Annotated in this window: 54 protein-coding genes, 1 tRNA gene and 1 other RNA gene (2 of these 56 running past the window's edge); 16 read left to right on the top strand and 40 right to left on the bottom strand. The window is 70.8% G+C overall.

The genetic code is table 11. From position 1 onward, the window contains the following. On the top strand, positions 1 to 796 hold the 3' end of the coding sequence (locus tag EV141_RS03030; RefSeq protein WP_130484478.1) for a multifunctional oxoglutarate decarboxylase/oxoglutarate dehydrogenase thiamine pyrophosphate-binding subunit/dihydrolipoyllysine-residue succinyltransferase subunit. 2,981 nt of this gene lie to the left of the window's left edge; the window shows 796 of its 3,777 coding nt (coding positions 2,982–3,777); the start codon falls outside the window, past its left edge; its stop codon occupies positions 794 to 796. A 104-nt stretch (positions 797 to 900) separates the two neighbouring features. On the opposite strand, the gene EV141_RS03035 is transcribed toward EV141_RS03030, so the two are convergent. Both EV141_RS03035 and EV141_RS03040 read right to left on the bottom strand, forming a co-directional pair. After that, positions 901 to 1,143 (bottom strand): zf-HC2 domain-containing protein, encoded by a 243-nt coding sequence (locus EV141_RS03035; RefSeq protein ID WP_130484479.1) that lies wholly within the window; start codon positions 1,141 to 1,143, stop codon positions 901 to 903. Beyond that, entirely contained in the window at positions 1,140 to 1,748 is a 609-nt protein-coding gene (locus EV141_RS03040) for a sigma-70 family RNA polymerase sigma factor (protein ID WP_198675490.1), read from the bottom strand. Before EV141_RS03040 ends, EV141_RS03035 begins: the two co-directional genes overlap by 4 nt. Positions 1,749 to 1,917: 169 nt before the next feature. Here EV141_RS03040 and aroA point away from each other — a divergent pair, with 169 nt between their 5' ends. Genes aroA through EV141_RS03060 form a run of 4 tightly spaced genes read left to right on the top strand, consistent with a single transcriptional unit; the run spans position 1,918 to position 5,804 of the window. Next, complete coding sequence (gene aroA, locus EV141_RS03045) at positions 1,918 to 3,306, top strand: 3-phosphoshikimate 1-carboxyvinyltransferase (RefSeq protein ID WP_130484481.1); 1,389 nt, start codon at positions 1,918 to 1,920, stop codon at positions 3,304 to 3,306. After that, complete coding sequence (gene rsgA / locus EV141_RS03050; RefSeq protein WP_130484482.1) at positions 3,303 to 4,358, top strand: ribosome small subunit-dependent GTPase A; 1,056 nt, start codon at positions 3,303 to 3,305, stop codon at positions 4,356 to 4,358. Before aroA ends, rsgA begins: the two co-directional genes overlap by 4 nt. A gap of 46 nt (positions 4,359 to 4,404) precedes the next feature. After that, positions 4,405 to 5,277, top strand: a complete 873-nt coding sequence (locus EV141_RS03055) for an inositol monophosphatase family protein (RefSeq protein WP_130484483.1) — start codon at positions 4,405 to 4,407, stop codon at positions 5,275 to 5,277. Next, positions 5,274 to 5,804, top strand: coding sequence for a septum formation family protein (locus EV141_RS03060; RefSeq protein ID WP_241968970.1), 531 nt, complete (start codon positions 5,274 to 5,276; stop codon positions 5,802 to 5,804). Before EV141_RS03055 ends, EV141_RS03060 begins: the two co-directional genes overlap by 4 nt. Before the next feature lie 24 nt (positions 5,805 to 5,828). On the opposite strand, the gene EV141_RS03065 is transcribed toward EV141_RS03060, so the two are convergent. From EV141_RS03065 to EV141_RS03075, 3 genes are read right to left on the bottom strand one after another with little or no spacing between them, the layout of a single operon-like run. Further along, on the bottom strand, positions 5,829 to 6,845 hold the full coding sequence (locus EV141_RS03065; RefSeq protein WP_130484484.1) for an NAD(P)-dependent alcohol dehydrogenase: 1,017 nt from the start codon (positions 6,843 to 6,845) through the stop codon (positions 5,829 to 5,831). 45 nt (positions 6,846 to 6,890) lie between these two features. Further along, positions 6,891 to 7,112 (bottom strand): helix-turn-helix transcriptional regulator, encoded by a 222-nt coding sequence (locus EV141_RS03070; protein ID WP_130484485.1) that lies wholly within the window; start codon positions 7,110 to 7,112, stop codon positions 6,891 to 6,893. Further along, on the bottom strand, positions 7,106 to 7,534 hold the full coding sequence (locus EV141_RS03075; protein ID WP_130484486.1) for a hypothetical protein: 429 nt from the start codon (positions 7,532 to 7,534) through the stop codon (positions 7,106 to 7,108). Before EV141_RS03075 ends, EV141_RS03070 begins: the two co-directional genes overlap by 7 nt. Before the next feature lie 166 nt (positions 7,535 to 7,700). Here EV141_RS03075 and EV141_RS03080 point away from each other — a divergent pair, with 166 nt between their 5' ends. Continuing rightward, positions 7,701 to 9,863, top strand: a complete 2,163-nt coding sequence (locus tag EV141_RS03080) for a S9 family peptidase (protein WP_241968972.1) — start codon at positions 7,701 to 7,703, stop codon at positions 9,861 to 9,863. 30 nt (positions 9,864 to 9,893) lie between these two features. On the opposite strand, the gene EV141_RS03085 is transcribed toward EV141_RS03080, so the two are convergent. The 14 genes from EV141_RS03085 to prfB form a co-directional block, all read right to left on the bottom strand. Beyond that, entirely contained in the window at positions 9,894 to 10,268 is a 375-nt protein-coding gene (locus EV141_RS03085) for a YccF domain-containing protein (RefSeq protein WP_130484488.1), read from the bottom strand. Between the two features lie 51 nt (positions 10,269 to 10,319). Further along, positions 10,320 to 10,814, bottom strand: a complete 495-nt coding sequence (locus EV141_RS03090) for a hypothetical protein (RefSeq protein ID WP_130484489.1) — start codon at positions 10,812 to 10,814, stop codon at positions 10,320 to 10,322. 53 nt (positions 10,815 to 10,867) lie between these two features. Beyond that, positions 10,868 to 11,383, bottom strand: coding sequence for a hypothetical protein (locus EV141_RS03095; RefSeq protein ID WP_130484490.1), 516 nt, complete (start codon positions 11,381 to 11,383; stop codon positions 10,868 to 10,870). Between the two features lie 229 nt (positions 11,384 to 11,612). After that, positions 11,613 to 12,284 carry an ABC transporter ATP-binding protein gene (locus EV141_RS03100; RefSeq protein ID WP_130484491.1) on the bottom strand — a complete coding sequence of 224 codons (672 nt, stop codon included), beginning with the start codon at positions 12,282 to 12,284 and terminating at the stop codon, positions 11,613 to 11,615. Next, positions 12,281 to 13,261, bottom strand: a complete 981-nt coding sequence (locus EV141_RS03105; RefSeq protein ID WP_198675503.1) for an ABC transporter ATP-binding protein — start codon at positions 13,259 to 13,261, stop codon at positions 12,281 to 12,283. The genes EV141_RS03100 and EV141_RS03105 overlap by 4 nt, the downstream gene beginning before the upstream one ends. 24 nt (positions 13,262 to 13,285) lie before the next feature. Next, complete coding sequence (locus tag EV141_RS03110; protein WP_130484493.1) at positions 13,286 to 15,859, bottom strand: FtsX-like permease family protein; 2,574 nt, start codon at positions 15,857 to 15,859, stop codon at positions 13,286 to 13,288. After that, on the bottom strand, positions 15,856 to 18,456 hold the full coding sequence (locus EV141_RS03115) for a hypothetical protein (RefSeq protein WP_157985491.1): 2,601 nt from the start codon (positions 18,454 to 18,456) through the stop codon (positions 15,856 to 15,858). Before EV141_RS03115 ends, EV141_RS03110 begins: the two co-directional genes overlap by 4 nt. A 138-nt stretch (positions 18,457 to 18,594) precedes the next feature. Continuing rightward, a complete protein-coding gene (locus EV141_RS03125) occupies positions 18,595 to 19,380 on the bottom strand; it encodes an IclR family transcriptional regulator domain-containing protein (RefSeq protein ID WP_130484496.1) in 786 nt (261 codons plus the stop codon). A gap of 171 nt (positions 19,381 to 19,551) precedes the next feature. After that, positions 19,552 to 19,922: a transfer-messenger RNA gene (gene ssrA, locus EV141_RS03130) on the bottom strand. A 174-nt stretch (positions 19,923 to 20,096) separates the two neighbouring features. Further along, positions 20,097 to 21,545, bottom strand: a complete 1,449-nt coding sequence (locus EV141_RS03135) for an MFS transporter (protein WP_130484497.1) — start codon at positions 21,543 to 21,545, stop codon at positions 20,097 to 20,099. 92 nt (positions 21,546 to 21,637) lie between these two features. Continuing rightward, positions 21,638 to 22,114 carry an SsrA-binding protein SmpB gene (smpB, locus tag EV141_RS03140; protein ID WP_130284229.1) on the bottom strand — a complete coding sequence of 159 codons (477 nt, stop codon included), beginning with the start codon at positions 22,112 to 22,114 and terminating at the stop codon, positions 21,638 to 21,640. Between the two features lie 147 nt (positions 22,115 to 22,261). Next, positions 22,262 to 23,176 carry a permease-like cell division protein FtsX gene (gene ftsX, locus EV141_RS03145; RefSeq protein WP_130484498.1) on the bottom strand — a complete coding sequence of 305 codons (915 nt, stop codon included), beginning with the start codon at positions 23,174 to 23,176 and terminating at the stop codon, positions 22,262 to 22,264. Then, positions 23,173 to 23,907 (bottom strand): cell division ATP-binding protein FtsE, encoded by a 735-nt coding sequence (gene ftsE / locus EV141_RS03150; RefSeq protein WP_130484499.1) that lies wholly within the window; start codon positions 23,905 to 23,907, stop codon positions 23,173 to 23,175. Before ftsE ends, ftsX begins: the two co-directional genes overlap by 4 nt. Positions 23,908 to 24,022: 115 nt before the next feature. Next, on the bottom strand, positions 24,023 to 25,132 hold the full coding sequence (gene prfB, locus EV141_RS03155; protein WP_130484500.1) for a peptide chain release factor 2: 1,110 nt from the start codon (positions 25,130 to 25,132) through the stop codon (positions 24,023 to 24,025). Between the two features lie 59 nt (positions 25,133 to 25,191). On the opposite strand from prfB, the gene EV141_RS12405 reads away from it, so the two are divergent. Next, positions 25,192 to 25,977 carry an MFS transporter gene (locus EV141_RS12405; RefSeq protein ID WP_241968974.1) on the top strand — a complete coding sequence of 262 codons (786 nt, stop codon included), beginning with the start codon at positions 25,192 to 25,194 and terminating at the stop codon, positions 25,975 to 25,977. Positions 25,978 to 26,025: 48 nt separating this feature from the next. After that, complete coding sequence (locus EV141_RS12410) at positions 26,026 to 26,412, top strand: hypothetical protein (RefSeq protein ID WP_241968976.1); 387 nt, start codon at positions 26,026 to 26,028, stop codon at positions 26,410 to 26,412. Here the strand turns inward: EV141_RS12410 and EV141_RS03165 are convergent. The 13 genes from EV141_RS03165 to gabT all read right to left on the bottom strand — a co-directional run bounded on the left by EV141_RS03165 (position 26,394) and on the right by gabT (position 38,029). Further along, positions 26,394 to 27,155, bottom strand: coding sequence for a type 1 glutamine amidotransferase (locus EV141_RS03165; protein ID WP_130484501.1), 762 nt, complete (start codon positions 27,153 to 27,155; stop codon positions 26,394 to 26,396). The genes EV141_RS12410 and EV141_RS03165 overlap by 19 nt on opposite strands. Positions 27,156 to 27,184: 29 nt before the next feature. Continuing rightward, positions 27,185 to 28,024: an SDR family NAD(P)-dependent oxidoreductase gene (locus EV141_RS03170; protein ID WP_198675491.1), complete on the bottom strand. Its 840-nt coding sequence runs from the start codon at positions 28,022 to 28,024 to the stop codon at positions 27,185 to 27,187. Positions 28,025 to 28,133: 109 nt separating this feature from the next. After that, positions 28,134 to 28,562, bottom strand: a complete 429-nt coding sequence (locus EV141_RS03175) for a pilus assembly protein TadG-related protein (protein WP_241968979.1) — start codon at positions 28,560 to 28,562, stop codon at positions 28,134 to 28,136. Positions 28,563 to 28,618: 56 nt separating this feature from the next. Continuing rightward, on the bottom strand, positions 28,619 to 29,104 hold the full coding sequence (locus tag EV141_RS03180; RefSeq protein ID WP_241968981.1) for a hypothetical protein: 486 nt from the start codon (positions 29,102 to 29,104) through the stop codon (positions 28,619 to 28,621). Then, on the bottom strand, positions 29,079 to 29,468 hold the full coding sequence (locus tag EV141_RS03185) for a TadE/TadG family type IV pilus assembly protein (protein WP_130484503.1): 390 nt from the start codon (positions 29,466 to 29,468) through the stop codon (positions 29,079 to 29,081). The genes EV141_RS03180 and EV141_RS03185 overlap by 26 nt, the downstream gene beginning before the upstream one ends. A gap of 36 nt (positions 29,469 to 29,504) precedes the next feature. Then, on the bottom strand, positions 29,505 to 29,696 hold the full coding sequence (locus tag EV141_RS03190; protein ID WP_130484504.1) for a hypothetical protein: 192 nt from the start codon (positions 29,694 to 29,696) through the stop codon (positions 29,505 to 29,507). Between the two features lie 79 nt (positions 29,697 to 29,775). Next, on the bottom strand, positions 29,776 to 30,714 hold the full coding sequence (locus tag EV141_RS03195; RefSeq protein ID WP_130484854.1) for a type II secretion system F family protein: 939 nt from the start codon (positions 30,712 to 30,714) through the stop codon (positions 29,776 to 29,778). Further along, entirely contained in the window at positions 30,711 to 31,577 is an 867-nt protein-coding gene (locus EV141_RS03200) for a type II secretion system F family protein (protein ID WP_130484505.1), read from the bottom strand. The genes EV141_RS03195 and EV141_RS03200 overlap by 4 nt, the downstream gene beginning before the upstream one ends. After that, a complete protein-coding gene (locus EV141_RS03205; protein ID WP_375880264.1) occupies positions 31,574 to 32,806 on the bottom strand; it encodes a TadA family conjugal transfer-associated ATPase in 1,233 nt (410 codons plus the stop codon). The genes EV141_RS03200 and EV141_RS03205 overlap by 4 nt, the downstream gene beginning before the upstream one ends. A gap of 379 nt (positions 32,807 to 33,185) precedes the next feature. Further along, positions 33,186 to 34,130 carry an aldo/keto reductase gene (locus EV141_RS03210; RefSeq protein WP_130484507.1) on the bottom strand — a complete coding sequence of 315 codons (945 nt, stop codon included), beginning with the start codon at positions 34,128 to 34,130 and terminating at the stop codon, positions 33,186 to 33,188. A 38-nt stretch (positions 34,131 to 34,168) separates the two neighbouring features. Further along, complete coding sequence (locus tag EV141_RS03215) at positions 34,169 to 34,540, bottom strand: SdpI family protein (RefSeq protein ID WP_130484508.1); 372 nt, start codon at positions 34,538 to 34,540, stop codon at positions 34,169 to 34,171. A 561-nt stretch (positions 34,541 to 35,101) separates the two neighbouring features. Then, positions 35,102 to 36,562 (bottom strand): NAD-dependent succinate-semialdehyde dehydrogenase, encoded by a 1,461-nt coding sequence (locus EV141_RS03220; RefSeq protein WP_130484509.1) that lies wholly within the window; start codon positions 36,560 to 36,562, stop codon positions 35,102 to 35,104. Positions 36,563 to 36,676: 114 nt separating this feature from the next. Continuing rightward, complete coding sequence (gabT, locus tag EV141_RS03225) at positions 36,677 to 38,029, bottom strand: 4-aminobutyrate--2-oxoglutarate transaminase (RefSeq protein ID WP_311768267.1); 1,353 nt, start codon at positions 38,027 to 38,029, stop codon at positions 36,677 to 36,679. 145 nt (positions 38,030 to 38,174) lie between these two features. Here gabT and EV141_RS03230 point away from each other — a divergent pair, with 145 nt between their 5' ends. From EV141_RS03230 to EV141_RS03245, 4 genes are all read left to right on the top strand, one after another. After that, positions 38,175 to 39,731 (top strand): PucR family transcriptional regulator, encoded by a 1,557-nt coding sequence (locus tag EV141_RS03230; RefSeq protein WP_130484510.1) that lies wholly within the window; start codon positions 38,175 to 38,177, stop codon positions 39,729 to 39,731. A 54-nt stretch (positions 39,732 to 39,785) separates the two neighbouring features. After that, positions 39,786 to 39,867, top strand: a tRNA-Leu gene (locus EV141_RS03235). 37 nt (positions 39,868 to 39,904) lie between these two features. Next, entirely contained in the window at positions 39,905 to 40,123 is a 219-nt protein-coding gene (locus EV141_RS03240) for a hypothetical protein (RefSeq protein ID WP_130484511.1), read from the top strand. A 76-nt stretch (positions 40,124 to 40,199) separates the two neighbouring features. Next, positions 40,200 to 40,601: a hypothetical protein gene (locus EV141_RS03245; RefSeq protein ID WP_130484512.1), complete on the top strand. Its 402-nt coding sequence runs from the start codon at positions 40,200 to 40,202 to the stop codon at positions 40,599 to 40,601. 85 nt (positions 40,602 to 40,686) lie between these two features. Here EV141_RS03245 and EV141_RS03250 read toward each other — a convergent pair whose 3' ends face one another. Both EV141_RS03250 and EV141_RS03255 read right to left on the bottom strand, forming a co-directional pair. Continuing rightward, positions 40,687 to 41,781, bottom strand: a complete 1,095-nt coding sequence (locus EV141_RS03250) for an alkene reductase (protein WP_130484513.1) — start codon at positions 41,779 to 41,781, stop codon at positions 40,687 to 40,689. Positions 41,782 to 41,944: 163 nt separating this feature from the next. After that, entirely contained in the window at positions 41,945 to 43,522 is a 1,578-nt protein-coding gene (locus EV141_RS03255) for an L-lactate permease (protein ID WP_130484514.1), read from the bottom strand. A 151-nt stretch (positions 43,523 to 43,673) separates the two neighbouring features. On the opposite strand from EV141_RS03255, the gene EV141_RS03260 reads away from it, so the two are divergent. Both EV141_RS03260 and EV141_RS03265 read left to right on the top strand, forming a co-directional pair. Continuing rightward, a complete protein-coding gene (locus EV141_RS03260) occupies positions 43,674 to 44,480 on the top strand; it encodes a DedA family protein (RefSeq protein ID WP_130484515.1) in 807 nt (268 codons plus the stop codon). Beyond that, on the top strand, positions 44,477 to 45,466 hold the full coding sequence (locus tag EV141_RS03265) for a DUF368 domain-containing protein (protein WP_130484516.1): 990 nt from the start codon (positions 44,477 to 44,479) through the stop codon (positions 45,464 to 45,466). Before EV141_RS03260 ends, EV141_RS03265 begins: the two co-directional genes overlap by 4 nt. 3 nt (positions 45,467 to 45,469) lie before the next feature. Here EV141_RS03265 and EV141_RS03270 read toward each other — a convergent pair whose 3' ends face one another. The 5 genes from EV141_RS03270 to EV141_RS03290 all read right to left on the bottom strand — a co-directional run bounded on the left by EV141_RS03270 (position 45,470) and on the right by EV141_RS03290 (position 50,445). Then, positions 45,470 to 46,150, bottom strand: coding sequence for a metal-dependent transcriptional regulator (locus EV141_RS03270; RefSeq protein ID WP_130484517.1), 681 nt, complete (start codon positions 46,148 to 46,150; stop codon positions 45,470 to 45,472). A 20-nt stretch (positions 46,151 to 46,170) separates the two neighbouring features. Next, positions 46,171 to 46,770, bottom strand: coding sequence for an RdgB/HAM1 family non-canonical purine NTP pyrophosphatase (rdgB, locus tag EV141_RS03275; RefSeq protein WP_130484518.1), 600 nt, complete (start codon positions 46,768 to 46,770; stop codon positions 46,171 to 46,173). After that, positions 46,770 to 47,522, bottom strand: a complete 753-nt coding sequence (rph, locus tag EV141_RS03280) for a ribonuclease PH (RefSeq protein ID WP_130484519.1) — start codon at positions 47,520 to 47,522, stop codon at positions 46,770 to 46,772. The genes rdgB and rph overlap by 1 nt, the downstream gene beginning before the upstream one ends. Continuing rightward, complete coding sequence (gene murI, locus EV141_RS03285; RefSeq protein WP_241968983.1) at positions 47,519 to 48,361, bottom strand: glutamate racemase; 843 nt, start codon at positions 48,359 to 48,361, stop codon at positions 47,519 to 47,521. The genes rph and murI overlap by 4 nt, the downstream gene beginning before the upstream one ends. A 605-nt stretch (positions 48,362 to 48,966) precedes the next feature. Continuing rightward, complete coding sequence (locus tag EV141_RS03290; RefSeq protein ID WP_130484521.1) at positions 48,967 to 50,445, bottom strand: cryptochrome/photolyase family protein; 1,479 nt, start codon at positions 50,443 to 50,445, stop codon at positions 48,967 to 48,969. Between the two features lie 60 nt (positions 50,446 to 50,505). Here EV141_RS03290 and EV141_RS03295 point away from each other — a divergent pair, with 60 nt between their 5' ends. Next, entirely contained in the window at positions 50,506 to 51,843 is a 1,338-nt protein-coding gene (locus tag EV141_RS03295; protein WP_130484522.1) for a nicotinate phosphoribosyltransferase, read from the top strand. Between the two features lie 21 nt (positions 51,844 to 51,864). Here EV141_RS03295 and EV141_RS03300 read toward each other — a convergent pair whose 3' ends face one another. Then, entirely contained in the window at positions 51,865 to 55,656 is a 3,792-nt protein-coding gene (locus tag EV141_RS03300; protein ID WP_130484523.1) for a chromosome segregation SMC family protein, read from the bottom strand. Between the two features lie 113 nt (positions 55,657 to 55,769). On the opposite strand from EV141_RS03300, the gene EV141_RS03305 reads away from it, so the two are divergent. Then, on the top strand, positions 55,770 to 56,398 hold the 5' portion of the coding sequence (locus EV141_RS03305) for a GNAT family N-acetyltransferase (protein ID WP_130484524.1). The gene runs 457 nt beyond the window's last position; the window shows 629 of its 1,086 coding nt (coding positions 1–629); the start codon lies at positions 55,770 to 55,772; its stop codon lies off the right edge, out of view.

A 56,398-nucleotide genomic window follows, 5' to 3' on the forward strand; every position in this document is an offset into this window, starting at 1 on the left:
GGGCTTCGAGTACGGCTACTCGGTCGAGCGCCCCGACGCGCTCGTGCTCTGGGAGGCGCAGTTCGGCGACTTCGCCAACGGCGCGCAGACGATCATCGACGAGTTCATCTCGTCGGCCGAGCAGAAGTGGAACCAGCGCTCGAGCGTCGTGCTGCTCTTGCCGCACGGCTACGAGGGCCAGGGCCCTGACCACTCGTCGGCCCGCATCGAGCGCTTCCTGCAGCTCGCGGCAGAAGACAACATGACGGTCGCGCGCCCTTCGACGCCGGCGTCCTACTTCCACCTGCTGCGCCGGCAGGCCTACGCGCGCCCGCGTCGCCCGCTGATCGTCTTCACCCCGAAGGCGATGCTGCGTCTGCGGGGCGCCACCAGCGAGGTCGCCGACTTCACGCAGGGCCGCTTCGAGCCCGTCATCGACGACGCGACGGTCACTGACCCGCAGTCGGTGCGCCGCGTGCTGTTCCACTCGGGCAAGATCCACTACGACCTGAAGGCGGAGGTCGCGAAGCGCGAGACGCAGGGCGTCGCCCTCGTGCGCGTCGAGCAGTTCCACCCGCTGCCCGCCGAGCAGATCGCCGCCGTCATCGAGCGCTACCCGAACGCCGAACTGGTGTGGGTGCAAGACGAGCCCGAGAACCAGGGCGCCTGGCCGTTCTTCACGATCGAGCTCGCCAAGCGCGGCATGAAGAGGGTGCGCGTCGTCTCGCGCCCCGCCTCGGCCTCGCCGGCGACCGGCTCGTCGAAGCGCAGCGCCGAAGAGCACGCCGCGATCATGGACGCGGCGCTCAGCGACTAGTCGCGAACGCGAACGGTCCCCGGATGCTCGAGCGAGTATCCGGGGACCATTTGCGTTAACGCGTGATCGACCCGCGTCGCAGCGTTCCCCCGCGTGGGCGCGCGCTACGGGCGGTTGTCGAGGTTCGAGATTGCGCCGAGAACGAGGCTGCGCAGCTCGTCGGGTGCCTTCTCTTGGCAGGCCTCTTTGACCTTGTTGGTCAGGGTGAGGCCGACGAGGTGCTCAGCCGAGCAGTCGTCGCAGTTGGCCATGTGGTCGCGGATGTCCTGGCACTGCTGGGGGCTCAGCTCGTTGTGCAGGAACTCCTCGAGCTCGGCCTTGGCTTTGTCGCAGCCGCAGTCGGTCATGTCGTGCTCCTGGTGGGTGTCGGGCTTGTCGAGTCGGGGAGGGCGTACCCGCGTTCGCGGGCGTAGTCGGCGAGTTTCTCGCGCAACTGGCGGCGCCCGCGGTGCAGGCGGCTCATCACGGTGCCGACGGGGGTCTTCATGATGTCGGCGATCTCTTGGTAGGCGAAGCCCTCAACGTCGGCGAGGTAGACGGCGAGGCGGAAGTCTTCCGGGATTTCCTGCAGCGCGTCTTTCACGGCGCTCGCGGGCATCCGATCGATGGCTTCTGCTTCGGCCGAACGCCCCACGGTCGAGGTCGCTGACTCGGCGCCGCCGAGCTGCCAGTCTTCGAGCTCTTCGAGCGCCCCCTGGTACGGGTTGCGCTGGTTCTTGCGGTACTGGTTGATGAAGGTGTTCGTGAGGATGCGGTACAGCCACGCCTTCAGGTTCGTGCCCTGTTCGAACTGGGCGAACGCCGCGAACGCCTTCACGAACGTCTCTTGCACCAGATCGGCGGCATCGGCGGGGTTCTTCGTCATGCGCATGGCAGCGCCGTACAGCTGGTCCATGAACGGCAGAGCCTGTTCTTGGAACAACGCGCGCTTGGCCGCAGCCTCGTCAGTCATCGTGCGCCAGTGTACTGACGACGCAGGGGGTACCGACCGTGCGTGGGGTACCGACGCAGCACGAACCTCTACGGGCGCGTCGGTCGTGAGCGTTGCGGTCATGCACCCTCCCGGCGTCCGATGGATCTGGTCCCGCCGACCGCGTGTGGGCCGACTACCCTGATAACCGATGCTCGTCTCGAATAATTCCGGCCCCCGTTTCTCGCCGTACGGCGACGAAGACCGCACCGAGGCCGCCACCGGCGGGCCCGGTGACACGCGCTGGGTCGCGCCCACCGCATCCGCCCCCCTCGCCGCCCGCGTCATGCTGCCGGGCTCGAAGTCGCTGACGAACCGCGAGCTGGTGCTGTCGGCGCTGGCCGATGCGCCGTCGCTGCTACGACGGCCGCTGCACTCGCGCGACAGCCGCCTCATGATCGAGGCGCTGCGCTCGCTCGGCGTCGGCATCGAGGAGGTCGATGGCGATGGGATGTTCGGCCCCGATCTGCTCGTCACTCCGGCCGACGAGTTGGCCGGGTCGACCTCGATCGACTGCGGGCTCGCCGGCACCGTGATGCGCTTTCTGCCGCCGCTCGCGGCGCTCGCGCTCGGCCCCGTCGCCTTCGACGGCGACGAGTCGGCGCGCCGACGCCCGATGCGCACGACGATCGAGTCGCTGCGCGCGCTTGGCGTTGACGTGAACGACGACGGTCGGGGTGCGCTGCCGTTCAGCCTCTGGGGTACCGGCTCGGTGCGCGGCGGCGAGCTCGAGATCGACGCGAGCGCCTCAAGTCAGTTCGTCAGCGGGCTGCTGCTCGCAGCGGCCCGCTTCGAGGAGGGCCTGGTGCTGCGCCACACGGGTGAGCACCTGCCGTCGATGCCGCACATCGAGATGACGGTGCAGACGCTCGCCGACCGCGGCGTCACCGTCGACAGCCCCGAGCGCGGGGTGTGGGTCGTCGCGCCCGGACCGATCGCGGGCCGCGATGTCGAAATTGAACCCGATCTGTCGAACGCCGCGCCCTTCCTCGCAGCGGCGCTCGTGGCCGGCGGCACCGTAACGATCGACGGCTGGCCCGCGCGCACCACCCAGGTCGGCGCCGACCTCGCCCACCTCCTCCCCCACTTCGGCGGCACCGTGCGGCACGAGGCTGACGGGGCACTCACGGTCGACGGCGGCGAGGGGCTGCGCGGTGGCCGCGCGATTCCCGGCGTCGAGCTCGACCTGTCGACCGGCGGCGAACTCGCCCCCGCTCTCGTCGCGCTCGCTGCACTGGCCGACGGGCCGAGCCGCATCACCGGCATCGGGCATCTGCGGGGCCACGAGACCGACCGGCTTGCCGCGCTCAGCGCTGAGATTTCGGGCCTCGGCGGCGCCATCACTGAACTCGACGACGGTCTCGCTCTCGAGCCCGCGACGCTCAGCGGCGGGCCGTGGCGCGCCTACGAAGACCACCGCATGGCGACCGCGGGGGCCATCATCGGCCTCGCCGTCGAGGGCGTCGAGGTCGACGACATCACGACGACGGCGAAGACCATGCCCGAGTTCCCCGAGCTGTGGCGGGGCATGCTCGCATGAGTTGGCTGCCTCCCGTCGACGACGATGACGACGAGCCCTGGGGGCAGTACGACGACTCGGCCGTGCGTGAGCGCCCGAACCCGAAGGCCAATCGCCCCCGCACGAAGCAGCGCCCGGCGCACGAGGACGCCGTCGTGGGCCGCATCATTCAGGTCGACCGCGGACGCTATTTAACACTCGTCGACGAGGGCGGCGACGACGAGCGCGAGGTGCTTGCAACCCGTGCCCGCGAGCTTCGGCGCGTGTCGATCGTCACGGGCGACCGGGTCGACGTGGTGGGCGATGTCTCGGGCGACGAGGGCAGCCTCGGCCGCATCGTTCGGGTGCACGAGCGCCGCACGCTGCTGCGGCGCAGCGCCGACGACACCGACGCCGTCGAGCGCATCATCGTCGCGAACGCCGACCAGCTCATGGTGGTCGTCGCCGCGGCCGACCCCGAACCGCGCCCGAGGCTCATCGACCGGTACCTCGTGGCCGCCTTCGACGCCGGCGTGACCCCGCTGGTGGTCGTGACGAAGACCGACTTGCGCGACCCGGCCGAGCTCATCGCGCCGCTTCAGGCACTGGGCGTCGAGATTGTGACGAGCGCCGCATCCGACCCGCCGCTCGAGCGCCTGCGCGACCTGCTGCACGGCCGCACGACCGTGGCCGTCGGCCACTCGGGGGTCGGCAAGTCGACGCTGGTGAACCTGCTGGTGCCCGGCGCGGGCCGCGCCACGGGCGTCGTCAACGCGGTGACCGGTCGCGGCCGCCACACGTCGAGCTCGACGGTGTCGCTGCGACTGCCGGGCGGCGACGGCTGGATCATCGACACCCCGGGCGTGCGCTCGTTCGGGCTCGGTCACGTCAACCCCGACAACATCCTGACCGGGTTCCCGGACCTTGCCGCGATCGCCGAAGACTGCCCGCGGGGCTGCACGCACCTGCCCGACAGCCCCGACTGCGCGCTCGTCGACGCGGTCGAGGATGCGCGGCTCGGCGATGCGGGCGCCGCCCGCCTCGATTCGCTGCAGCGGCTACTCACCACCCTGATGCGGCCCAAAGAGTACTGAGCCTCCGACGGTTCGTTCGTCAGCGTCGGCCAGTAGATTGGCGACCGTGACTGACTCGCCGAGCGCCCGCCCCGCACCCGACGCGGTCTCTGCCGCCGAATTCGCCGCCGATCTCGAGCTGGCTCTGCGCCTCGCCGACGCCGCCGACGCCGTGTCGATCGATCGCTACCGCGCGCTCGATCTCGCCGTGTCGACAAAGCCCGACCGCACCCCGGTTACTGACGCCGACCAGGCCGTCGAGCGGGCGATCCGTGAGCTGCTCGGCGCCGAACGACCCGACGATCACATTCTGGGCGAGGAATACAGCGAGGGCGCCGATCGCACCCGCCGCGAGGGGCGGCAGTGGATCATCGATCCGATCGACGGCACCGCCAACTTTCTGCGCGGGGTGCCGATCTGGGGCACTCTGATCGCTCTCGCGGTCGACGGCGTTCCCGTCGTCGGCGTCGTAAGCTCGCCCGCGCTCGAGCGACGGTGGTGGGCCGCGCGCGGTGAGGGCGCCTGGACAACCCGCACCCTGGGCCTCGCGGGCGGCACGGCTGCGCGCCTGCGGGTGAGCGGCGTCACCGAGCTCGCCGACGCCGTCGTGTCGTACAACAGCCTGCCCGGCTGGGCCGATGCCGGCCGGCTCGACGAGATGATCGCGCTTGCGCGGGGCGCCTGGCGTGCCCGCGCGGTCGGCGACATGTGGTCGTACATGCTCGTCGCCGAGGGCGCCATCGACGTCGCTGGCGAATTCGACCTGCAGCCGTACGACATGGCGGCGCTGCAGCCGATCATCGAGGAGGCCGGTGGGCGCTTCACCTCCGTCGACGGCGACGAGGGGCCGTGGCACGGCAGCGCGCTCGCCACGAATGGCCTGCTGCACGACGCCGTACTCGACCTCGTGGCGCAGCGCTCGTTAGGCTCAGCATCGTGACGACCCGACGCCGCCTCCGCCCCCTCACCCGCCTCACGGTCGCGCTGGGCGCGGCCAGCGCTATCGCCGCCCTCGCCGGCTGCTCACTGCTCGGCGGCGGCGAGCTCGGCTCCGGCCCCTCGGCCGAGCGCGACGAGAGCGGTCAGGTCGTCGAGGGCACCGATGGCGCCGACGTCTTCACCCTGCAGGTCGGCGACTGCCTGAACGACGCCGACGCCGCCGACACCGTCTCAGAGGTGCCGGTCGTGCCGTGCGCCGACCCGCACGACAGCGAGATCTACGCTTCGGTGATTCTGGGCGGCGACACCTTCCCCGGCACCGACGCGGTGCTCGCTGAGGGCGACGAGCAGTGCGGCACCGAGTTCGACGCCTTCATCGGCATTCCCTACGTCGAGTCGATCTACGACTTCAGCTACTACTTCCCCACCGAGTCGAGCTGGGAGCGTGGCGACCGCGAGATCCTCTGCGTCATCTTCGACCCGGCCGGCCAGAAGCTGACCGGCTCGCTGGATGGCATCGCGCGCTAGCCGCACGCCGCGCATCCGGAATCGTCAGGGCACCGTGACGACGACCTTGCCGGCGATGTCTTTCGCGGCGATGGCGTCGATGGCGCTCGTCGCCTCGGCAAACGGGCGGATGCTCGTCACCGTCGACCGGAAGCTTCCGTTCGCGAGCGCCTCCAGCACCGACGACACCGTGTCGCCGATCTCCTTCTGCACGACCGCGACGAGGCGCTGCGAGACGAACAGTTTGACGAGGGGAAGCCGCATCTGCCGGTCGAAGCCCTCAAGAATCGGCCCGCCCACCCCGTCGGCGCCCACGATCACGAGCGTGCCGCGCGGCGTGAGCGCCCGACGCAGCACGTGCAGCGGCCGGCCGTCGGCCATGTCGATCACGACGTCGAAGGTGCCCCAGGCCGCAGGCGTGCTCTCGACCCGGTAGTCGATAAACCGGGCAACGCCGAGACCCTCGACGAACGCGCGCTTGCGGGCGCTCGCGACGGCCGTGACCTCGGCCCCGGCACGCTTTGCGAACTGCACGACCGCCGCACCCACGCCGCCGCCGGCGCCGATCACCAGCACACGCTGGCCGGGCTGAACGCGGGCGGCATCCTGCACCGTCTGCAGGGCTGTCGCGTACGAGACGGGCGCGGCGGCAGCATCCGTCATCGAAACGCCGTCGGGGATGATGGCGAGCTTCGTCGCGGACGCGACGGCGTACTCGGCGAACGCCCCGGAGGCGGTGCCGGCGACGCGGTCGCCGAGGGAGATGCCCGTGACGCCCGCGCCGAGGGCGACGACGCGGCCGGCGAGCGCGAGGCCGGGAACCGGCTGGCGCGGGGTGCGCAGCCCGATAACGGGGCGCACCATGCGGGGGCTGCCCGTCATGAGGTGAATGGTGCCCGAGTCGGGGCTCACGGCCTCGACGCGCACGAGCACCTGGCCGCGGCCGGGGGTCGGCACGGGGCGGGTGCGCTCGTGCAGCACCGCTTTGGCCTGGCCGTAGCCGTGCTGCTCGAGGGCGCGCATCGTGGTGGGGAGGGTGGAGGGGCTGCTGGTGGTGGTCATGAGGGTTCTCGATTCTGGGGTGGTGGTTGTGGGCGTGTGTGCTCGCTACGCGCCGTCGGGGTAGCGGAAGACCTCGTCGAGGCTGACGCCGAAGACGCGGGCGATCTGGAAGGCGACCTCGAGCGACGGCGAGTACTTGCCCTGCTCGATCGCGTTGATCGTCTGGCGAGTAACGCCGAGGGCGTCGGCGAGCTGACCCTGCGTCATGCCGCCGTGCGCCTCGCGGAGGGCGCGGATGCGGTTTTCGACGCGCGTCGGCTTCACCACGAGGGCACCCCGAAGCGGTGCATCACGATGCGTGCCAGCGACGAGAGGAGGCCCGAGGTGACGAACGCGAGGTAGATAACGTTGCCGATCCAGAAGTGGTCGACCTCGACGATCGCGAGGATCAGCGCCGCCATCCCCCCGATCGTGACAAAGGAGGCGCCGACCGCGTCGGCGAGGCGGGCGATCTGCTTGTCGCGCATGTCAGTGAGCCGACCCGAGCGCCCGCCGGCGATGGCGATCGCAATCGAGCCGATGATGGTCACGACGAGCCCCCCGCCGACGGTCCAGGCGACGAGGTCGCCGTAGGCGGTGTCGACGAGCGGGCCGTCGCCCGCTCGGTCAAACAGCAGCCAGAGGTATGCGGCATAGGTGCCGATGGCGGTGATGAATTGCCAGACGGCGACTCGGGCATCGAGGCTCATGGCGCGCATCCTTTCGGGGGGAGGTGAGGGTGGGGTGGCGATTCTCGTGTGTCAAGAATTCTTGACACTCCGAACGGTAGGGGGCACCCGCGCATCGTGTCAAGAATTTTTTACACCGTGGGATGCTCACACGGCTCACAGCGACAGCCCCGATAGCGTCGAGGCCGTGACCCACGAGAACTCGACAACGCCGTTCACTGACCTCGAATCGTTCATCGCCCTGCCGCGCATCGACGCGGTCGCGCTCTCGCCGGACGGCGAGCGGGCCATTCTGACGGTCGCGACGCTCGCGGCCGACCGCACGAGCTACGAGCGCGCGCTCTGGGAGGTGCCGACGCGTGCCGACGGCGGTGCGCCGCGCCGCCTGACCCGCTCGGCGAAGGGCGAAACCGGCGTCGCGTTCACGCCCGCCGGCGACGTGCTGTTCGTTTCGGCGCGGCCCGACGCGGAGGCGGGAAGCGACGCCGAGGAGGCCGGCCAGCTGTGGCTGCTGCCCGCCCGCGGCGGTGAGGCCCGGCCCGTCACTCGCCTGGCCGGGGGCGTCTCGGGCGTCGCGGCGACCGCGCTCGAGAGCGAGCACATCGTTCTCGCCGCCGACTTACTGCCCGGCGCCGACACCCTCGAAGACGAGGCGGCGGCCCGCGCCGAGCGCAAGAAGCGCAAGGTCGCGGCGATCCTGCACGAGAGCTACCCCGTGCGCTTCTGGGACCACGATCTGGGGCCCGCCGAGCCGCACCTGATCGCGCTCGAGCTCAGCGAACTCGCCGACCAGCTGCCCGAGCGGCCCGCGCCGGGCGCGGCCGCGGCAGGCCAAGCCTCAGCCGACGCGGGCGGCACCGACGGTGAGGCGAGCGGCGACGGCGACGCGGGGGCAGCATCCGCCCCGTATGCGCCCGAGCTGCCCCGGCCGCGCGACCTGACCCCGCACCCCGGCCGCTCGGCGAACACGGCCGGCCAGGCGCTGACGCCCGACGGCGCGACGCTCATCGTTGCCCGCCAGATCGCGACCCGGGGCCTTGGCCGCCACGAGTTCGTCGCGATCGACGTCGCCACGGGCGACACGCGCGTGCTGTTCTCGGAGGAGAACGTCGGGTTCCAGGGCCCGGTTCTCAGCCGCGACGGCCGCACCCTCGCCTACACGCGCGCCCCGCACAGCACGCCCGCCGGCCCCGCCGACCGCGAGCTATGGGTCAGCGACGTCGACGGCGGCAATGCGCGACGCATCGCCGAAGGCTGGGATCGCTGGGCAAGCGAGTACGCCTTCGCCCCCGACGGGGCGAGCCTGTACGCGATCGCCGACGACAACGGGCGTGCGCCGATCGTGCGCATTCCGCTCGACGGCGGCGAGGTCACGCGCGTCACGAACGACGACTACGCCTACAGCGGCCTGCAGGTCGATGCGCGCGGCGGCCAACTCGTCGCCCTGCGCTCGAGCTGGCTCGAGCCGCCGCACCCCGTGTCGGTTGATGTCGCCTCGGGCGCGGTGGCTGCGCTGCCCTCCCCCGCGGTGCTGCCCGCCACCGTGGGCGAGCTCGTCGAGGTCGAGACGACGGCCGACGACGGCGCGCGCGTGCGCGGCTGGCTGCTGACACCCGAGGGCGCTTCGGCCGACAGCCCGGCGCCGCTGCTGCTGTGGATTCACGGCGGCCCGCTTAACAGCTGGAACGCATGGAGCTGGCGCTGGGCCCCGCAGCTCGCCGTCGCCCGCGGCTACGCGGTGCTGCTGCCCGACCCGGCGCTGTCGACGGGCTACGGCCTCGACTTCATCGCCCGCGGCTGGAACGCGTGGGGGAAGGCTCCGTTCACCGACCTCATGTCGATCACGGATGCGGTCGTCGCGCGCGACGACATCGACGAGACGCGCACCGCCGCCCTCGGCGGCTCGTTCGGCGGGTACATGGCCAACTGGGTGGCCGGCCACACCGACCGCTTCGACGCGATCGTCACGCACGCGAGCCTCTGGGCGCTCGACCAGTTCGGGGGTACGACCGACAACTCGGCGTACTGGCTGAGCATCTTCGACGAGCAGGGCCTCGCCGAGAACTCACCGCACCACTCGCTTCAGAACATCAGCACGCCGATGCTCGTCATTCACGGCGACCGCGACTACCGCGTGCCGATCGGCGAGAGCCTGCGCTTGTGGTCAGAGCTTGCGGCCACGTTCTCGGACGACGAGGGGAAGCTGCCGCACAAGTTCCTCTACTACCCCGACGAGAACCACTGGATTCTGAAGCCCCAGCACGCGATCGTCTGGTACGAGACGGTGTTCGCGTTCCTCGCCGAGAACGTGCTCGGCGAGGGGTGGCAGCGGCCGAAGAACCTCGGTTAGTGCGCGAGTCGTCGGCCGGCGCTGAGGAGATCAGCGCTGGTCGACGATCTCCTTACCCAGGGGCAGCAGCGCGACGGGCACCATCTTCAGGTTCGCCCACGCGAACGGGATGCCGATGATGGTGATCGCGAGAGCCAGCGCCGAGACGATGTGCCCGAGCGCCAGCCACCACCCGGCGAGCACGACCCAGAGCACGTTTCCGATCGCGGCGCCGACGCCCGCGGTGGGCCGGTCGACGATCGTCTTGCCGAACGGCCACAGCGAGTACAGCCCGATGCGGGCCGACGCGATGCCGAACGGGATCGTGACGATCAGGATGAACATGATGACTGCCGCGAGCATGTAGCCGAGGAACAGCCAGAAGCCCGACAGCACGAGCCAGATCACGTTCAGGATGAGTCGCATCAGGCCAGTCTGTCAGGCAGCCCCGGCATGCTGCGTCGCTGATGGGGGACGTCAGCGGGGCTGCACGTTGTAGAGCACCCCTTCCTCGCCCGGCGCCGTCGACAGGTTCACGAAGACGCGAAACTCGTCGGAGGCGTAGGTGCGGTTCACGGTGCCGTCGTCGTTCTCGGCCTCGCCGTCGAGTGTGAAGCCCGCCGCCTCAAGCTGTGCGCGGGCCTGCTCGCTGGCCTCGGTGAGATCGGCGTCGGGCACGACGCGGGCGCCCCAGAACACCGTTCCGCTGTCGACGGCAAACGCGTCAACGATGACACCATCAACCACGGGAACGACGGCCGGCCAGGTGTCGGGCAGCGGCACAGCGGTGAGCGAGGGCTCATCCTCCGGTTCAGCCGCGCCGTCGTCGTCACCCTCCGTCTCGACGGGTGCCGGTGCCGAGCTTTCGGGTGGCGCGTCGCCACCCGTCGCCGCTTCGGGAGAACTGGGCGCGCACGCCGTCAACGTGACGGCGAGGGCTGCGGCGGCGATGAACGCCAAACGTGACGGCATGATGGGGCCTTTCTCAGAGCGGGCGAGGTGAACGAGGAGTGCGACGCGCGCCCCTAGCGGCGGAAGACCACGGGGATCGCGGCCGGGTCGTTGAGGGGCGTGAGGGTCAGGGTCGTCGCATCGCAGGCGACGTCGAGGTCGTCCGACCACGGCGTGCTCGACGGATCGCCGAGCGCGCCCTCGAGCGGGACGCCGTCAATCTCCACCTCGTTCTGAGCGGAGAGCGGCCCCGCCTCCCCCGGGTCCAGAATCAGAATGTCGCTGACGGTGTACCAGGTGCCCGACTCGTCGCCGTCGAAGCCGAGAACCCACTGCAGATCGCCGCCGTTACCCGAGCCCGTCGTCACCGTCCGCAGTGCGCTTCCGACGACGCGGTAGGCCTGATCGGCGTCCAACGTTAGGCTGAGCGATCCCGTCGTTTCCACGACCGGGTCGGTCAGATCAGAGCTGACCACGCCGAGAATTCCCGCCTCCCATGAGTCGATGTCGAGCATCCACGAGCCCACGAAACAGGTGTCGGGTTCGGCGTCGAGAGGTGCCGCGTCGTCACCGGGATCGAATGGGGGCACACTCGGTGCGGGGGTGGCGGGCGTCGCGGACGCCGCAGGAGCTACCGACTCGGTCTCTCCTCCGACAGCGCTGCACGCGCTGAGTGCGACGACTGACGCGATGGCGCCCCCGATAAGGGCGGGTGAACTCGGGCTTCTTCTCCGGAATGACATCGCTGTTGACCGTACGGCGAGGCTTCTGTTGCCGCCATAGGCAAGAACTACTCAGCGCTGCGGCAGAAGCGCCCAGCTAGTCGGCGTGCGCCCCGACGTCGACCACGCGGTCGGCCCGCTCGACGACCGCCGGGTCGTGCGTGGCGACGATCGCGGCGACGTTGTCGTCGCGCACGCGCGCCACGATGACGTCCATGATCGCGGCGCCGGTGGCGCTGTCGAGCTGGCTGGTCGGCTCGTCGGCGATCAGGATGCGCGGGTGCGTCACGAGGGCCCGCGCGATCGCGACGCGCTGCTGCTGGCCGCCGGACAATTCGTCGGGCCGCTGGCGCGTGTGGGCGCTGAGACCGACGGCGTCGAGCGCGGCGGCGACCCGCGCATCCCGTTCGGACGGTGCCGTGCGCGCGATGCGCAGCGGCACCTCGACGTTCTCGGCGGCGGTGAGCAGCGGGATCAGTCCAAAGGTCTGCGCGACGAAGCCGAGCGTGTCACGCCGCAGTTCGGCGGCCTCGGCCTCGCTGAGGCTCGCCAGCTCGCGGCCGTCGACCGTGACGGCGCCGGCGTCGGGCGCGTCGAGCCCCGCGAGGATCGACAGCAGCGTCGTTTTTCCGGTGCCGGACGCGCCGCGCACGACGACGAGTTCGCCGGCCCGCGCATCCAGGTCGATGCCGGCAAGGACGGTGTGGGCGGTGTCGCCGCGGCCGTAGGCGCGGGCGATGCCGCGGGCGGTGAGCAGGGCGTCGGTCATGACTGCTCCTCCCCCGCTCTCGCGGTGTCGGGATCGGCGCTCGACGGCGACGGGCGCGGCGCGGTATCGCCGGGGAAGATCGCGATGCGGTCGCTCTCGAGCGCGAGCCGCACGCGGTCGCGCAGCTCGAGCGCCTCGAGGTAGTCGCTCGGCAGCTGGAGGCGACCGACGCGATCGAGCACGGCGAACTCTTCGGCGACGTGCTCGTCGACGCCGTCGGCTCCGCGCACGACGCTGCGCACGGTCTCGGTCGAGGTGCGCCCATCGCGGATGCGCACGGTGCGGTTCACGTGATCGGCGACGGTGTGGTCGTGGGTCACGATGAGCATGGTCACGCCAAGCTCGGCGTTGACGCGGCGCATGGCGGCGAGCACGTCGGCCGAAGCTGCCTCGTCGAGCTCGCCCGTCGGCTCGTCGGCGAGCAGCACGCGCGGCGTGTTGGCGAGCGCGACCGCGATGGCGGCGCGCTGCTGCTGGCCGCCCGACAGCTCGTGCGGCAGGCGGTCGGCGACGTCGGCGATGTGCAGCAGCTCGAGCAGTTCGGTGACGCGGGCCGCGCGGTTCGTTCGACCCTCGCGGCGAGCGGTGCCGGCGAGTGCGATGACGGCGGCGACGTTCTCGGCCGTGGTCAGGTACGGCAGCAGGTTCTGGCTGGTCTGCTGCCAGACGAAACCGACCGTGTGCCGCTGGTAGTCGATGCGCTGCCGGCGGGTGAGCGCGAGCAGGTCGACGCCGGCGACGCGCACGGAGCCGGCCGTCGGGGTGTCGAGCCCCGAGAGGATGGTCAAGAGCGTCGACTTGCCCGACCCGCTCGCCCCGATGATCGCCACGAGCTCGCCCGAGTCGATGCGCAGGTCGAGGCCCTGCAGGGCCTGCACCTCGACGCCGGGCGCGGTGAAGACGCGCACGAGGCCGTGGCACTCGATGCCCGCGTCGCGCGCCTCGGCGGCGTGTGCTGGCGTTGTGGCCCCGGTCATCATCGTCATGCTCTCATTCCTCTCTTACACCCCACCCGTCAGCAGGCCGAGGGGCACCAGCCGCGCGACGAGCAGGGCGACGGCAATACCCAGTGGCGCGCCCAGCACAGCGGCGACCACCGTCGGTGCCACGAACTCCCACGCGGCGAGCGCCCGGGCGCGACGGCGCTCGACACCCAGCATCTGCAGAGTGGCCACGGTCTGCGTGCGCGCGGCGCGCGTCTGCACGACGCTGAGAGCCACGGCGGTCACCGTCAGCACGGCCGCGGCCACGATCACGGCGGTGAGGGCCGCCGCGAAGCCCGTCACGGCGGGGCGCTCGGCGGTGGCGGCGGCCACGTCGGCGGCGAGCGCGATCGTGGCGTTCGAACCCGCGGCCTCGATGAGGCGGGCCGAATCGGGGAGGCCGAGGGCAGCATCCGCATCGACGAGCAGCGCGGCGGCGACCAGCTCGCGGTCCTCACCCGCCGCGTCGACGGCGGCAAGGAAAGCGTCGCGATCGACGAGCACCCAGCGCCCTGCGCCCAGCGGGTTCGCCGCGGCCGCGACCTCGCCGACAATCTCGACGGGGATGCCCGCGACCGCGATCGGCGTGGGTGCCGAGTTGAGCACCTCGGGCGTGGTCAGCGCGGCTGGCCCGTCAGCGGCGGCGAGCTGGGCGGCCGCCGCGGGCGGCACGAGGTCGGGGCGCATGGCGGCCAGAGTGTCGAGATCGGCGAGCACGAGCTGGGCGCGGCTCGTCGTCGTGGTGCTGTCAGACGAGATGCCGGCGAGCCCCGCGTCGCTCAGTTCGACGACGGCGGCCACGCCGGGCAAGGCGGCGATGGCCTCGGCGCTTCCGGGTTGCGCATCGTCGATGCGCGCGTCGGCGCCGACCGTCGCCCGGGCGCCCGTGTCGATGCCGCCGGTCACCGTCGCCGACAGGGTGAGCGCGCTGACGGCGACGGATGCTCCCATCACGACCGCGAGGACAGTCGCGAGCCCGGCAAGCGGGCTGCGCGCGGTGCGGGTGGCGCCGAGGTAGGCGATGAGGCCGCGGCGGGGGCGCAGCAGGCGGGCGACGCCGGCAAGCAGCGCCGGGTAGAGGCGCAGTGCGAGCGCGCCGGCCGCGAGCGTGACGAGCAGCGGAGTGGCGAGCGCGAGCAGGTCGCTCGCCGGAGCACCCGTGGTGTCGGCAGACGGGCGGGCCAGCAGCAGCGCGAGCGCGAGGCCTGCGAGCACGACGAGAAGCGCCTCGCCGATGAGCCGCAGTCGGGCGGGCGGCAGAATGCGGCGCATCGCGGAGGGCGCTGTGCCGCGCACGCCGAGCGGCCAGGCGGCAAGCAGCGCGGCGGGCAGCAGCGCGATGGCGACGGGGACGGCAACCCAGCCGGGCGCCACGGTCGCGGGCACGAGTGCGGCGGCAACACCGGCCCCGATGGCACCCGCGGGCACCCCGATGAGCACGCCCTCGAGGGCGAGCAGCCCGCGGGCAATGCGGGGGCCCGCGCCTCGCGCAATGGCCAGCGCGGTGGCGGTGCGGCGACGAGCGACGATGAGCGCGCTACTGGCGACCATGACGACCGCGAGCAGGGCGACGATCGTGCTGACGGCGACGGCGAGCACGGTCGAGAGCACCTCGGCCGAGCGCACGCTGCGGTCGACGGCGTCGGCGAGCTCGGAGGTGAAGGTCACCGTCGTCGCAACGGTCGCCTGCTGCAGCACCTGCGGCTGCACGGTGAACGCCCGCAGGGCCGCGCCGATCTCGCGGGCATCGCTCGCGGTGAGCTCGCCGACCTCGACGGGGAACCAGATGGTGGAGGTGATCGACTCGAAAATCGCCTGTTCGGGGTTCACGTAGGCGGTCGCCCAGACCTCGGTCGGCTGATCACCGTTCGTGAGAACCGCAGCCTCTCGCGACACGGGGAGGTGCGACCAGTAACGGTCGTCCGGGTCTTGCGGCGCGAAGGTACCGACCAGAACGGCAGGTAGACCGAATTGCTGGTCCCGCACCTCGCCGAGTTCCCATTGCATGTCTTCCGCCGCCTCGACCGACAGCATGATCTCGGTATCCTCCGTTGGCAGGGCGCCAGCGTTGGTGGTTGACTCCGGCATTCGACCGTCCACCAGCTCTATACGCTGAGCAATACGCGGGTCGCGAGCGTAGGCGATGGAGAACTGCGTGGTGTCGCCACCACCATCACGGCGGGCGACAGCGATGCGCTCGTCGGACGCAATGCTCGTGCGTTCGACGTAGTCGGCTGGCTCCGTGATGGCCTGCGCCGCTGTCGGCAAGGTCTGCCGCAGCGCTTCGAGCTGCTCCTCTGCGTTGCCGTAGAACTCCGCATTCTCGGAAGGCAGAGTGCTGCCTTCCGAGACCTCACCGGGCCCCACGGGCAGCGGCGTTCCCGTCGCGAAAGCGCGCAGGTCGCGCTGCACGTCGCTGAGCGGCGCGAGCTCGGCCCGCACATCGGCCGACAGCACCTGTTCGAGCGCCCGCGGGGCGACACTCGTCGCCGCGGCCGCGACGAGCACGATGAGCGCCAGGCCCAGGGCGCCCGCCAGCCCCGCCCGCAGGTGGCGCGCGATGAGGGCGAAAGTCGAGAGGTGGCTACTCACGCGGCCTCACCCCCGCGCGGGCGCGCGCGATCGGTGCGCTGTGCGAGGCGGCGGGCCATCACGACGAGCCCCAGGATCGTGACCAGCACCGCGACGCCGAGCAGCGCCGCCAGCGGAACACCCGCGACCGTCAGGGTGAGCGGGTACGGCTGCGTGGGCGCGGTGATCGCCGCGCGCACGAACGCCGGCATGACCGCCCCCGCCGCGAGTGCACCACCCGCGGCGCCGACGAGCGCGGCGATGCCGGCGGCAAGCCCCAGCTCGCCCGCCCGGGCACGGCCGAGCACCCGGCCTGGCACCCCGAGCGCGCGGAGGCCCGCGAGCTCGCCCCGTCGCGCGCGGTCAATCGTGACCGCGGTCGCGGCGAGCGCGACGAGCGCGAGCAGCAGGCCGGCGGCGGCACCGATCCAGAGCGTGAGGCGCGCGGGAGCGACGAGGCGCGCATCCCCGTCAGAGCGTTCGATGAGCGCGCCGGGCACCGCCGCCTCGCGGAGGGCGGCCGCCGCGGCCTGGATGTCGTCGGAGTCGACCCACACCTCGGCCGTGAACGGCACGCGCCGGTCGTCGACGGCGAGCGCGCCCACGAGCGCGTCGCGCTCGGCGGCAACGGCGAGCGCCGTGCGGGCCCCGGCAACGGCATCGACGGCGGCGACGGCGACGGTCAGCCGCCCTCCGGTGATGCTCAGCTGTGCCGTGTCGCCGACCGCGAGCCCGTAGCGGCTCGCAAAGGCGGGTGACACGGTCACCGGCAGACCGTCGGCGGATGCGGTGCCCGCGTCGCCCGCGGACGCCCCGGACCCCGCGTTCGGCACCGCGACGAGCGACACCTCGTCAGACTGCACCCGCACCTCGGCGGTGAGCACCACGCGCGCATCGCGCACGCCCTCGGCGCTCCGCACGGCAGCGACGTCGACACTGTCGACGAGCGCGGCAGCAGGCGGTACCGACCCGGGCGCGCTCGGCAGCACGAGGCGCAGCTCGCCTCCGGTGCGCAGCGGCGCCGCGCGCTCGTCGGCCCGTTGCCACGTGCCGTCAAAGGTGGCCGCGACAATGACCCCCCCGGTCGCGAGGGAGACCAGCAGCACGGGCACGGCGAGCACCCCGGTGCCGCGGGCGAGTTGCCGGGCGGCGAGGGCCGCACGCAGGCCGGGGCGGGCGGCGGCACGGCGGGCGATGAGCCGCGCGAGCGGGCCAAGCAGCGCCACGGTGATCACGGCGACCAGCAGCAGTGCGCTGACGGGTGCGAGCGCGGCGAGCAGGTCGATCGCGGGCGCCCCGGCGGCGGTCTCGGTGAGCGGCGTGCCGAGGGTCGCGATGCGCCAGCCGGTCAGCGCCGCGAGCGCGAGGGCGATGACCGCCAGCACGGGCAGCGCCGCGAAGCGGTCGCTCGCGCGACGGGCGGACGACTCACCCAGCGGGCGGTTGACGTCGGCCGCGGTGAGCGCGAGCTGGGTGAGAACGGCGCCGAGCGCGACGGCGAGCGGCGCCGTGAACGGGTCGAGAGCATCCGAACCGGTGAGGGCGGCAACGAGGGCGAGGCCGCCCGCGGTGACGGCGGCGGCGAGCCCCGCGACGACGAGCATTTCGAGGCCGGCGAGGCCGACCAGGCGGGCGGCGGATGCTCCGCGCACGCGCACGAGGCGCGTCTCGCCCGCGCGTGACACCACGAGCAGGCGCGCGAGCAGGGCGATCGTGACGCCGCCCGTCACAGCGATGAGCGACAGCGGGATGGGGGCGACCGCTTCGGCGGCGGCGAGCGGGCCCGCCACCGAGCGCAGCGTTGTGGCGAGATCGCCGGCGAAGATGAGGCCGCCGCGGCCGGCCTCGGGGTCGCTGCGCAGGGCGCGGGCGAGGCCGTCGAGGCCGTTCGCGAGCGTCGTCAGGCCCGCGACGGTCACGGGGCCGGGCGCCGGAGTGAGCGTGAACCGCGTGACGGGGTCGGTGCTGAGGGCCGCCAGCACGGCGCCGTCGACGAGCAGCGGGCCGACCGGGGCGCCGTCGGCGTCGACGCCCGAGCCGATCGTCGGCTCGCCGAACCAGAGCGGGTTGCCCGCGTCGATCGGCAGCCACGTGGCGACCACCTCGAGGGTGAGGGGTGCGTCGTTGGCCGTCGCGTCGGGGTCGATCGTGATCGTGTCGCCGAGGGCGAGACCGAGGGCGTCAGCGGCGGTAGCGTGCAGGGCGGTCTCGCCCTCCGCAGCCGGGGCCGTGCCCGTGAGGGTGACGTGAGGCAGGGCGCTCGCGGTGTCGAGCAGGGTGAGGCGGGAATCCGCCCCCGACGCCTCGACCGGGACCGCGGTCGCCTGCAGGCTGCGGGTGGTGACGACCGCGTCCGCGCCCAACTCGCGATCGATCACACGCGTGAATGCGGCGATGCGGGCATCCGCCTCATCGCCGAGACGCGCCTCGGCGCGCACTGCGCCCGCGGTGCCCGTCGCCTCGCGCAGCACCTCGCCGGCCGCGCGCCCCAGGCCGTCGCCGAGCACCGCCGTCACCGCGGCCAGCAACGCCGACACGACGATCACCATGGCCGCGATGGCCGCGAGCACCGCGCGGCGCGAGAGCAACCGCTTGGCGGCGAAGGTGCGAACTGACACGCGCCGGACATCTCCTATGGTGAGGGAATATCCGACGCTAACAGCCGAACGCCCGCCCGGGCGCCAGAACTTTGACCGCTCGCGGCACGTTCGCATTTGTCCGGGCAGATGCCGATGAAGACAGCGCCCACCACGCTGTTACCGACGCGCGCGTAGGTCATCCGTAATTTCCGCCGCCGCCCGCTGAAGCCGGGCCAGAAAGCGCGTCTGAAGCTCGTCGATTTCGACGCGGCTGGCGTGCGCCGAGGCGTTGATAGCCGCAACGACCACGCCTCGGGTGTCCCGAATCGGGACGGCGATTGAACGCACACCGATTTCTAGCTCCTGGTCAACAATCGACCAGCCGCGCTCGCGTACGAGGTTGATCTCGTCACGCAGGGCCGCGCGCCTCGTGATTGTGGATGACGTGCGTCTGTCAAGCGTCGCGGTCGCGAGAAGTCGGTCGAGTTCGTCGTCGCTCAGGGCCGCGAGCATGACTCGGCCCATCGACGTGAGCACGGCGGGAAGGCGTGTTCCGACTGCGAGGTTAATCGACATGATGCGGGCGGTTGGCGCGCGTGCGATGTAGACGATGCTGTCGCCGTCGAGCACACTGGCGCTGCACGATTCGTGCAACTCCTCGCCCGCGAGGCGCAGGTGCTCGCTCGCGATCTCGGCGAGCGACAGGGACGAGAGGTAGGCGTAGCCGAGCTGCAGAACGGCGGGGCGCAAACTGAACTGACCGCCATCATTCGCGACATAGCCCAGATGCTGCAGCGTAATGAGGAACCGTCGAGCGGCAGCGCGGGTGAGACCAGTGCGGCGCGCAACCTCGGACAGGGTCATGACCGGCTTGTCAGCTGAGAACGAACGAATAACGTGAAGGCCGCGTTCAAGCGACTGGACGAAATCTGCGGGACGGTCGGGCGCATCGGAATCGGTCACGGAGAGCCTCGCTTCGGAAGAGGATGCAAACGGCCGCTGGAACGAGACCGACCCACGCAGAAAATGTACGGTACGCGAACCGCCGCCCGAGCTCGAGTCGCTGAGCCGTTCGGAGAGAGGGCGAGGTTGTCGTGTCCAACCCCTCCAACAGTGCGTGACAGCGTCTCTTTGTGGTGGAGATGGGGGGAATCGAACCCCCGTCCACTGCTGTGAGCCTGAGCCTTCTACGGGCGTAGTCTGCTGAGACGTTCTGCTCGGCCCCGACCTTTGTTGCAGACCCCTAGGTCGACGGGCCCAGCCTCAGTTCGAGTCCCGTGTGGCCCTGAGACACAACCACACAGCTAGCCCCCTTAATGACGCCAGCGACCGGGGCGGAGGCACACCCGGGCTGACGGACTTTCTACTCTGCCTTAGGCGGCGAGAGCGAAGTCGGTGCGCTTAGCATTGGCACCTGTTGTTTGCAGAGATCGTTTACGAGATAACCCTGCATCCTCGACCCGCTTCTCACAGTTTCGCAGGCAGTGTCGAAACCGATCATCCCCGTGGGACTCGCAGCGTGCATCCGCCCTCAAAAAAATGAAAAATGGATGCTCGTGCGAGCGAGTCGCTGTCACGCACTGTGGAGTTTCGTGAGCCGTTGGCTGCCGTTCGGGCCGGCCACCGGCGGTCTCGTACGCTCGCGGGCACCCGCGGCGTAGCCCTTCAGTATAGCGGCGCTAGACCCGATCGGGAACCCGGCCGGCGACACGAGCGCGCAGATCGATGAGCGCCATGGTGAGCGCGATGGCGACGAAGAACACCACGACGAAGGCGGCGTTGCGGTAGGCGTCTTGATAGACGACAAGCTGCGAGAACGAGCCCTCTTCGGCGTAGATCGTCGCGTAGAACGCCGAGGTGGCGGCGGCGAGGCCGACCGCGGTACCGACGCGCTGGCCGACCTGGCCGATCGAGCCGGCGACGCCGCCCGAGGTGACCGGCACCTCGGCGAGGGCGAGGGTCTGGTTGGGGGCGATGACGGCCCCTCCCCCGGCTCCGGCGATCAGCATCGCCAGCGCCATCGCCCACGGCACGGCGATGGCGGGCAAGAAGAGCGCGGCGGCGACCGCGCCCGAGAAGCCGATGAGCACGCCGACGAGGCCGACCACCACGATGCGGCGGCCAAACTTCTCGACGACCTTGCCCGAGTAGAACGAGGTCACGGCGCTCGCGAGCGCGAAGGGAATCGTCACCATGCCCGCGTAGACGGCGGCGAGCTCGAGGCCCATCTGCAGGAAGAGCGTGAGGGTGAGGAAGGTTGCTGGCATGGCGGCGAAGTACGCCATCGCGAGCAGCGTGGCGTTGCGGTAGCTGCGGATGCGGAACAGCGCGAAGTCGATGATCGCCGTGCGGCCGCTCGCGAGATAGCGCCGCTCCCAGGCGACGAAGCCCGCAGCGACGGCGGCGAAGAGTGCGAGGAACCACCACCGCGCCGGGTTGTCGTCAGGGCTACCGGTGGTCAGGACGAACGGCAGCATGAGGGCGAGCACGGTCGCGCCGAGCAAGAGCGTGCCGACGATGTCGAGGTCGCGCGGCCCGTCGGAGGCGGGCTGGGTGCGCGGAAGCAGCTTGTACGCGAACGGCCACAGCAGCATGACGAGCGGCACATTCATCCAGAAGATGAGGCGCCAGCCGAGGTCGTCGCCCGCGAGGCTCACGAACAGGCCACCCAAGGTCGGCCCGAAGGCGGTCGAGAGGCCGATAACGGCGCCGAAGATGCCGAAGGCGCGGCCGCGCTCGGGCCCTTGGAAGAGCTGTTGCGTAAGCCCGAGCACCTGCGGCATCAGGAGCCCCGCCGAGACTCCCTGCAAGATGCGCGAGCCGATCAGAATCTCGACGCTCGGCGCGATCGCGCAGAACAGGCTCGCGGCGAGAAAGACGATGAGCCCGCCCAAGAACATGCGGCGGCGCGAGTTGAGGTCGCCCCATCGGCCGGCCGGCACGAGCACGACGCCGAACGCCAGCACGTAGCCGGCGACGATCAGCTGCACCTCAGTGGGGCCCGCGCCGAACGCGTCTTCAATCGCCGGGATGCCCACATTGACCTTCGACAGGTCGAGGATCGTCAGCGAGGCAACGGCAACGGCGATCGAGAACGCCTGCCAGCGGGTGCGGTCAGAGTACGTCATGTCACCGCTTGCGCTTGTCGCGCCCCCCGACCGTTCAGCCACAAACGACGAGCCTACGCCCGGCGGACTGTACGCCCGGTGTGCGCGAACCCCTACTCGCCCAGGCGATTGCGGCTACGCATGGCGCGCTCGGCCTCACGCTTGTCTTGCTTCTCGCGCAGCGTCTGACGCTTGTCGTACTCGCGCTTACCCTTCGCGACGGCGAGCTCGACCTTCGCGCGCCCGTCGCTGAAGTAGATGCTCAGAGGGATCAGCGTGTAGCCACCCTCTTTCGTCTTCTGGCTGATCTTGATGATCTGCTGCTTGTGCAAGAGCAGCTTGCGCTTGCGGCGCGGGGCGTGATTCGTCCAGGTGCCCTGCGAGTACTCGGGAATGTGCACGGCGTCGAGCCACGCCTCGCCCCCGTCGATGAAGCCGTAGCCGTCGACGAGGCTCGCGCGGCCCTGCCGCAGCGACTTCACCTCGGTGCCACTCAAGACGAGGCCGGCCTCAAAGGTGTCCTCAATCGTGTAGTCGTGGCGAGCCTTGCGGTTGGTCGCCACGACCTTCTGACCCTGCTCTTTCGGCATGGCGCCCCTCCTTTCGGCTCAGCGTGACCGGTGGCGTAGTGACCGGTGGCGTTCACGGGCGCGCGGGGCAGCGCGCAGCCCTCCAGCATAACGCGACCCCGAGCATCCATTTCAGGCGGATGCTCGGTGCGCGCCGGGCGCGCCCGATCAGACCCGCAGGTACCGGCTGATCGCGACGTTCGAGGCGACGGCGGCGAGCAGGCCGCCGGCGAGCAGCAGCACGGGCACGACGAGCAGGGCGTCGTCGACCGTCACGAAGCTCGTGCCGGGCAGCGTCTGCGTGAGGTAGCCCTGCACGAAGAAGTGCACGATCGCGACGACCGCACCGCCGGCGAGCACCGAGCCGATGATCGCCGCCACGACACCCTCGAGCACGAACGGCGTCTGAATGAAGCGGTTCGACGCCCCGACGAGGCGCATGATGCCGAGCTCGCGGCGGCGCGAGAATGCGCTCAGGCGGATGGTGGTGGCGATCAGCAGGGCGGCCGCGACGAGCATGAGCGCGGCGATGCCGACGGCGGTGAGGCTCGCCGAGTTCAGAATCGCGAAGATCTGGTCGAGGTACGAGCGCTGGTCGACGACCGATTCGACGCCGGCGAGACCGGCGAGCGCGTCGGTGAGAATCTGGCTCTGCTCAGGGTCGATCAGGTTCACCCAGAACGCCTCGGGCAGAAGGTCGGGGGTGACGAGGGCGGCGATCGCGTTGCCCTCGAACTGGTCTTGGAAGTTCGCGTACGCCTGCTCTTGGTCTTCGAAGTAGTAGGCGTCGATGAAGGGCGCGAGGGTTTCCGACTCGAGCTGCGCCTCGACGACGGCGATCTGGTCGTCGGTGGCGGCCTGCTGGTCGCACGAGCCGGCGGTCGTGTACTCGGTGCAGAGGTAGACGGCGACCTGCGCGCGGTCGTACCAGTAGGTCTTCATCTGCGTGATCTGCGACTGCAAGAGAATCGCGGTGCCGACGAAGGTGAGCGAGATGAAGGTGACGAGCACGACCGAGACGACCATCGAGAGGTTGCGGCGCAGGCCCTGCCCGACCTCGCTGAGCACGAGTCCGAGTCTCATCGCGTGGCCTCCGCGGAGCCGAACGACTGCTGCTGCACGAGGGGCACCGCCTGGGTGTAGCTGCCGCCGCGCTCGTCGCGAATGATGCGGCCGTTCACGAGCTCGACGACGCGGCGCTGCAGCCGGTCGACGATGCCGACGTCGTGGGTGGCCATGATGACGGTCGTGCCGTTGGCGTTGATGCGCTGCAAGAGCGTCATGATGCCGTCGGATGTCGTGGGGTCGAGGTTTCCGGTTGGTTCGTCGGCCAGCAAGATCGACGGCTTGTTGACGACGGCGCGCGCGATCGCGACACGCTGCTGCTCACCGCCCGAGAGCTCGTGGGGGTATCGGCCGCCCTTGCCGTCGAGACCGACGGTGGCGAGGGCATCCGGAACCGCCTCGTGAATGAAGCCCTTCGACTTGCCGATCACCTGCAGGCTGAAGGCGACGTTGTCGAAGACGGTCTTGTTCGGCAAGAGCCGGAAATCTTGAAACACGACGCCCAGGTTGCGCCGGAAGTACGGCACCTTGCGGCTCGAGATGCGCCCCAGGTCTTGCCCGAGCACGTGAATCGCGCCCGAACTGGGTCGCTCTTCTTTCAGCACCAGGCGCAAAAAGCTCGACTTGCCCGAGCCTGAGGCGCCCACGAGGAAGACGAATTCGCCCGCGAGAATTTCGAGGTCGACGGCGTTGAGCGCCGGCCTCGCATTGCCCCGGTAGACCTTGGTGACCTCATCGAATCGAATCACGCCGGTCAGCGTACGCGCGGGTTCAGGATGCGCGGGGCAGCCACGCGCGTCGGCGCGCGACTCCCAGCCGCCGCTTGTGGACGCAGGCCGGGCTGCCTGTCTTCCGCGGTCGGTGCTAGTCGGTCGGCTTCTGCTTGCGCCACTTGATGCCCGCGGCGATGAAGCCGTCGAGCTCGCCGTCGAACACCTTCGAGGGGTTGCCCTCTTCGTACTCGGTGCGCAGGTCTTTCACCATTTGGTACGGCGCGAGCACGTACGAGCGCATCTGGTCGCCCCAGCTAGCGGTGATGGTGCCGGCCAGCTCTTTCTTGGTGGCGGCCTCCTGCTCTTTCTGCAGCAGCAGCAGGCGTGACTGCAGCACGCGCATGGCGGCGGCGCGGTTCTGAATCTGGCTCTTCTCGTTCTGCATCGACACGACGGTGCCGGTCGGCAGGTGGGTGATGCGCACGGCCGAGTCGGTCGTGTTGACGCTCTGGCCGCCGGGGCCCGACGAGCGGAACACGTCGACGCGAATGTCGTTTTCGGGAATCTCGATCTCGGCCGTCTCTTCCATGAGCGGAATCACCTCGACCGCCGCGAAGCTCGTCTGGCGCTTGCCCGCCGCACCGAACGGGCTCATGCGCACGAGGCGGTGCGTGCCGGCCTCGACGCTGAGCGTGCCGAAGGCGTAGGGCGCGTCGATCTGGAAGGTCGTCGACTTGATGCCCGCCTCTTCGGCGTATGAGGTGTCCATGACGGTGGCCTGGTAGCCGTGCTGCTCGGCCCAGCGCAGGTACATGCGCTGCAGCATCTCGGCGAAGTCGGCGGCATCGACGCCGCCCGCGCCCGAGCGAATGGTGATGACGGCGGGCCGGTCGTCGTACTCGCCGTCGAGCAGCGTCTGCACCTCGAGCTCGGCGAGGGTCTTCTCGATGGCCGTCAGTTCGTCGGCCGCCTCGACCGCCACGTCAGCGTCGTCGGCCTCGCGCGCCATCTCGATGAGCACGTCGAGGTCGTCGAGGCGCTGCTCGAGCTCGATGAGGCGCTTCAGCTCGGCCTGCTTGTGGCTTAGGGCGCTCGTCACCTTCTGGGCGGCGTCGACGTCGTCCCACAGGTCGGGCGCGGCGGCCTTCTCGCCGAGCTCGGCAACCTCTATCTCAAGGCGGTCGACGTCGACCACAGAGCGGATGTCGCGGAAGGTGGAGCGGGCGGCGCCGATGCGCTCAGAAAAATCGAGGTCGATCATGTCGCGCCCAGCCTACCCGCGGGTTCGGGGCGTCGGCCGGGCGTAGCATCGCGAGCGCCATGCTGCGAGAGGAAACGCGCCCCTTCCGGTGGCGGTCGATTGCCGTCCCCGCGTTCGGCCCCACCCTGCTGTTCACGATCGGCGAGGGCGCGATCTTGCCGCTGATCCCGGCGCTCGCCCTCGGCGTCGGCGCCGATCTCGCCGGCGCGAGCGTCGTTGCTGCCATGCTCTTGGTCGGCGTGCTGATCGGGGATGTTCCGGCCGGCTTCACCGTCGGACGAATCGGTGAGCGCACGGCGATGCTCGGCGCCTCGGCTCTCGCCGCCGCCGGCATCGGCCTCGCGCTCATCGCCACCACTCCCCTGCTGCTGGGCCTCGGCATGACCGTGCTCGGCATCGCCGCCGCCGTCTTCGGCCTCGCCCGCCACGCGCTGCTGACGAGCGTCGTGCCGGTCGCCTACCGCGCCCGCGCCCTGTCGACGCTCGGTGGCATCTTCCGCCTCGGCCTCTTTATCGGGCCGTTCGCGGCGGCGGCGCTCGTTGCCGCGACGGGAGCCGTGACGAGCATCCTCTGGTTCGCGTTGCTGATGTGCGGGCTGGTGGCGCTCAGCATCGTGGCATTGCCCGACCCCGAGCGCATCCTGCACCACCGCTCGACGCCCGTGGGTGGCGCGCTGACGCCGGCCGGCGTGTTCCGCACGATCGCCGAGCGGCGCGACGTGCTCGCTCGGCTGGGGGCGGCGGCGCTCGTCGTGTCGGCGCTGCGCGCGGTGCGGCAGGTGATTCTGCCGCTGTGGGCGGTGAGCATCGGGCTGGGCGAGGCCGAGACGGCGCTCATCATCTGAATCGCGGGCGGCGTCGACGTCGCGCTGTTCTACCTGGGCGGCTGGCTGATGGACCGCTTCGGCCGCCTCTACACCGCCGTGCCGTCGATGATCGGCCTAGGGCTCGGGCTGGTTGGCCTCGCCCTGTCAGACCTCGCGGCCGACCCCGTGCCATGGTTCGTCGCCGTCGCGATGTGGCTGTCGCTCGCGAACGGCATCGGCGCGGGCATTCTCATGACGATGGGCAGCGACCTGGCGGGCCACGAGAACCCGGCGCCGTTCCTCGGCGCGTGGCGCCTCGTCATGGACTCGGGCTCGGCCGGCGCCCCGCTCGCCCTCGCGGGGCTCACGGCGCTCGGCGGCATCGCGGTCGCGGCGGGCGTCTTCGGCGTGGTCGGCTTGATCGGCGCCGGGATGCTTGCGCACTACATTCCGCGTCAGCTTCCGCGGGTATAGCGCAGCACCTCGGCGGCAAACGCGGTACCGACCGCGTGGGCCTGATCACGGTAGTGCCGCCACTGCTCGTGGCTACGCTCCTCTTGCTCGGTCGGGTTGACCCCGGCGCGCGCGAAGTGCTGGCGGCTGCCGGCGATCCAGGCGAGCTGGGTGGCGAGCCCCACCTCGAGGTGGAACTGCAGGCCCCACGCCGCCGAACCGAGCCGGTATGCCTCGATGATGCCGTCGGTTTCGCCGAGCAGTACGGCACCATCCGGCAGTTCGTGACTGTCATCGTGGTAGTGGAAGGCGGCGATGCGGCCGTCGTCGCTCGTGTGGGCGAGCGGCGCGATGACGGGGTCGCTGGCGGCGTCATCGGTGAGCCGAACCCTCGTCCAGCCGTACTCCGACTTCGGCGAGGTGCGGAAAGCCGCGCCCCCGGCGGCGGCGAGCAGCTGCGAGCCGAAGCACAGGCCGAGCACGGGCATCTCGAGGTCGAGGGCGCGGGCGAGCAGGCGCTTTTCGTGCGCCATCCACGGGTGCTTTTCTTCGTCGCGCACGCTCGCGTAGGCGCCGAGCGACACGATGCCTCCGAACTGACTGAGCTCGTCGACCGTGGGGGCGCCGTCGGGGTCACGCTGCACGTCCCACATCACGATGCGCAGACCCGCTTCGGCGAGCGGGGCGGCGAGTTCATTGAGGTTGTCGTCGACGTCGTGCAACACAACGAGCACGGCGGGGCGATTGGCGGACGTGTGCGTCATGCCACGAGGCTAGCTGCGCGGACCCCGTTCTAGGAGGAGCTGCTGGCCGACTGCCCCGTCGCGGGGGTGGCCACCTCAAGCGGCATTTGGGCCGCCATCTGGGCGGCGGGATGCATGTCGTCGCTGACGGGGGCGGCCGGCGCCGGTACCGTCTCGCTCGGCGCGGAGGGCATGTCGGTGAAGGCGGTCGAGGGCAGGTCTTTCTCGTCGTTCTCGATGGCGTCGACGATGCGGCGGGCGACGGCCTCGGGCTGGTAGCCGGTCGGGAACTTCGGGGTCTCTCCCGCGATGGGGTGGCGCGAGAGGTTCGTCTCGGTGTGGCCGGGGCGCGCGTCGAGCACGCGAATCTTCTGGCGGCGCAGCTCGCGCGCGGCGACCTGGGTGAAGGCGTTGAGCGCGGTCTTGACGGCCGAGTAGGCGCCGAGCCCGTTGGTGGGGCTTTCGGCGACGAGGCCCGAGAGGGTGACGATGAAGGGCGAGCGGCCGTCGGCGGCGCTCTGGGCGAGCGGGTCGGCGGCCGAGCGGATGACGCGCATGGGCCCGGCGGCGTTGATCTGCCAGAGCTGTTCGAGGGTGTCGTTTTGCAGTTCGGCGATGGGGCCGAAGGCGACGACGCCGGCGGCGTTGATGACGCCGTCGAGGCGTCCGTTGGCGGTGACGGCGGTGGCGACGAGGGTGCGCGCGAAGTTCGGGTCGGTGAGGTCGCCGGGCACGAAGGTGGCGGGAATGCCGAGCGCTTCGAGGTTGGTCATGTTTCGGGCGCTGAGGGTGAGCTTGGCGCCGCGCTCGTGCAGCAGCCGGGCGATGTGGCGGCCGAGGCCACCGGTGGCTCCGACGACGATGATCGATGCCCCGTCAAGGTTGGTCATGCGGCGAGCGTATCGACGACACTCTGGGAACGTGCAGAGGGCGCTCAGACTACTCAGGTTCTGTGCAGTTTTCGGCGTTTGCGCCGCGTTGGAGGATGCTGTGGTCGCCTCACCCGATCACGCTGCGGGCCGTCGCGGTCACGTCAATCACGAGACCCTCGGGCACGAACAGGGTCACGACCGGCGGCCGCCAGAGCGCCTCGAGCGTGACTTCTGCTGAGACGCCGTCGACGGTGCGCGCGGCGATGAGCCGCAGCTCGGTGAACTCGTCCGTCGGTGCCTCGCCGAGGTACGCGACGACGTCGCGTTGAACGCTCGCGTCGTCGAGCCGTGGCCGCAACTCACCGTCGGGGCCGCGCACGTCGTCGAGCTCGAACGACTCGGCGCCCACGAGCGCCGCACCGTCGGCCAGCGTGAAGAGCCTCTTGCGCTCGAGGTACAGCGAGGTCGCCGCGCTCACGAGCAGCACCACGACGAGCCCGAGCGCGACATAACCCGCGATCAGCGGAAGGATCGATCCGGAATCGTCGTCGCGCATCCGCCTCGCCTGCGATCGGATGCGCGACGCGCGTCGATCGCACACGCTCGTGCCCGTCATCGCGCGCCCCAGAACCGCGACACCTGCTGCGTCGCCGAGGCGTCGATCGGCACGGCCAACGGCGTACGCAGCTCGAGCGCGTCGGGTACGAGCGGGAGGGGCACACGCGTGTTCACCTCGACGGTCACCCAGCCGCGCCGGGTGAGGCACGCGGTCGGGTTCGGGCGGCACGAGATCGACAGCTCTACCTCTTCGGCAGTGACGCCGTGATCGGCGAGGGCCAGCTCAAGGGCCCGGCCTGCGGCCTCTGATCCGGCGGCAACGGTGGGGGCCTGCACGAAGACGCGGGCGGCGTGGCGGGCCGCGCCCTCGGTCGCGAGCGCCGCCGCCTGGATCGTCGCCAGCGTGACGATGAGATAGACGAGCGGGATCAGCAGCAGCATGCCCGCGGTGATGAACTCGAGCGAAGCCGAGCCCGAGTCGTCGGCGAACCGTGTCGCAACACGGCGGCGCAGCTCAGCGCAGCGGTTCGAGCGCGGCACGGCCGCTCACCTCCATGGCGCGATCGGGGCCGAAAAGCCCGGCGACCGGTAGCGGCGCCCGCACGGTCACGATGACGACCGGATGCTCGGCAAACGTTCCGAAGGACGCCTCGACGTCGCCCGCGTACTGCTCCCCCACCGCTGTAGCGATGAGCTCGCGGGTGCGGTCGACTCCCTCGGGCAGGGAGCTGTCGGCGAGCGCCGCGTGGCGCGCACCCTCGGCGGCGGCGTCGATCAGCGTTGTGCGCACGTGCAGGGCGAGGGCAAGCTGCAGAACGGCAAGGATGACGGCGGTCAGCAGCGTGCCGACAAGCACGAACTCGACCGGGGCCGAGCCGCGGTCGTCGTCGAGTCGGCGAAGCATCGGGGAACGGGTGGTGTGCCGTCGGGAGCGGCGGGACTAGAAGCCGCTGACACGGTCGATTGCCTGCTGGAACACGCCCTCGAGTGCGGGGCCGGCGAGCGCCCAGATGACGATGACGAGCCCTGCCGTCATGAGGGTGATGAGCACCCAGCCCGGCACATCCCCTCGGTCGTCGGTGAGGTCGCGAGCCATCGAGTTGCGGGAGAAGCGAGCGCGGAGGCGGGACATGACGATTCCTTCCGGAGCGGGATGAACGCGGGCAATAGTGCGCGGAGTCGCGGGGAGCGGTCGGCGGGTATCCACAGGGCTAGAAGCCGACCTGCAGCACCAGCAGACCCGGGTAGACGGCGAAGAGCACGGTGACGGGCAGAATCAGGAAGACGAGTGGCACGAGCATCGCGACCTCGCGAGTTCCGGCGAGTTCGAGCAGCGAACGTTTGGCATCGTCGCGGGCGTCAGCGGCCTGGGCGCGCAGCACGTCGGTCAGCGGGGTGCCGCGTTCGAGCGCCGCGAGAATCTGGTCGATCAGTCTCGCGACCGCGGGGATCGCAAGCTCGTCGCGCAGCTCGGCGAGACCCTCGGCGAGCGGCTGGCCGGCCGCGTGACGCGTCATGACGCGGTCAAGTTCGCCCGCGAGTTCTCCGCTGCCGGTGCGGGCGACACGGCGCATCGCCTCCCCCACCGACTCACCCGCCGAAACACTGAGGGCCAGGAACTCAACGACGGTCGGGAACTCTTGCGCGATGCGCTGGGAGCGGCGCTTCGCCGCCCGCGCGAGCAGCGCATCCACGACCACGATGCCACCGATCGCGCCGACCGCCAGCCCGACGATGCCGACGGGGATCATCGTGATGGAGCCGCGACCGGCGATGACACCCATCGTGGCGCCGAGTGCGGCCCCAACGACGGCGCCTGTCAATTGGCGCGTGCGGTGACCCGCGACGGTAGCGCTGAAACCGGCCTGGCGCAGGCGCGTGCGGATCGTCGCGTCGCCGCCGAGCACTGACTCGAGAAGTCGGGTGCCACGGTCGGCGATCGGGGCGAGGAGCGCACCGAGCACGGGCAGGGGGTCACTGCGGTGCGGTGTCGACAGTTCAGCGGCAGCCGGGCTGACGTCGACGAGGTAGGGGGCAAGACGCTGCTCGAGCTTGGCGCGACCAACACGCGGCATGGCGCTCACGACGAGCCAGAGGCCGAGGCCGAGAGTGCCTCCCGCGACGAGAGCTGCGGCGAGCGCCGGGTTCATCGGAACCACCGACCCTCGTCGGGCAGCCGGCCGATCGCGACCATGAGGCGGTACGCGATGAGCGTGGCGACGAGCCCCGCCGCGACCAGCGCCGCACCCGTCGGGGTGTTGTAGGCGGCCTGGGCTTCGGGGCGCGAGCCGAGCATGAGCAGCACGATCCAGGGGGCAGCGACACCGAGGCGCGCTGCCGTACGCACCCACGACTGGCGCGCTTCGACCTCGCCCCGCACCGCGACTTCAGCCCGCAGGTAGTGCGACAGCGAGCGCAGCACCGTCGGCAGCTCGGTGCCGCCAACCTCGCGCGCCATACGGAGCGTCTCGACGATACGGTCAGCGACCGGGTCGGCAAGCGTCACCTTGAGCGTGTCGAGGCTTTCGTCGAAGCGGGCGGTGCGGAGCCAGTCGCGTCGAAACGTGACGAACGCCGGGCGCACCGCCTCGGGGGCGCTGTCGGCGAGGGCACTCACAGCCTCGGGCAAGCCGCGCCCCGCACGGATGCTCGACAACAGCAGGTCAACCACGTCGGGCCACAGCGCTCGGAGCGCACGTCGACGACTGGCGGCCCGAGCACGCAACAAGAGCAGGGGCGTCACCGCGCAGACAACAGCGGCTGCGGGGGCAAGGGCGAGCACGGGCACGAGCAGAAGGACGAGGCCCGCCCCGATGACGCCGAGCACGACCATCGTGGCAATGAGCACTGCTGGGCGGACTGTAGACAGGCCCGCGCGAGCGAGCAGGTCGGCGAGGCGTCCGGGGGTGGCGACACGTGCATCCGAGGTTTCTGAGGGGCGGCGGGGCCAGAGCCACGGGGAGGCGACGAGCAGAACGCCCGCGGCGAGCAACAGGGCGACGACGACAGTCATGCGGCGCGCCCCAGGACGAGGCGCGGGTCGAGGCCCGCCTCGAGGAACTTCGCGGGGCGCGGAGGCGGATTGCCGGTCGCCACCAGGTCGCCGAGGGCATCGCGGGCGAAGATCGGCGCGATCTGAATGCCGTCGGCCCCGACGTGGCCGGTCGGCGCGACGATCTCGCGCACCCGCCGCCCGCGGTCGGGTGCCAACTCGAGGTGCACGACGAGGTCGATCGCGGTCGCAACGGTCGGCACCACGAACGATGAGTCGATGTTGCGACCGGCGAGCAGCGGCAGCGTCGAGAGCTTGATGAGCGCATCCTTCGCGCTGTTGGCGTGGAGGGAGCACATGCCGGGCATGCCGCTGTTGAGGGCGATCAGCAGGTCGAGCGACTCAGCCTCGCGCACCTCACCCACGACAAGGCGGTCGGGGCGCATGCGGAGGGCCTCCTTGATGAGGCGGCGCAGCGTGATCTCGCCCGTGCCCTCGAGGTTCGCACTGCGACACTGCATGGCGACCACGTCGGGGGCGTCGAGGTCGAGTTCGAAAGTCTCTTCCACTGTGACGATGCGCTCGCTGCCGCGCGCGCTCGCGAGCAGAGCGCCCAGCATGGTCGTTTTGCCGGTGTGGGTGGCTCCGCTGACGAGTATGTTGCTGCCCGCGAGCACGCTCATGCGTAGGAACTCGGCGGCCTGGGGGGTGATTGACCCCAGCTCGACGAGGCGGGTCAGCGAGCGGATGCGCTGCGAGAACTTACGCACGTTGACCGCCCAGTGCCGGCGGGTCACGTCGGGAATCGCAACGTGGAGCCGGGAGCCGTCAGGGAGGCTCGCGTCAACGAAAGGGCTGCTGATGTCGACGCGGCGACCGGTCGCCTGCAGCATGCGCTCGACGATCACGCGCACCTCGTCGTCGGTGAGCGTGAGCGGCACCCGCTCCGTCACGCCGGCCCGCGCGATGAAGATGCGATCGGGGGCATTCAGCCAGATCTCTTCGACCTCGGCATCGTCGAAGTACGGCTGCAGGGCGCCGTAGCCGGTGAGGCCCGCGAGCACCTCACCGTGGGTGCGCGCCTCATCATGGATGCGCGGGAGGGCTCCCGAAAGCGACCGCTCGGCGTAGACGCGCAGCTCTTCGCGCACCAGGCGCTCGGCAGCCTCCGGGTCGCGGTGCAGGTCGACGCGCTCGCTGCGCACGCGGGCGCGAACCCGGTCGGTGATGGTGGCGACGGGGCTGGACATGCGCGACATTGTGCGTGGGGGCGGGGCGCGCATCCGAGGTTTTGTCCACAGCCGGGTCGACGGCGCCCACGGACGCAGTCATGCCGGGGACGGACCGCACCTGTGCGATTGCGACGACCGCGTGCGGTTGCGCGCCCGTGGTTGTCGCAATCGCCCGGTTTGAGGCCGTGATCACACTCCGTCCGGACTCGACGCACGCAGGGTGGTGCAGCACTCCTCCACTGTTGCCCGTGCGCCGCACCCCTCGACGTGCGTTCGCTCGGGGTGCGGCGGGCGTGCGCCCCGTAAACGGTTGCGTCGGTGCAACACTGCGCGTTCGAACGCTCGGCGTTGCACAATTCTCGCGGGGTTGCGGGTGGCGGGGCACTGATTGTGAGGCTCAGCCCCAGGTGAGTGCGGAACGGGCGGCCCAGTAGTCGGCCGGGTCCACGGCGAGGGGGTGGGTGGCCTCAAGTTGATCGGGCGTCAGCGCCACAGCCGCGAGGTTCGCCTCGAGCTGCTGCTCGGTCACCGCGCCGCTGAGGGCAACGTCGATGTATGGCTGCGCCAGGACCCAGCCGAGCGCTGCGGCCTCCGGGGTGAGACTGGTCGCCTGAGCCAGAGCGGTGCCCCACGGCGTCGAAGGCTCACCGGTCGGGGTCGACGCGAGGCGGCCGTTGGCGAACACCTCCTTGGCGACGACGATCCAGCCTTCGTCGTGGGCGCGCTGGAGCGCCAGCGCGACGGAGGGCTCGAGCACGTTGACGGTGGCTTGGACCGCCGAAAAGGGGGTGTCTTCGAGAGTGCGGGCAGCATCCAGCACGTCGCCCTGCCGTGGGCCGCTGGTGCTGATGCCGACGCGCACGCCGTTGGCGGCTAGAGCGCGCAGGCGGTCGAGCAGGGCGGCGTCGCCGAGTGCCGGGCTGTCGGGGGTCACCGAGTGGATCAGGTAGATGTCGGGGGCACCGCCGAGGGCAGCGAGCGTCTCGGGCCACTGGGTCTCGAAGTGGCCGAGCGAGTGGTCTTTGACCTCGTGCACGTCGACGTCGCGCTGCCAGTCGGCGACGTAGCGGTAGCCCCACTTCGATCCGATGGTGAGTTCGCCGCGGTGCGGGGGGTGCTGGGCGAGCCACTCCCCCAAGAACTGCTCGGCGAGGCCGTACGAGCGGGCGGCGTCGACGTACCGGACACCTCTTGCCCAGGCTGCGTCGAGCATCGCGTGGGCGCGGGCGCGCATCTCGTCGACGCTGCGGCTCGAGAAGGGCCCGAGGTCGCGGTCACGGTCAAGCGCGATGTAGGCGGGGCGGCCGAGAGCCGCGAGGCCGAGGCCAAGACGTGGGGTCACGTCGGCCAGCCTACGGAACCACGTCTCGCGGATCGGCGTCAGCTGGCTGCGGGATTCGACGCTGCATCACGTGAGACATCCGCGGTTGCGCGAACGGCAGCGCGGTGGGCCACGACCGCAGCGACCGTCACGGCGACGAGGCCCGCGATTGCACCGACACCCACGGCGACAGACAGCGCCTCAGGGTCGAGGGCCACCCAGACAGCGGTAGCCACGAAGGCCACAGCGGCCACGTGCATCCACCAGCGCGCTGCGCGGTGACCAGCCTGCCAGGCGGCCATCGAGGCCGAGACCGACGGGATGCGGATACCGACTGCGGCGTTCGGGCCGACGATCCCGCGCGCGGCAAGCTCCGCGCTCGTCGAGATCAGTAGTCCGGCGATCGCCAGGGTGATCACAGAAATCAACATGCACTCAAGATTGGCGCGCCGACAGGAGGGCTGCGGTCACGCACCCACAGCTCTGAGCGCCGGGTGCCGCGGGGTGCCGCGGGACTGGGCCCACACGACACCGCGGCTTTGGTGCAATACCGCTTGTTCGAGCGCACGGTATTGCACCAACCGCGCGGGGTTGGGGTTGGGCAGTGGGAATGAGGACGAGCCGCGCAATGGTCCGCGCAGGCGGCTGCGACGGGCGCGTGAAAACCCGAACGCGCTGCCGGCTGCCGGAGCCCAGACCAATACCGCGGCTGCGGTGCAATACCGCGCGTTCGAACGCGGGGTATTGCACCAAACGCGCAGGGGCGGGGGTGGAGTTGCGGGTTGGGATGGGTGGGGCGCTTGCGGTCGGGGTTCGGGGTGGCGGGCGATCCACCGAGCGGAGCGGGGCCGGGGCCTCGGCCAGAACCTCGGCCGAAGCCCAGCGATAGCCAGAGCAAGCGCTCGTGTCAGGGTGCACAGGGTGCAGCCAAAAGAAATCCGTCGCCGGGCGGCCACCACAGCGCCCGGCGACGGAAACTTGAAACGGCGCGGCTACGCGCGCGGCACGAAGGTGTACTTCGTGGTCAGGTACTCCTCGATGCCCTCGAACGAGCCCTCGCGGCCGATGCCCGACTGCTTGACGCCGCCGAAGGGGGCGGCCGCGTTCGAGATGACGCCGGCGTTGAGGCCCATCATGCCCGTCTGCAGCTTCTCGATCATGCGCATGCCGCGAGCCAGATCCTGGGTGTAGACGTAGCTGACCAGCCCGTACTCGGTGTCGTTGGCGAGGCGAACGGCCTCCTCCTCCGAGTCGAACGGAACGATCGCGAGCACCGGGCCGAAGATCTCTTCTTTCAAGAGGCGCGCATCCGGCGTCACATCAGTGAGGACGGTCGCCGGGTAGTACGAGCCGGGGCCCTCGGGGATGGAGCCGCCGACCGTGATCGTGGCGCCCTTGCCGGCGGCGTCGGCCACCAACTCGTGCGATCCCTCGACCGCATTGTCGTCGACGAGCGGGCCAATCTGCACGCCCTCCTCGGTGCCGCGGCCCATCTTCATCGCCTGCACGCGCTCGGTGATGCGGCGCGCGAACTCGTCGGCGACGCTCGAGTGCACGAGGAAGCGGTTGGCCGCCGTGCAGGCCTGGCCGATGTTGCGGAACTTCGCGAGCAGCGCGCCGTCGACCGCCTTGTCGAGGTCAGCATCCTCAAAGACGACGAAGGGGGCGTTGCCGCCGAGCTCCATCGAGGTGCGCAGGATGCCGTCGGCGGCCTGCTTCATCAGCTGGCGGCCCACCGGCGTCGAGCCGGTGAAGCTCAGCTTGCGCAGACGCGAGTCGCCGATGATCTCGGCCGACAGCGCGCGGCTTTCCGACGTCGTGACGACGTTGACGACACCCTTCGGCAGCCCCGCGTCGATCAGCGTCTGCGCGAAGTAGAGGGTGGTCAGCGGCGTGAGCGCGGCAGGCTTCACGACGCTGACGCAGCCGGCAGCGATCGCCGGGGCGATCTTGCGGGTCGCCATCGCGAGCGGGAAGTTCCACGGCGTGATGAGGAACGTCGGGCCCACCGGGGCCTTCGACGTGACGATGGTGCCGGTGCCCTCGGGGTTCGTGCCGAAGCGGCCGTGAATGCGCACGGCCTCCTCGCTGAACCAGCGCAGGAACTCGTTGCCGTACGTCACCTCTCCGCGCGCCTCGGCAAGCGGCTTGCCCATCTCGAGCGTCATCAGCAGAGCGAACTCGTCGGCGCGCTCGCGCACCAGCTCGAAGGCACGACGCAGAATCTCGCCGCGCTCGCGCGGAGCGGTGGCGGCCCACTCCTCCTGAACCGCGACGGCAGCATCCAGGGCGCGAACGCCGTCGGCGACCGACGCGTCGGCGATGTCGACCAGCTTGTTGCCGTTCGACGGGTCCTTGACGGCGAGGGTGCGGCCGTTGTCGGCCGCCACCCACTCGCCGCCGATGAGGAGGCCGGTGGGTACCTTCGCGAGGAGGTCGGATTCGGTGATCATGGTCGCTTTCCTGGTGCGTGTCGGATGCGGTGGTGGCGGTCCGCTGATCGGGCAGGTGGGGGTCGGTGCCGGTCGGGCGAGGCGGTGTGCCGCTGGCCGGCCGGTGGTCTGGCGCTAGTTCGCGGCGAGCGCGTCGGCGATGACCGAGAGGCCCTCGCGCAGCAGCTCGTCGGTGATCGACAGCGGCGGCAGCAGGCGGAACACGTTGCCGTCGGTGCCGCAGGTGAGCACGATGACGCCGGCCGCGTGGCAGGCCTTCGCGACGCGCTGGGTGAGGGCGGCGTCGGGCTTGCCGTCGGCGTCGATCAGCTCGATCGCCATCATCGCGCCGCGGCCGCGCACGTCGCCGACGCGGGGGTCGCGCGACTTCATGGCGGTCAGTTCGCTCTGCAGGATGGCGCCGATCTCGTGTGCGCGCTCGAGGAGGTTGCCCTCGTCGTAGGCCTTCATCGCTCCGAGCGCGGCGGCCGTCGCGATGGGGTTGCCGCCGTAGGTGCCACCGAGGCCGCCGACGTGCGGGGCGTCCATGATCTCCTGGCGGCCGACCACCGCGGCGAGCGGCAGACCACCGGCGATGCCCTTAGCGAGGGTCATCATGTCGGGCACGATGCCCTCGTCCTCTGACGCAAACATCTGGCCGGTGCGGGCGAAGCCGGTCTGCACCTCGTCGGCGATGAAAACGACGCCGTTCTCGTTCGCCCACTTCTGCAGGGCGGGGAGGAAGCCCTTGGCGGGAACGATGAAGCCACCCTCACCCTGGATGGGCTCGATGATGATCGCGGCGAGGCGGTCGGCGCCGATCTGCTTCTCCATCGTGTGGATCGCGCGGGCCGCCGCCTCGTCACCCGACAGGCCGTCGCGGAAGGGGTACGACATCGGCGCGCGGTACACGTCGGGCGCGAAGGGGCCGAAGCCGCTCTTGTAGGGCATGGCCTTCGCGGTGAGCGCCATCGTGAGGTTCGTGCGGCCGTGGTAGCCGTGGTCGAACGCGACGACGGCCGACTTGCCGGTGTAGTAGCGGGCGATCTTGATCGCGTTCTCGACGGCCTCGGCGCCCGAGTTGAACAGGGCGGTGCGCTTGGCGTGGTCACCGGGGGTGATCGCGTTCAGCTTCTCGGCGAGCTCGACATAGCCGTCATACGGGGTGACCATGAAGCAGGTGTGGGTGAAGCGCTGCACCTGCTCGATGACGGCCTGGGCGACGTGCGGGTCGGCGTTGCCGACGTTCGTCACGGCGATGCCGCTGCCGAGGTCGATGAGGCTGTTGCCGTCGACGTCGACGATGACGCCGCCACCCGCTGCGACCGCGTAGACGGGCATCATGGTGCCCACCGAGGCAGACACGGCGGCGTTCTTGCGCTCGATGAGCTCCTGCGACTTCGGGCCGGGAATCGCCGTGACGAGGCGGCGCTCCTGCGGAAGCGACGGGCCGCCGGTAACGGTGGGGCCTGCAGTGGTCATGCTCATGACGGTGTCCTCTCGTGACGCGTGAGCCCCACGGTAGTGAGGCGCGCATCCGGGTCTGCTATCCACGATGTACACTTCGGATGCGCGGGGCCACCACCGTGGATAACCCCGGTTGCGCGCGCCCCGATTGACGCGGAGGTCACCCATGCCGATCACGCTCGCCTCGGTGCTCGAGCGCCGCGAACTGGGGCTCACAATCGTCTGGGCCGACGACGAGGCCGCCGCCCGCGTCTGGAGCTGGGCGCACTCGAGCGACCTCGCCGACCCCTCCCCCTTCCTCTCGCGGGGCGACGCCCTGCTGACGACGGGCACGCAGTGGCGAGACGACTCCGACATCGCGCCGTGGGTCGCGCGGCTCGCGGCCGTCGGGGTGCCGGCGATCGGCTTCGGCACTGAGGTGTTTCGCGACGGCACGCCCGACGCGCTCGTCGCCGCGTGCGAGGCGCACGGCATCGCCCTGTTCGAGGTTCCGTACCGCACGCCGTTCATCGCCGTCGTGCGCGCCGTCGCCGACCTCGACGCGAGCGAACGCTTCTCGCGCGTGCGTTTCACCCTCGACGCGCAGCGCGCCATCGCCCTCGCGGCCCTCAGGCCCGACGGCCTCGCCGCCGCGCTCACCGAACTCGAGCGCCGCGTCGGCGGCCCCGTTGCGCTGATTGGCAGCGACGGGCGCGTCGCCGTCGGCCGCCGCCCCGACCGCGTCGCCCTCGACACCGCCCGTCGGATGCTCGCCGACGGCCGCCGCGCCGCCGTCGTCATCGAGGGGGTCACCCTGCAAACCATCGGCCGGCCCGACGCCTTGCGCGGCGTCTTGGCCGTCGGCGGCGGAGCCCACGACGACGCCACGCGCGCCGTCGTCACGAGCGTTGTCGCGATGGTGGGTCTCGCCTTGGAGCAGGAGCGGCGCCTCGCCCGCACCCTCGACGACCTGCGGGCCGAGTTGCTGTCGGCGCTCGTGCGCGGCGAGCGCGACCTCGTCGCGACAACGCTGCGGGCACTCGGCGGTGGGATCCCCGACGAGCCGCTCGCGGTGGCCGTCATCGACCCGGCGTCAGGGCGCCGCGAGGCGCTGCTCGACCTCTTGGGGGCGCGGGCGCGCGGCGAGGCGGCGGCGTCCGGCGAGACGCAGGGTGCGCATCCGGGTCGCCGCAGCGCGGGAGGCGCGGGCGTCTTTCACGCCCGCGACGGGGCGCGCGTCGTCGTGCTCGCCGACGCCGACCGCATCGACTCGCTGCTGCCCGAACTCGTCGAGCAGGCGCGCGGCACCGCGGGCGTCGTGCGCCGCGTGCGGTGGGAGCGGCTCGAGCAGGCCATCGACGACGCCGCCCGGGCCGCCGACCGCATGGCGGAGCGCGTCGACGCGGATGCGCAGGCCGGTGACCGCATTCTGGACGCCGCCGCTCTCCGCGACGACGGCATGCTCACGCGGCTGGCGGGGGCGGATGCGCGCCGCACCGCCGAGGCGATGCTCGCCCCGCTCGACCAACACGACGACGCGAGCGGTGACGCACTCGTGGCCACCCTCGCCGCGTGGCTGGGCGCCGACGCCGTCGCCGAGCAGGCGGCCGCCGCCCTCGGGGTGCACCGGCACACGGTGCGGGCGCGGGTGCGCCGGGCCGAACAACTGCTGGGGCGCGACTTGGGGGCGTTCCCGGCCAGGGCCGAGCTATGGGCGGCGCTGGTGGCTGCTGGGCGGGCCTAACCGCTCGTCGCCACGCGGTGCGAGTGGCCGCCGCTCAGTAGACTGGCGCCGCCAGCGGGAGTGGTGAAATTGGCAGACACGCAGGATTTAGGTTCCTGTGCCTTCGGGCGTGAGGGTTCAAGTCCCTCCTTCCGCACAACGTTCGTCGACTCGTAGGGGGCACCCGCGATGGAGTGGGTCGTCCTGATCATCGGGGCCTCGTTGCCACCACGATTGGGCTATGCCTGTTCGCCCTGCCGACCGAGTCCTCTAGAGACTTCACGCCCGCTGCGTCAACGGCCCGCGTCAGCCCGTCGCTCTTCGCGCCGGGCCCTATTCGCTTCACAGGTGCCGTCTTCGTGCTCGCGGGTATCGCGTTCAGCGGCTTCGCAATCGCCCAGTTGACGAGCTGACGCTCCCGCAACATCGACGGTAGTTGTGACGGAATAGAGATGAGCAATACGGCGGCTCTGAAATAGATTTTCATTCATGTCGCGTTCACGGGGGTTTATTCGCGCCGCACGTCTCACTGCCAGCGCAGTGCTCGTTTGCGGACTGACGACAGGCTGCTCACCGGTGATGATGTGCCCGCCCATCGGCATCGTCTTCCCGCTCCAGATAACCGCACCGGACACCGTCGTGGATCTCTCAGTGTGTGCAGACGACTGCGAGGTGTACGAACCATCAACCGGCCAGCTCACCAACGGAACGTGGCGCGTGATGTTGATGTCCGGCGGCCCGAACATCTCGATCACGACGACCGACGACGACGGAACGGTGCGAACCTACGAACTCGACGGCGTCGAATGGACCCCACAGGACGACGGCCCATGCCCCGGCCCGGTAGAGACTGCGCAGATTGACATCCGGGACGCAGACCCCGTGTCGTAGAAGACTGGTCAACTTCGCACACACGAAACGGCGCCCTCCCCCGCGTAATCGCAGAAGAGGGCGCCGTGTCTGTGAGGCGAGGTGACTACGCGGCCGCCTCGTCGTCGCTCTCGTCGAGCGTCGGGTAGTCGGTGTAGCCCTTCTCGTCGCCGCCGTAGAACGTGGCCGGGTCGGCCTCGTTGAAGGGGGCACCGGTCTTCAGGCGCTCGACCACGTCGGGGTTCGCGAGGGCGAACTGGCCGAGCGGGGCGATGTCGGCGAGGCCCGCGTTGATCTCGTCGGCGATTTGCTCGCGGGTGCGTCCGTAGCGCAGCACCAGCAGCGTGTTCGGCCACGCCTTGCGGATCTCCTTCAGCAGCACGTCGTCGCCGCCGTGGTGCAGGTTGAGGTAGACAAGGTCAAGCTTCGCGAGCTCGCGCACGAGGTACAGGTACTGCTCGCGCACCTCTTCGACCGAGCCCTCGTCGAGGCCGCCGAGGGGCATTCCGGGAGAGATGCGGATGCCGGTGCGGTCGGCGCCGATCGCGTCGGCGACGGCCTTCGACACCTCGATGACGAAGCGGGCGCGGTTCTCGACAGATCCGCCGTACTGGTCGTCGCGCACGTTGGCGTTCGGGGCGAGGAACTGGTGCCCGACGTAGCCGTTCGCGGCGTGGATCTCGACGCCGTCGGCGCCCGCCTCAACCGCAGCCTTCGCGGCCGTCACGAACTCGGCGATGACGTCAGCGATCTCGTCGGTCGCGATCGCGCGGGGCTCGGGGGCCGGCTGCATGCCCGTGGGCGTGAACATGTCGACGCCCGGGGCGATCGCCGAGGGGGCGACCGGCTGGCGGTGGTGCGGCGTGTTGTCGGGGTGCGACATGCGGCCGACGTGCATCAGCTGGATGAAGAGGTAGCCGCCACCCGCGTGGATCGCGTCGGCGGTCTCGCGCCAGCCGGCGATGTGCGCGTCGGTGTAGATGCCCGGGGTGTTCAGGTAGCCCTGGCCGTCATCCGACGGCTGCGTGCCCTCCGAGATGATCAGACCGAGGGATGCGCGCTGGCCGTAGTACTCGGCGGCGAGCGCACCCGGGGTGCCATCGGCGTTCGCGCGGCTGCGCGTCATCGGCGCCATCGCGAGACGGTGCGGCAGGTCCATGCGGCCGACCGTGATCGGCTGCCAGAGGGAGTCCAAAGACATAGCTGTATCGCTTTCTCTACATCGGGGAACAGCGGATAGTGGCGGGCGGCGACGACGTCGCCGCGACCGCCCACGGCTATCGATGGCCGTTCAGCCACGATAAACACGCTTCATGGGAAAGCGCCGGGGAGCCCTGGCAATTCCCGCTGAGCGCCCGGGCGTGTCAGCCGGCGCTCAGCACGAGGGCGAGCACCCCGCCGAGCACGGTGCACACGAGCACCCACGGCAGCGTGCGCCGCAGAATCAGGCCCTCGCGACCGGCGAGCCCCACCGTCGCGACGGCGGCGATGATGTTGCCGGGCGCGATGAGGTTGCCGAGCGCCGCCCCGTAGCCCTGTGCGCCGAGCAGCGGCAGCGGCGGCGCCCCGATCGCCTGCGCGGTCGACACCTGCAGGTCGGTGAACAGCAGATTCGAGGCGGTGGCGCTTCCCGTGATGAATGCGCCGAACACCCCGACCGCCACCGTGAAGAGCGGCCACGCGGCGCCCGTCGCCGAGGCGGCCTCGGCGAGGGTCTGGGTCATGCCCGAGGCCGACATCGTGCGGGCGATCGTGATCATGCCGATCAGCGCGAGAAACACCGGCCCCAACTGCAGCGTGGCCGTCACCACCGCGATGCGAATGCGTCGCCACGACGCCCGCTGCAGCAGCGCCCCGACCACAAACGCGACCGTCAGCAGCATGGTCGGGTGATACAACGGCTGCACCGAGCCGGCGAAGCCCCCGGGAAGCTGCCATTCAAGCGTGACCGAGCGCAGCGCATCCTGAATCGGGGGCACCAGCCGCGTGACGAGCACGATCGCGACGAGCACCAGGTACGGGGCCGCCGCGCGCAGCACCGACAGCTCGGCGAGCACCGTCTCTTCCATGTCAGGGTGAGGGTGATGCGCGCCGGCCGTCACCTCGGCGCGCTCGCGTCGCCACGCCAGCACGAGCGAGAAGACGATCGCGCCGATGAGGGCTCCGCCGAGCGCGGGAAGCTCGGGCCCCACGAACCACGCGATCAGGCTGTACGGCACGAAGAAGCTGACCCAGGCGAGCAGGCCCCAGCCGATCAGCCCGCGCCGGTTGCCATACGCGCCGCCGATGATGACGAGCATCACCATCAGCAGAATCCAGCCGAGCGCGAGGTGGTACGGCAGCACACCGCGCGCGAGCACCGCGCCCGACACCCCCTCAAGGCTCGTGGATGCGATGGTCGCCTGAGCAAGGATCGGCGTGCCCACCGCACCAAACGACACGCCAGCGGCATGCCCGACGAGCGCCGCGGCGACGGCCGCCACCGGGGTCATGCCGGCAGCGACCAGAAACGGTGCGGCGAGCGCGATGGGGGTGCCGAAGCCGGCGGCGCCCTCGAGGAAGAGGGCGAAGAACCAGGCGACCAGTAGGGCGCCGAGGCGCGGGTCGGGGTGCAAGACGGCGAGCGCGAGGCGCAGGCGGGCCGCGGCGCCCGTCGCGCGCTGCAGCACGTGAATGCCGAGCGCCGGGCCGATGATGCCGACGATCGTGAGCGCGATGAATCCGGCCTCCGCGATGACGCCCGTGAGCGACCAGGCGAGGCCGGGCGCAGCATCCTCACCGCCATTAACACCAGCGCTGTCGCCGCCGAAGCCGAAGGCGACGACGGCGAGCACGAGCGTTGCGGCGGCGGTGACGAGGCCGGCGCGGGCGGCCGACCAGCCGGCAACCGTCATGAGCACGAGCACCGCGAGCACCGGCAACGCGGCGAGCAGAGCGAGCATGGGCGCGGGGTCCTTCCGGCGGTCGCCCCCACCCTAGCGAGCGGCCGAACGACGCCCGCGCGGTAACGGTGGGTGAACGATAAAGAACTCGGATAGGCACCAAAGGTGCGCGGCGATACGCTAGACCCTCCCCCGCACCGCAGGAGCCGCCATGCTGCCCATGGATATTGGGCTATTCGACGTCGAGTCGATCATTCGTGACGCTGGCCCCTGGGCGCTCATCGTCGTCTGCGGCATCGTCTTCATCGAGACCGGGCTCTTGATCGGGTTCCTGTTGCCCGGCGACACGCTGCTGATTCTGACCGGCGTACTGACGTTCACCGAGGTGATTCCGCAGCCCATCTGGCTCGTCTGCCTCGCGATCACGCTGGCCACCATGGGCGGCGACAACCTCGGGTATCTCATCGGGCGCAAGGTCGGGCCACCGATCTTCAACCGCAAGCAGGCTGGCTTCTTCTCGAAGAAGAGCGTCGCCCGCACCGAGGCGTTCTTCCTGCGCTACGGCGGCTTCGCCATCACGATCGCCCGCTTCATCGCCGTCGTGCGCACCATCGCCCCCGTCGCCGCGGGCGTCGGCAAGATGCCCTACCGCCGCTTCTTCTTCTTCGACACGCTCGGGGCCGTCCTCTGGGGCACCGGCCTGCCGCTGCTCGGCTTCGGCATCGCGCAGATTCCGGGCGTCGCCGACTGGGTCATCAACTACATCGACATCGTGCTGCTCGTCATCGTCGGCATCGTAATCATCGGCATCGCCTACCACTGGTGGCACGAGCGCCGTCAGCAGAAGCTCGAAGACAAGCTCGAGGCCGAGGGTCGCGCGAGCGAACCGGTCGAGATCTGGGTCGACGAGCCTGAGCACGACGGCCGCCACGAGGCGACCGAGCCCGCCGAGGGTCGACCGACGTACGGCATCGGGCCGCACGACGGAAAACACGAGAAAGAGAACCGCCTGCTGTGAGCTCTGCCCCCCGCGCCGTGGCGCGCACCGCCCTCGACGCGGCCCGTGGATCACTGATCGGGTTCGCCGAAATCGTGCCCGGCATCTCGGGTGGCACGGTCGCCCTCATCGTCGGCGTCTACGACACCCTGATTGACGGGGCCGGCCACCTCGCCCGTGGCGTCGCCCGGACCGTCACCGACGGACTGCGCGGGCGCGGGCTCGCCGCCGCTCGCGCGCACTTCCGCAGCGTGCACTGGGCAGCCGTTCTTCCGATCGGGATCGGGATGCTCGCCGCAATTCTCATCGGAGCCGCCCTGATTGCTCCCCTGTTGGAGGAGCATCCGACCGAGACCCGCGCGGTCTTCTTCGGCCTGATCATCGCCTCGCTCATCGTGCCGATCCGCATGATCGGCACCCGCTGGAAGGCCTACGAATACCTGATCGCGGCTGCCGGCGCCGCCGCGGCGTTCGTGCTCACCGACCTGCCACGCGCCGCCGATCAAGATCCCACCTTCTTCGTGATTCTGATCTCGGCAGCCGTCGCTGTCTGCGCGCTCGTGCTGCCCGGTGTCTCGGGCTCGTACCTGTTGCTCACCGTCGGCATGTACGCGCCGACGCTCGCCGCCGTCAACGATCGCGATTTTGCGTACCTGGGCACGTTCATCCTGGGCGCGATTCTCGGCCTCGGCGTGTTCGTGTCGGGCCTGCAGTGGCTGCTGGCGAAGAAGCGCCGCATCACACTCATCGTCATTACGGGCCTCATGGCCGGCTCGCTGCGGGCCCTGTGGCCGTGGCAGGAAGACGACGGCTCGGTGCTGCCGGCCGAGTCGAACTGGCCACTGATGATCGGCCTCGCAGTGATCGGCGCCGTCGTGATCCTTGCGCTGATCGCGCTCGAGCGGATGCTCGTCGCACGCCGCCTCATGTCGGACGACGTCGTCAGCGACCCGACACCCGACGCTGAGCCGGAGCACGACTCCCGTGCGCGGCGCGAGGCGCTCTAGCCGTTAGACCGCGAGCCAGATCGCGCGGGCGACCGACGCGTCGACGACGATCGTGCGGCCTGACGCGCGCTGGAGAGCGACCGCGTCGGAATCGCTCGGTGACTCGGCAACCCGGACGCGTTCATCTAGCGTGATCTCCAGCGCGTCGATCTCGCGCAGCACCTCGGGGTCGCGGTCGCTGATGCGCACGACCGCCCCGGCCGTTCCGGCCGCGGCGGCGTCGAGGCGCACCGCATCGGGGCGGATGATCGTGCCGTCTTTTCGGGGAATCAGGTCGCCGTGCGGGTCGCGCGTCGGGTGCCCGAGTTCTGCGTCGATGCGGTCGAGCAGGCGGTCGCTGAGGGCGTGCTCGAGGACCTCGGCCTCGTCGTGCACCTCATCCCAGCCGTAGTCGTGGCGTTCGACGAGCCACGTTTCGATGAGGCGATGCCGGCGCAGCATGGCGAGGGCGCGGGTGCGACCCGCATCCGTCAGCGTGATCGCGCCGTAGGGCCGGTGGTCGACAAGCCCTGCGGCGGCGAGCTTCTTCACCATCTCGGTGACGCTCGACGGGGCGAGCGCGAGGGCGACCGCGAGCTGGCTCGGCGTGATGGGCTCGGGCTGCCACTCGGTGTGCTGGCAGATCGTCTTCAGGTAATCGTCGGCGACGGTGGTGGCGACGCTGCTGGCGACCGTGTCAGACATGGGTTCTCTCGCGCCCTCGCTCAGGCGCCATAGCGCTCGCGCATGACGGCGGCGAGGGCCGCGAAGGCGCGGGCACGGTGGCTGATGGCGTTCTTCTCGTCGGCACTGATCTCGGCGCTCGTGACCTCGAGCCCCTCGGGGATGAACACGGGGTCGTAGCCGAAGCCTCCCCCGCCGGCCGCTTCGAGCGCGACACGGCCCGGCCAGATGCCGAGCTCGACGTGCTCGCGGGTGTCGTCAGAGCGGGCTGGGTCGACGAGGGCGGCCGCGCAGCTGAACTGCGCGGTGCGCTCGTCGACGGGCACGTCGGCGAGATTCGTCAGCAGGTGCTCAACGTTCGCGACGTCGTCGCGTGCGCCTGAGTAATGCGCCGAGTCGATGCCCGGCGCCCCGCCGAGCGCGTCGACGCTAATGCCGCTGTCGTCGGCGATCGCGATGAGCCCCGTGTGCTCGGCGGCCGCGCGCGCCTTGATGAGCGCGTTCGCGGCGAAGCTGTCACCGTCTTCGACCGGGCTCGGCCCGTCGTAGGCGACCAGTTCGAGGCCCGGCAGGGCGGCACCGAGGATGCGCTGCAACTCGGCGACCTTGTGGGCATTGTGGGTGGCGACGACGGCGCGCATCAGCGGCCGAGAATCTCGCGCTGCAGGCGGGTCAGTTCGGTCGTGCCGCCGACCGCGAGGTCGAGCAGGGCGTTGAGCTCGTCGCGGTCGAAGGGCGCACCCTCGGCGGTACCCTGCACCTCGACGAAGCGGCCGTCGCCGGTGGTGACGACGTTCATGTCGGTCTCGGCCTTCACGTCTTCGACGTAGGCGAGGTCGAGCATCGGGGTGCCGTCGATGATGCCGACGCTGACCGCTGCGACGGTGCCGGTGAGGGCGGCGGCGCGGCGCGCGATGAAGCCCTTGTCGCGGCCCCACTCGACGGCGTCGGCGAGCGCGACGAAGGCTCCGGTGATGGCGGCCGTGCGGGTGCCGCCGTCGGCCTGCAGCACGTCGCAGTCGATCTTGATCGTGTTCTCGCCGAGCGCTTTCGTGTCCACGACGGCGCGGAGGCTCCGGCCGATGAGGCGCGAGATCTCGTGCGTGCGGCCGCCGACGCGGCCCTTCACGCTCTCGCGGTCCATGCGCTCGTTGGTCGAGCGGGGCAGCATGCCGTACTCGGCGGTGACCCACCCCGAGCCCTTGCCCATGAGCCAGCGGGGCACGCCGTTCGTGAAGCTCGCCGTGCACAGCACCTTGGTGCCGCCGAAGCTGATGAGCGCGCTGCCCTCGGCCTGGGCGCTCCAGCCGCGCTCGATGGTGACGGGGCGCAGCTGGTCGGCGGTGCGCCCGTCGGCGCGCAGGCCAGAGGACTCGGCGATGGTGGCGTTCATGAGGTGGGGCCTTTCGGAAGGGGGATCGTGCCGGTCGGGAAGGGGTCGACGCGCGTGACGGCGGGGCCGATGAAGCGTCGGGCGAGCTCGCGGAACCGTTCGGTGTCGGCGCCGGTTGCCTCGAAGACGTGAGCGGGAGCATCCGTTCGGGTCGCCTCGATGCCGTGCGCGACGAGGCGGCGGTAGACGTCGTAGGCGGTCTCTTCGGCGCTCGAGACGAGCGAGACCTCGGGGCCGACGACGTACTGGATCGCTCCGGCGAGCAGGGGGTAGTGGGTGCAGCCGAGCACGAGCGTGTCGATGTCGGCGGCCTTCAGCGGCGCCAGGTACTGCTCGGCGAGCGCCAACACTTCGGGGCCGGTCGTGATGCCGGCTTCGACGAATTCGACGAAGCGCGGGGCGGCGGCCGTCGTCAACTGGATGCTCGGGTCGGCCACGAACGCGTCGCTGTACGCCCCGGATCGGATCGTTCCTTCGGTGCCGATCACGCCGATGCGCTTCGTGCGCGTGCGGCGCACGGCGGCGCGCACGGCGGGCTGGATGACTTCGACGACGGGGATGCCGTGGCCCTGTTCGAAACGCTCGCGGGCATCCCGAAACATGGCGGCACTTGCCGTATTGCAGGCGATCACGAGCAGTTTGACGCCCTGGTCGACGAGCTCGTCGAGCACGGCGAGGGCGTGCTCGCGCACCTGGGCGATCGGGCGCGGGCCGTAGGGACCGTTCGCCGTGTCGCCAAGGTAGACGATCTGCTCGCCCGGCAGCTGGTCGATGATCGCGCGGGCCACGGTGAGGCCGCCGACGCCGGAATCGAAGACTCCGATCGGCGCGTTACTCACCCGCGCAAGTCTAGGCGGGTGCGGTGGGCCGGGGTGAGCGGGGTGAGCGGGGTGAGGCGCGCGGGCGCGGGCGGGCGCTGCCGGGCGCGGGAGCGCATGGAGGCGAGGTGCGCGTCGTGGCGAGCGAGCATCCGAATTCATCGCCGCAAGATGCGATTCACGTCCGTCAGCGCGCAAGAAGAGTGATGCGTTTGGCGTATGTGCCTCTCACGGCACACAGGAATGCGTGGTTGTGCGCTGGAGCAATCGCCGCCGATCATCGCGGCACGGATGTATCGAAACTCGCCGGTTCGTCAGTTGTGGGGGCATCTCAGAGTCGAAGGCCCCACGACTGACCGTTCAGCGTGGTTTCTGGCACCAGGTGGAGCGGCCGATCGATCCGTCGGACCGGTTACGTGCGGGGAGGTGCGCAATGTGCTGCGAGGGGCACATTCGCCCGAAGCGTTGGTCGTCTGCGGCGGGTTTTGCGCGCTGGAGGGGGCGAAGAGGGCGAAAGGAGCGGAAAGAGTGGAGGGGATGGGAGGTGTGAATGGGTGGAAGGGAAGGCAGCCTGGACAGGCTGGACAGATCGGCCCGCCTAGACAGGCCGCTTCTGTCGCACACGCTCAGTACGCGTCGCGGGCGCGCTCCTGCGCCACCACCTGTTCGCGGTCGGCGAGTCGGCGCAGGCCCGCGAGGGGCTGCGCCATGCGGTGGTTTCCGCGGATGCGCGGCTCGACCCGGTCAAGGAACGCCCAGTACCCGGCGGTGAACGGGCACGCGTCGTCTCCGAGGCGCTTCTTCGGGTCGAAGCGGCACGAGCCGCAGTAGTCGCTCATCTTCTGGATATACGCGCCGCCACTCGCGTACGGCTTCGTCGCGACGACTCCCCCGTCGGCGAACTGGCTCATGCCGACCACGTTCGCCGGCATCACCCAGGCGGTCCCGTCGACGAAGGCATCGCGGAACCACGCGGTGAGCTCCGCCGGGTCGTAGCCGCGCTGCAGGGCGTGGTTTCCGAGCACCATGAGGCGCAGGATGTGGTGCGTCCAGCCGGTCTGCGCGATCTGCTCGAGGGCGTCCGAGAGGCAGGCCGCGGCGACCGTGGAGGGGTCCGGCCCCCACCAATTCTCGGGAACCGGCGTGCGAGCATCCAGAAAATTGTTGCTCGTCGTGTAGTCGGGGCCGAGGTGCCAGTAGAGGTGCCAGACCCAGTCGCGCCAGCCGATGAGCTGGCGCACGAGACCCTCGACGCTGTTCAGCGGCGCGCGGCCCGCCTCGTACTCGGCGACGACCCGCTCGACGACCTCGAGCGGACGCAATAGCCCCAGGTTGATGGGCACGCTGAGGCGGGTGTGGGCCATGATCGCGTCGCCGCGCAGCATTGCGTCTTCATAGGGGCCGAAGTCATTCAGGCGCGTCTCGACAAAGTCGTCGAGCGCGGCGAGCGCCTCCTCCCGCGTCGCCGCGAACCTGCGTGGCGCATCCACGCCAATGAATGGCGCGCCGTCGGCGGCAAGGCGGTCGAGATCCTCGCGCACGGCCCGATCGATGTCGTCCTCGGTGGGGCGCCACGGGTCGGGCAAGCCGAGGCTGACCGCGCCCTTCGGCGGGCGCTCGCGGTTGGCGGCGTCGAAGCTGAACTGGCCGCCGACGGGCTGGCCGCCCTCCATGAGCAGGCCGGTGCGCTCGCGCACCTCGCGGTAGAAGCGGTCCATGACGAGCTGTGACGGCTTCTTGCCTGCCGCCCAGTCGTCGAACACGGCGCGCTCGGTGACGAATCCGCGGGGCTCGAGCATGGTGCCGCCGAGCTCCTCGACGAGCTTTCGCATGCCCCAGCTGATCGCCCCGACCGTCTCGAGACGGTCGCCGGTCAGCCCGGCACCCTCCAACGCCTCGCGGTGAGTCGGGCCGGTGATGACGCGTGCCCGGTCGCCGAGCTCGGCCGCGCGGTGCCGCAGCGCGCTCAGGTGCAGGTGCGCCTTCTGCCGGTGCACGGGCCGGCGCCGATACTGCTCGAGCACCTCGACGAGCGCGATCTCGCCGCCGTCGTCGAAGTGCGGGCCGAGCTGCTCGCTCGTCAGCCAGCGGGTCGGCGCGGTCACGCGGTCACCCCGCCGGGACAGGTCTGCCGGTCGATCATGGCGCGAGCGTAGTCTGGCCGCGTGACGACGGCCCTGAGAACCGACCGGTACGAGCTGACCATGATCGAGGCGGCCCTCGCGTCGGGGCGCGCCAAGCGGCGCTGCCGCTTCGAGGTATTCGCCCGCCGTCTTCCCGCCGGCCGCCGCTTCGGCGTCGTCGCCGGCACCGGTCGATTGATGGATGCTGTCGCCGACTTCCGCTTCGACGGCGCGACCGTCGAATGGCTGGCCCGCGAGGGCGTCGTCAACCCCGCGACCCTCGAGAAGCTGCACGACACCACGTTTTCGGGCTCGATCGAGGGCTACGCCGAGGGCGAGCTGTTCTTCCCAAACTCCCCCGTGCTGAGCGTCACCGGCACCTTCGCCGAGGCCGTCGCCCTCGAGACCCTCGCGCTCAGCGTGCTCAACCACGACAGCGCAATCGCCGGGGCCGCCGCCCGCATGGTGGCCGCCGCCGACGGCCGGCCACTCAGCGAGATGGGCTCGCGCCGTACCCACGAGGAGGCCGCCATCGCCTCAGCCCGCGCCGCCCACATCGCCGGATTCGGCGCCACCTCGAACCTCGCCGCAGGCGAGCAGTGGGGCGTGCCGACGATGGGCACGGCGGCGCACTCGTTCACCCTGCTGCATGACAGCGAGGAGGAGGCGTTCCGTGCGCAGGTGGCCGCCCTCGGCCCCGGCACGACCCTGCTCGTCGACACGTACGACGTCGAGCGCGGAGTCGAGACCGCGGTGCGCGTCGCTGGCCCCGACCTCGGAGCTGTGCGCCTCGACTCGGGCGACCTGCCTCAGCTCGTGCGCCAGGTGCGCGCACAGCTCGACAGCCTTGGCGCCACGAACACTCGCATCACCGTCACCAACGACCTCGACGAATACACGATCGCCGCCCTGCGTGGCACCCCCGTCGACGCGTTCGGCGTCGGCACCGCCCTCGTCACCGGCTCCGGCGCCCCCACCGCGAACTTCGTCTACAAGCTCGTCGCGGTCGAGGAGGGCGACGGCTCGTGGCGCCCCGTCGCGAAGGCCTCGAGCGGCAAGGCGTCGCGCGGCGCCGCCAAGCGCGGCCGCCGCCTCATCGGCGCCGACGGCGTCGCCCGCGCCGAACTCGTCATCGTCGACGAGACGCACGACGGCATCCCCGACGGGCCCGCCGACCGCGACGAGCTGCGCGATGCCGGGGCGAGCATCCGCGATCTGACGGTCGCCTACGTCACGAACGGCGAGATGGATGCGCGCTACCGCGGCGCGGACGGCGTACGCCTCGCGCGCGCCCACCACGCCGCAGCCGTCGGCGAGCTGCCCGCCGACGCGCTGCGCCTCAGCGCCGGCGAGCCCGCGCTGCCGACCGTCTTCCAGTAGAGCAAGCGCCCACGGACGCGATCAGCTCGCGGCGGGCTCGGCCTCGGGGTCGGCGACGCGCTGGCCGACGACCGCGCTGACGCCGTCCTGGCGCATGCTGACGCCGTAGAGGGCGTCGGCGATCTCCATCGTGCGCTTCTGGTGGGTGATGACGATGAGCTGCGAGCTTTCGCGCAGGTCGCGGAAGATCGTCAGCAGGCGGCCGAGGTTCGCGTCGTCGAGCGCGGCCTCGACCTCATCCATGATGTAGAACGGGCTCGGCCGGGCCTTGAAGATCGCGATCAGCAGCGCGACGGCCGCCAGCGACCGCTCGCCACCGGAGAGCAGACTCAGCCGCTCGATCTTCTTGCCGGCGGGCTTCACCGCGACCTCGATGCCCGTGGTGAGCATGCTCTCGGGGTCGGTCAGCATGAGGCTGCCCGAGCCCCCCGGGAACAGGATCGGGAACACCTGGTCGAACGCCCTCTGGGTGTCGGCGAACGCCTCGGCGAAGATGTGCTGCATCGTCTTGTCGAGCTCGTCGATGATCGACAGCAGGTCGCGGCGCGTGTTCGCGAGGTCGGTGAGCTGCTCGGTCAGGAACTTGTGGCGCTGCTCGAGGGCGGCAAACTCTTCGAGCGCGAGCGGATTGACCCGGCCCAGCTGCCCGAGCTTACGCTCGGCGCGGGCGAGGCGCGCCTGCTGCTCTTCGCGCACGAACGGTTTGCCGGCGGTCGGCGTTCGCAATTCAGGATGCGAATCGTTGGCGTCGTGACCGCTTGCCGAATCGGCGCCGTCTTCCTGAATGGTGGACGCCGCCTGGCTCGCCACGAGTTCGGCCACGCGCCGCTCGGCGGCTGCGTTGTCGGCGTCGGCCGCGTTCTCGTCGTCGCCGTCATCGGCCGACTCGGGCTCGTTCTCGGCAAACGGGTCATCGGGGTCGATGCGGGCCGCGGCCTCCGCGGCAATCGCGTCCGCCACCGCCTGCGCGGTGCTCGTCAAGGCGTCGTCGTCGGGCACCGGCACCTCGGGCCCGTACTCGGCGACGAGCACGTCTTCGACGAGACCGAGTTCGTCACCGGCGCGCTCGAGCAGCTGCGAGAGGTGCAGCTTCTTCTCGTAGATCTGCAACTCGAGGCCGTGCACGCCCTCGGTGATGCCCGACAGGCGCTCGCGCAGCCCCGCCTCGGTGCGGCGCAGCTCGCTGAGCTCGTCGTTCTGCTGAGAACGCTCGGCCTCGCGGGCGTGCAGCGCAACGCGGGCTTCGGCAACCGAGCGGTCGGCGGCGGCGAGCACAGCGGGCAGGGCCGCGGCGACGCGACGCGCGGCATCAACCTGGCGCTGGCGCAGCACGGCGCGACGCGCGGCCTCTTCGGCGGCGGCGCGCTCGGCCTCGCGGCGTCGGCGCAGCTGCTCGGCACTGTCACGTGCGGCACGCACCCGCTCGCGGGCGGTCTCGAGGGCGATGCGGTGCTCGACCTCGGCCGCCCGAACGGCGTCGAGTTCGGCGACGAGGCCGTCGCGGGCGCTCGCATCGAGCATCGGTCGGGGGCGCGACGAGAACTCGTCGAGGGCCTGCTGGGCGGCGGCCGCGGCGGCCTCGGCTTCGCGCACGCTCTCCTCGGCTCGGCCCACGCCGGCGGCGAGGCGCTCGGCCTCGGCCTCGGCGGCCTCCGCCTGCGTGCGCGCACGGGACAGCTGTTCACTGCGGGCCGCGCGTTGCGCATCCTGATCGCGCACGGCGGCGAGGGCCGCAGTGGCGTCTTCCTTCGCCGAGAGGAGTTCGTGACGCGAGTCGTCGAGCACGCCGCGGGCGCGCTCGATCTCGGTCGAGACGTCGTCGAGGGCGCTGGATGCGGTGTCGCGCTCGGCCGCCAACTCGAGGCGGCTGCGGCCCGCTCCGGAGCCGCCGCGCAGCACGGCGCGCGACAGCACCTCGCCGTCGCGCGTGACAACGGTGACGCTGGTCACGGCTCCGAGCCGCTCGACGGTGGGCCAGGCGGCGCGAGCGGCCTCGAGGTCGTCAGCAATGAGTGTGTGGGCGAGCAGCGACAGCACGCCGTCGGGGGCCGTGACGACACCTGATGCGCGCACGAGGCCGCCGGTCGACTGCAGCCCACTCGTCGGATCGAACGGCGTGATGAGGTCGGCGAGCACCACCTCGACGCGGCCGCCCTGGTCGTCGCGCACGCGGCGCAGCGCTTCGAGCCCGGCGTCGAGGTCGTCGGCGAGCACGGCGTCGGCGAGGGTGCCGAGCGCGGCCGCGATGGCCGCCTCGTAACCGGGGGTGACCTGCAGGTGGTCGCTGACGAGTCCACGCACGCCATCGGTGCCGGCGAGCCCCGCCGCGCCGTCACCCGTGTCGACCGCCTGCGAGAGGGCGCTGACGCGAGCGGCGAGGGCGTCGCGCTCGCGCTCGAGTGTGTGCAGCTGCTCGCGCTCGGCATCGATGCGGGCGGTCAGCTCGGCGACGCGGGCGTCGGCCGTGGCGAGCGCCTCGTCGAGTTCAGCGTCGGCGCCCTCGGCCTGCTCAAGCTCGGGCAGGGCTGCGAGGTCGGCGCGGGTCTGGGCGACGCGCGCCTCGGCCTGCTCGAGGGCGTTCTGCTGGCGCAGCAGCTCGCCGCGGGCGGCGGCGAGGGTCGAGCGGGCCACGTCGACGCGGCCCGACAGGCCCTGCAGTTCAAGGTCGTGCTGCGAGACGAGCGCCGACTGGGCAGCGATCTCCTCGTCGAGCGAGTCGAGGGCGGCACGGGCGGTCGCGGTGCGGGCGGCGGCCTCGCCGACGCGGCGCTCAGCCTCGCCGACACCCGCGGCCAGCTCCTCGGCTTCGGCGAGCGCCTCGTCGATCTGGCCCTGGGTCACGGTCGTTTGCGCGCCGGGCGCCTGGGCCTGCTGGCTGAGCAGCGTGAGCTTCTGCTGGGCGAGCGACGACAGCGAGCGCAGCCGCTCTTGCACCTGCTCGAGCCCGAAGGCGACGGCGCGCGCCTCGTCGACGGCGTCGCCCACCATCTGCGACTCGATGCGCTGCACGCGCAGGCGCGCCTGGTCGAGCTGCTCTTGCACCACGATGCGCTCGCTCGTGCGCTCGGCCTCGGTGCGCTGGTGCTCGTGCAGGGCGCGGCGCAGCGTAACGACCTCGTCGGCGAGAAGCCGGGCACGCGCATCCCGCACAATCGCAGCGATGGTCTGCGCCTCGCGCGCGATCTCGGCCTGGCGCCCGAGCGGGGTGAGCTGGCGGCGAATCTCGCCCGCCAGGTCGTTCAGGCGGGTCAGGTTCGTCTGCATCGCCTCGAGCTTGCGCACGGTCTTCTCTTTGCGGCGGCGGTGCTTCAAGATTCCGGCGGCCTCTTCGATGAAGCCGCGGCGTTCTTCGGGGCTCGCGTGCAGCACCTTGTCGAGCTGGCCCTGGCCGACGATGACGTGCATCTCGCGGCCGAGCCCCGAGTCGCTCAAGAGTTCTTGCACGTCGAGCAGGCGGCAGGCGGCGCCGTTGATCGCGTACTCGCTGCCGCCGTTGCGGAACAGCGTGCGCGAGATCGTGACCTCCGAGTACTCGATGGGCAGCATCCCATCGGAGTTGTCGATCGTGAGGCGCACCTCGGCGCGGCCGAGCGGGCCGCGGGTGGCGGTGCCGGCGAAGATGACGTCCTCCATCTTGCCGCCGCGCAGGGTCTTCGCCCCCTGCTCGCCCATGACCCAGGCGAGGGCGTCGACGACGTTCGACTTGCCCGAGCCGTTCGGCCCGACGATGCAGGTGACGCCCGGCTCGAAGTGGAAGGTGGTCGGTTGCGCGAACGACTTGAACCCCTTGATGGTCAAGGACTTCAGGTGCACGGGCGACGCCTTACGGTTCGGAAACGACAGCGGGACAGGCCTACCGTACCGGCTGGCCGGTCAGTAGTCTGGCGGGCTGGCCGCGCAACGGCGACCCGCAGAACGGAGCCACCATGCAGGGCCTATCGATCACCGAGGTCGAGATTCCGGACAGCGTCGACGCCGACAACGCCGCCGACTTCCTCGCGTGCGTCGAGGTGCGCAGCACCGTCTGGGCGCACGACTCGGGCAGCGCCGACGAGGTGCGCCCCGCCGACGAGATGCTGCCGGTCTGGCGCAAGCAGGAACACGAACCGAAACGGATGCTGCTCGCGCGCCTCGACGGACGCCCCGTCGCGCGCGCCATCACCGAATACCGCGCGGGTGACACGTCAGACACGGCCTGGCTGCACGTCGAGGTGGTGCCGGAGGCGCGGGGGCGCGGCATCGGCGCCGAGCTCGCTGCCCGAGCGGAGGTGCTCGGCCGCGAGGTGGGGGCGACGAAGTTCATCGTCTACGCGCCGTGCTGGAAGGTCGGCGGGCCGCGGCTCGCGGCACCCACCGGCTTCGGCGACGTCGCCGCCGACACGGCTGAGACGCGGCTGTTGCAGCGCATGGGCTACCGGCTCGAGCAGGTCGAGCGCGGCAGCCGCCTGCCGCTCCCCGTCGCGCGCGAGGTCATCGACGCGATGCGGGCGGATGCGGAGCGCGCCTCGGAGGGCGAGTACCGCATCCATTCGTGGACGGGGATGACGCCCGTTCA

The sequence above is a fragment of the Microcella putealis genome, assembly GCF_004216575.1.
Lineage (GTDB): Bacteria > Actinomycetota > Actinomycetes > Actinomycetales > Microbacteriaceae > Microcella > Microcella putealis.

Bases quoted from the DNA above. Each gene is read 5' to 3' on its own strand.
- rph (WP_130484519.1), bottom strand. From the start codon at position 47,522: ATGAACGCCACCATCGCCGAGTCCTCTGGCCTGCGCGCCGACGGGCGC.
- EV141_RS03165 (WP_130484501.1), bottom strand. From the start codon at position 27,155: ATGACGCACACGTCCGCCAATCGCCCCGCCGTGCTCGTTGTGTTGCAC.
- EV141_RS03190 (WP_130484504.1), bottom strand. From the start codon at position 29,696: ATGTCCCGCCTCCGCGCTCGCTTCTCCCGCAACTCGATGGCTCGCGAC.
- EV141_RS03170 (WP_198675491.1), bottom strand. From the start codon at position 28,024: ATGACCAACCTTGACGGGGCATCGATCATCGTCGTCGGAGCCACCGGT.
- EV141_RS03230 (WP_130484510.1), top strand. From the start codon at position 38,175: ATGCCGATCACGCTCGCCTCGGTGCTCGAGCGCCGCGAACTGGGGCTC.
- EV141_RS03085 (WP_130484488.1), bottom strand. From the start codon at position 10,268: ATGCGACTCATCCTGAACGTGATCTGGCTCGTGCTGTCGGGCTTCTGG.
- EV141_RS03075 (WP_130484486.1), bottom strand. From the start codon at position 7,534: ATGAGCCTCGATGCCCGAGTCGCCGTCTGGCAATTCATCACCGCCATC.
- EV141_RS03220 (WP_130484509.1), bottom strand. From the start codon at position 36,562: ATGATCACCGAATCCGACCTCCTCGCGAAGGTACCCACCGGCCTCCTC.
- EV141_RS12405 (WP_241968974.1), top strand. From the start codon at position 25,192: ATGCTGCGAGAGGAAACGCGCCCCTTCCGGTGGCGGTCGATTGCCGTC.
- rdgB (WP_130484518.1), bottom strand. From the start codon at position 46,770: ATGCGCGCCGTCGTCGCCACCCACAATGCCCACAAGGTCGCCGAGTTG.
- EV141_RS03135 (WP_130484497.1), bottom strand. From the start codon at position 21,545: ATGACGTACTCTGACCGCACCCGCTGGCAGGCGTTCTCGATCGCCGTT.
- smpB (WP_130284229.1), bottom strand. From the start codon at position 22,114: ATGCCGAAAGAGCAGGGTCAGAAGGTCGTGGCGACCAACCGCAAGGCT.
- gabT (WP_311768267.1), bottom strand. From the start codon at position 38,029: ATGAGCATGACCACTGCAGGCCCCACCGTTACCGGCGGCCCGTCGCTT.
- rsgA (WP_130484482.1), top strand. From the start codon at position 3,303: ATGAGTTGGCTGCCTCCCGTCGACGACGATGACGACGAGCCCTGGGGG.
- EV141_RS03185 (WP_130484503.1), bottom strand. From the start codon at position 29,468: ATGCTTCGCCGACTCGACGACGACCGCGGCTCGGCCCCGGTCGAGTTC.
- EV141_RS12410 (WP_241968976.1), top strand. From the start codon at position 26,026: ATGGACCGCTTCGGCCGCCTCTACACCGCCGTGCCGTCGATGATCGGC.
- EV141_RS03195 (WP_130484854.1), bottom strand. From the start codon at position 30,714: ATGAACCCGGCGCTCGCCGCAGCTCTCGTCGCGGGAGGCACTCTCGGC.
- EV141_RS03255 (WP_130484514.1), bottom strand. From the start codon at position 43,522: ATGCTCGCTCTGCTCGCCGCGTTGCCGGTGCTCGCGGTGCTCGTGCTC.
- EV141_RS03175 (WP_241968979.1), bottom strand. From the start codon at position 28,562: ATGCGCGACGACGATTCCGGATCGATCCTTCCGCTGATCGCGGGTTAT.
- prfB (WP_130484500.1), bottom strand. From the start codon at position 25,132: ATGATCGACCTCGATTTTTCTGAGCGCATCGGCGCCGCCCGCTCCACC.
- ftsX (WP_130484498.1), bottom strand. From the start codon at position 23,176: ATGAGACTCGGACTCGTGCTCAGCGAGGTCGGGCAGGGCCTGCGCCGC.
- EV141_RS03040 (WP_198675490.1), bottom strand. From the start codon at position 1,748: ATGACTGACGAGGCTGCGGCCAAGCGCGCGTTGTTCCAAGAACAGGCT.
- EV141_RS03090 (WP_130484489.1), bottom strand. From the start codon at position 10,814: ATGCCGTCACGTTTGGCGTTCATCGCCGCCGCAGCCCTCGCCGTCACG.
- EV141_RS03035 (WP_130484479.1), bottom strand. From the start codon at position 1,143: ATGACCGACTGCGGCTGCGACAAAGCCAAGGCCGAGCTCGAGGAGTTC.
- EV141_RS03100 (WP_130484491.1), bottom strand. From the start codon at position 12,284: ATGACCGACGCCCTGCTCACCGCCCGCGGCATCGCCCGCGCCTACGGC.
- EV141_RS03215 (WP_130484508.1), bottom strand. From the start codon at position 34,540: ATGTTGATTTCTGTGATCACCCTGGCGATCGCCGGACTACTGATCTCG.
- EV141_RS03270 (WP_130484517.1), bottom strand. From the start codon at position 46,150: ATGTCTGACACGGTCGCCAGCAGCGTCGCCACCACCGTCGCCGACGAT.
- EV141_RS03205 (WP_375880264.1), bottom strand. From the start codon at position 32,806: ATGTCCAGCCCCGTCGCCACCATCACCGACCGGGTTCGCGCCCGCGTG.
- EV141_RS03065 (WP_130484484.1), bottom strand. From the start codon at position 6,845: ATGACCACCACCAGCAGCCCCTCCACCCTCCCCACCACGATGCGCGCC.
- EV141_RS03200 (WP_130484505.1), bottom strand. From the start codon at position 31,577: ATGACTGTCGTCGTCGCCCTGTTGCTCGCCGCGGGCGTTCTGCTCGTC.
- EV141_RS03105 (WP_198675503.1), bottom strand. From the start codon at position 13,261: ATGACCGGGGCCACAACGCCAGCACACGCCGCCGAGGCGCGCGACGCG.
- EV141_RS03250 (WP_130484513.1), bottom strand. From the start codon at position 41,781: ATGTCTTTGGACTCCCTCTGGCAGCCGATCACGGTCGGCCGCATGGAC.
- EV141_RS03245 (WP_130484512.1), top strand. From the start codon at position 40,200: ATGTCGCGTTCACGGGGGTTTATTCGCGCCGCACGTCTCACTGCCAGC.
- aroA (WP_130484481.1), top strand. From the start codon at position 1,918: ATGCTCGTCTCGAATAATTCCGGCCCCCGTTTCTCGCCGTACGGCGAC.
- EV141_RS03260 (WP_130484515.1), top strand. From the start codon at position 43,674: ATGCTGCCCATGGATATTGGGCTATTCGACGTCGAGTCGATCATTCGT.